The following is a 57,671-nucleotide window of genomic DNA, read 5'->3' on the forward strand; positions in this document are numbered from 1 at the left end:
ACCGAGCAGGGTCCGATCATGAGGAAATTTGAACTTTTCAACCTTATAATAGGGACCACTACGACTCAGCACACCATACCTGCTATCCCTGCAGAAAAGGCCAAAAGATTAAAAGCAGAGATTGCACAGCTAGCAAAAGTTAAAGAAAGCGACCTGACAGAAAGGGAGGAAGAATAATGTCTCAGGAAGTCAAAAGGTTTCATCCGGCCTGGATAGCAGTCGAGCTTTTTGCTCTAATGAAAAATTCCATCGCCATCTTCCTCTTTCTTTTTGTGTTAAAAATCAATTCTACTTCTGACTGGATTGTATGGGGACGTTACCTATTCCTGATAGGGATTGCATGGACGTTGATTGTCATCGTTCTGAAATGGTTTCTTTACCGGTATGAGGTGGTTGGGGATTCTTTTGTTCTTAAGGAGGGCGTTTTCGTAAAAGAACAGCGTACCGTTTCCTTTGACAAAATTCAGAACCATCATTCAAAGACAACCTTTATCCATAAATGGTTCGGTTTGACCTCTTTAACCTTGGAAACAGGAACAACAGTAGAAGGTTCCGCTGTGAATTTCCCGGTCTTGACCGTCTCTGAAAAAGAACGAATCCTTTCAAAGTTGTTAGATAAAGACCTTTCAGAAGGAGACGTTGACCAGGAGAAGAAAGAATATGGTGGCGTTAAGAAGGTTCACTCCCGCTCAAGTAAAAAGGATTTATTGAAAGCCTCCTTTACATCGTTGAGTTTTCTGGCCATCTTTCCGTTGCTTACGACCATCTATTTCAACCTTGTCGATTTTTTCAATATCGAAGACACTGCTGAAGGCGCATTTGACTATTTGCTTTTGCATTGGTGGATGTTGATCATTCTTTTTGTCCTGGCCATGGTCATCTCTGTCGGAATCGGCTATTTGCAGACAACCATCAAGTATGGAAATTACGAAATTAGCGATGACTCCGAGCGTATCTATATAAAAAAAGGGGTCGGAAGCACAAGCAGCTTTGCCATTTCCAAAGAGAAAGTTCAAGCCATTGTCGTGGAACAATCACTGGTAAAACGCCTTCTTGGCCTCGCATCCATCAAACTCATCAGTGTAGGTGAAATGAAAACAGAAGAGCAAGAAACAAGCTCCCTCTACCCTTTCATGTCAAAACACGAGGCGTACTTGTTGCTAGAAACACTGTTACCTCAATATCCCATTCAAGAGAAAATGGAACGCTTCCCGATCAAAGTGCTTTGGTACAAGCTCTTGGTGCCATACTATTTTACAATCATTGCAGCGGTCGGTCTTTTCATTTTCAAAAAAGAATGGCTCTGGGCAGCAGGCGTTGTCTTTGCTATCTCACTGGTCACACGTGTACTTGATTACTTTTTCACCAGCTACCTTCGCCAAGGAAACACCGTTCAAATCCGAAAAGGCGGGCTCACAAATGAAACGTTTATCACCCACTACAACCGTATCCAACAAGTATCTGTCGAACATTCCTGGCTGCAACGCCGATTTGGAATTGCCACCTTGTACTTTCAGAACCGTGCAAACCCGCTACATATCAGTGAACTAAATGGAGTGTCAAAAGACGAAGCCGAAGAGTTTTATAACTGGTTTAGAGGGAAAAGGGAGAGGTTGGTTAGGCGGGAGAGGGTTTCTTAAAGTCATTTTGAAAATAAAAAAGCAAGGCTCCCTCTGATGAGTTAAGTTTAGGGTAGCCTTGCTTTTTACTGGTTTGTATTTATGTCCTAAACATATAAACCAGTTATCGGATCAGCATCTTGGAAGACAGCTCTTGATCCTTTTCCACCATCTGTTCTACAGACTGTCTGGTCATTTCTTCGTTATGCAACATAAGGGCTTTATAGTTTTCTGTCAGTTGTTCTAAAGTGCGGTTTATTTCATTCAACTTATTGACGACATCTAATCGGTTGCCGTTTCCTATTGAAGAGGGGAAAGAGGATGTAAGAGCTTCTGAGGAGGCTTTCATTTGTGTTAGGGCCTGCTCTATCTCACTTTTCTTTATTTTAATTTCTGTACTCATATGGAGACCTCCATTGGTTTAATTGTATCGATTGGCAGCTCGTTCTTCTGCAAGCTGCAACTCTAATGAAGCGATGGTCTGTTTTAGTGAGTTGATTTCACGATGAAGTTGTTGAATTTTATTTTCGATACCTGAGAAGATCGTACTAAATTGGCTTTGCTCCATTTCTGAATAATAATGAAGCATTCCATTTGTCCGGATATCTTCAAATCGGTTGGCAAGTGTCCCCTGCCAAGTGAACGAGGAAAGTTCGGGCCGTGTGACAGAAGCTCTAAAACCAGCAAACTCCTGTTGTTTGCCCCTCAGTTGACTTTGACAGTCTTGAAGACGCTGAAGATGCTGCTGCTTTTCCCTGAGCAGCGCATTGTAATATGCGATAGACAAGTTCATCACCTCTTAAAATTTATGGTGAGCCTCTATGTAGAAGGCTGATTTAGCTCCGTTTATTTCTCAATACTTTCTACTATAACATGGAAGAAAAATACCAAAATGATGAAAACTATTTATTTTTGTGTTGGTTCAGATGGGTAATTTATACTATTTTGTGAGATTTGAGTGGAATAAGTCGATTTACACCCTAACGGACGAAAAGAACTACTTATTAAATAGCACATTATTTGGAAAATGAAACCTGGTTTTTGCGTTTTTGGGGAGGGAGTGGGTTCTATTGGACTGAATTATTGATAATTATGGCTGTTCGGGCGTTTATAGGGCTTCTATACGACTGAACTCCATGGTTTGCCGGGACTTCGGGCATATAGAAGCCTTCTATACTACCGAACAACTTGCTTCCCCGAGCCTTCGGGCATATAGAGGCCTCCTATACTACCGAACAACTTGCTTCCTCTAGCCTTCGGACATATAGTGGCCTCCTATACTACCGAACAACTTGCTTCCCCGAGCCTTCGGGCATATAGTGGCCTCCTATACTACCGAACAACTTGCTTCCTCGAGCCTTCGGGCATATAGTGGCCTCCTATACTACCGAACAACTCGGTTCCTCGAGCTTTCGGGCATATGGAGGCCTTCCTATCCTTAAAATGTTAATAACTAACCTCAATACCCCCGCCCAACATCCACCCTATTCCGCAACTCCACTCCGCTCTCCACAGCATCCAACGTCTCCAAGAAACACTCCACTGCTTCTTCAGGCGTTGTGATTGCGGAAATATGCGGGGTAACCGTTACTCCTGGATGGCTCCACAGCGGACTGTCAGCAGGTAGGGGTTCCTCTTCAAATACATCGAGAACGGCGGCTTTAAGCGCCCCACTATCCAATGCGTTCAACAAGGCTCCATGATGCACAGTCCCACCTCTGCCCACATTGATGAACACCGCTTGATTCATACAACCAAAAAACTGCTCATCAAACAATCCCGCCGTCTCCTTCGTCAGCGGCAAGGTATTTATGATAAAGTCCGCAGCCCCTAAACTACTATCATCAACCCCCTCCAAAGACATCACCCTAAAAAAGTGTTCCTTATCCCTACCGCTACGCGACACACCCTCCACTTGCACTCCAAAAAATCCTAGAATCTTAGCCAACTCCTGACCAATCTCTCCTGTGCCAAAAACCACTACTTTCATCTCATCCAAAGTACGGGGGGCTACCATCTTCCATTCCCCTCGCCCCTGCTGCTCACGAAACCTATCGTGATGTTGTGCTTCTTTTAACATGTAACTAAGCGTATACTCCCCAATTTTCCTTCCAAATGAAGTAATCGTTCTTGTTAAAAGAACATCCTCAGGCCAGTCGCCGTTCAACTCCATGTAACGATCGACCCCGGCCCCTAACGAATGTACCCACTTAATTCCACCAAAATGAAAACTGATCGTAGGGTGAAATGCCACAAAAGCATCCGCCCAATCTAAGTCCCCCGATGAAACCTCCCCATCGGGTACAAAACGCACACGCCTGCCGTTCAACATCTCTTCAGCATTCAGTAACCCCTCTAACTCGTCAACCAACCTACCTGTAAAAAGGATATTAGTAATTTTCATAAGTCGCACACGCTCCACTAATTCATTTTTGCTTTATTTTATCATGATAGAGTCAAAGTGTAGTAGCACACATAAACGCAAGAATGCGTGATTATAACAGAAAACCACCTAAATATTGGGTTAATATTTGATAAATCTCTGCAACATCTGTAAAATAAGAGATGTTAAATTAATATTTAGGGGGAGTTCGATGAAAAAGAATAGTTTTCTAGTCTTATCTATGGTCTTAGTACTATCTTTATTTCTAGCTGCATGTGGCGGGGATAATGGATCTAGTGGTGAAGGTAGTTCTGAAGATCCGAAGTTAATGAGCATGCTGACAGGTGGAACGAGTGGTACATACTATCCGCTTGGTGGCGCAATGGCTAAAGTAATTACTGATGAAACTGATATTCAAACGGACGCTGTTTCTTCCAATGCTTCGGCTGATAATGTAGTAGCATTAGCTGAGGGTGAAGCAGAAATCGCTTTCGTACAAACAGACGTTATGGCTAATGCTGTAGAAGGTACGAACGCATTTGAAGGGAAAGCGGTTGACAATGTATTGGCACTTGGATCTTTGTATCCAGAAACCATTCAAATTGTAACACTTGCTGATTCTGGGATTTCTAGTGTAGAAGATTTAAAAGGGAAAAAGGTTTCTGTAGGTGCTCCTGGTTCAGGTACTTACATTAATGCAGAGCAAATCCTTGAAATTCATGGCATGACAATGGATGATATTGATGCGCAAAACCTAGACTTTGGTGAGTCAACTGGTGGAATCCAAGATGGTAATATCGATGCGGCTTTCATTACTTCTGGTACTCCAACAGGTGCGGTTGACGGTTTATCCGCTACTAACCCTGTAAGTATCGTTCCAATTGCACAAGATAAAGTAGAAGAGTTAGTGGAAGCATATCCTTATTATGCTGCTGATACCATTCCAGCTGGAACTTACGGCATGGAAAATGAAGTAAACACAGTAGCTGTTCTTGCGATGTTAGCAGTATCTAAAGATCTTTCTGAAGATCTAGTTTACAAAATCACAAAAGCAATCTATGAAAATACAGATGCAATTTCCCACGCTAAGGGTGAATTCATCACAATTGAAACAGCAACGGACGGAATCGGTATCGACTTCCACCCTGGTGCTGAAAAGTACTTTAAAGAAGAAGGTCTATTAGATTAATTTAAAATAACAGGACCAGATTGGCCGACACTTAATTTCCATTATGCTGTCGGTCCTTCTTTTTTATTTATGAGCTGCTAATAGCTATTTTTTAGGTGGGTTACCATGAAAAAGAAAGTAATTGCCATTATTTTATCCTCTACAACCGTATTACTCTTATTGGGCCTTTTTTTGGTCCCATTTCGAACCGCGCTAGTTTTCCATGTACAAAACACCGAACAAATACAAGCATTCCTTCCCATTGATGAAGAGGACACATTTCAAATCATCTTTACACACTCCATCCATTTAACAGATGTAGTGGAAAAGTATAGGGTGCGAGATGATCGCCACATCGTACAAACAGAAATTATTTACGAAGAATTCGGGATAGGCATGCCATCGAATGCGGAAGAGGGAGAAGAATTTGTATATGAAGATGGAAAATATCATATAAGAGATTTAAATAACGTATTCTCCTCCATGAATGTCCGAAACGGCAAGACCGTTTCTAAGAATCGCCTTGCCTGGGGCGAGAATGGAGAAAAGATGGTATGGTTTAACGAATACTTTACTCCAGGAGACTGGTATAATGTAAGAGTAGAAGAGTTGACATTATGGCAGTATATGAAAGGAATGAAAATACATGAGTGATAAAAACGACCGACAGGAATTAACGGCTGAAGAACAAGAAAAGCTGCTAGAGAAGTACGATCCGGATGCACAAACAAGAAACCTTACCGGTTACGCAGCAAAAGTTGTCTTCTTTATGTTGATTGCCTTTTCTCTTTTTCAACTATACACAGGAATATTTGGTCAGCTTACCGCATACTTGCAACGTACGGTTCACTTAGGTTTTGCTTTGACTTTGATATTCTTGCTATTTCCAGCCAGAAAAGGCGGAAACAAAACAAAAATTGCTTGGTATGATTATATTTTAGTAGGGTTGACCGTTGTAGTATGCGGATATTGGCCAGTTTACTACGACACGTTAGTTCAACAAATAGGAAGCATCACTTCCGCACAAGCTGTTATTGGTGGCTTGGCCATCCTCCTAGTTATTGAAGCAACAAGACGTGCCATCGGCCTGCCGATTACCATTATCGCCGTCGTGTTTATGGTTTACGCGCTTTTCGGCCCTTATATGCCAGGAATGCTGATTCATAGAGGACTTAGTCTCGAACAATTGATTCAATCTATGTTCTTTACAACAGATGGGATCCTTGGTACACCGTTACAGGTATCATCTACCTATATTTTCTTATTCTTATTATTTGGTTCATTCTTGGTTCAAACTGGGGTTGGGAACTATTTCAATGATTTGGCAATTTCTATTGCCGGCAGACGAACAGGTGGACCTGCAAAGGTTGCAATTTTCTCCAGTGCTTTACAAGGTACGATTTCCGGTAGTTCCGTTGCTAACACGGTTACGACTGGATCTTATACGATTCCGTTGATGAAACGATTAGGGTATCACCGTAACTTCGCTGGTGCAGTAGAAGCAGCAGCATCCACTGGCGGACAAATCATGCCGCCAATAATGGGAGCGGCCGCCTTCTTAATGATCGAATTTGCAGGTGTTCCTTATTGGGAAATTGCTAAAGCCGCAACAATCCCTGCTATTCTATATTTCTCTGGAATTTGGATTATGACCCACTTAGAAGCAAAAAAACAAGGGTTACTCGGTTTGCCGAAGGAAGAAATACCAAAGAAAAAGGAAGTACTGAAAAAGATACATCTTTTACTGCCTATCATCGTCATTGTTGTCCTATTGTTCCAAGGTTTCAGTATTGAGAGAACGGCATTATTAGGTATTTTGAGTACGATCATTGTAAGTTTATTTAGAAAAGATACCAGAATTACTCCAGCTAAATTCATCCTTGCTCTAACAAGCGGAGCACGCACTGCGCTTGGTGTTGCAGCTGCAACAGCTTGTGCGGGTATTATTGTGGGAGTGGTAACAAAAACTGGTCTTGGACTTAAACTTGGAAACAGTCTTGTAAGTATGGCTGCTTCCATTACATCCACGCCAACATTATTATTATTACTGACTCTATTCTTCACGATGATCGCATCCATCATCTTGGGAATGGGTTCACCGACAACTGCGAACTATATCATTACGTCTACGATTGCACTTCCTGCAATTTTAGCGCTTAATGACCAATTAGAAGTTGCTATCCCGGTTCTTGCAGCGCACATGTTTGTGTTCTACTTCGGAATCGTGGCAGATATCACCCCACCGGTTGCATTAGCCGCGTTTGCTGCTACAGGGATATCTAAAGGGGAGCCGATCCGTACAGGGATCAATGCATCAAAACTTGCAATTGCTGCATTCATCATTCCATATATGTTTGTGTTCCAGCCGCAGTTATTGATGATTGATACCACTATACCTGAAGTGGCCTGGATTCTTGTAACATCCATCATAGGGATGATTTCTATCGGAGCAGGACTTATCGGATTCTGGTACAGAAAACTTCACTGGATTGAACGTATCCTTACGGTTTTAACAGGTTTATTGTTAATCTACCCTGAAGCCAATACAGATATCTTCGGATTCATCGCTTTTGGTATTATGCTTGCGCTACAGATTTTCTGGAAGCGCGGGAGTACTGGAAAAGGTATAAAGAATACCGTTGGGGAAGCGAACTAATACTTCATAAAAAAATGCCTGCCTCCGTTTGTTATTGGGGGCAGGTTTTTTAGTACAAGAATTTCACTTTCACCTATTTTGGCTTCACGATTAAAGTACCCTTAATATCTTCGTTCATATATCCATGATGTGGTTTACATCCGTAAGTATATGTGCCAGGTTCAGGATCAATAACAATTAAGCCAGAGCGCCCCTGTTCCATATGCACACTTTCGCTTAACTCTGGAAACTGAAGAATGTGGCATTTATTTTCCGATTGATTTTTTATGTGGAATACTAACGGTTCCCCAGCCTGCACTTCTATCTTTTCCGGTTCGACTGAGTCTGGTTTCATCACAATGATCGGCAACTTTTCCATAGCTGTCGCGTTTAATCCTGTTACCCAATGTTGTTGGAGATAAAGACTTATCAAAAGACCCATGATGGTAGCCCCGTAAATGGCGCTTCTTACTTTTGGAAACCACCCAGGAGGTTGTTGAACTGAACGAAGATTGGCGACTAATCCGGCAGTCGAAAAAAATAAAATGCCAAGAACCAAAAGGGCAGTCAGGGTACTGATACCAAAGAAAGGATTGCTTGCTTCCAGCATAGCATTGTACTCTGGGTCGATATGCCTGAACATAGAGATAAAATAAGAGGGAACGGTTAGTATGCTGAATAAAAGGCCGTAAAGCATGCCAAGGATCGGTGTCCACTTCCATTTTATAAAGAAAAGCAATAAAGCCACAATCAGTGCCATTACGCCGTTCATGATATGTATGACGGGAAAATGGCGTAATAAAAATAATCCTGTAAGAATGATGGTACCAATTTGTAGAAACAAGAGTGTCGCTGCAAATCTGGTATAGCTGTTTATCAACTGAACTCCCCCTTTTTTCGCTATGAAAATCCCAGGACTACTACTTACTACCTATACTATGTTTTTCAATCTCCCTCATAACTTCATTTTTTGCCCATTATAAAAAGCATCAGGGCTTGGATTGCCCTAATGCTTCACAAAGTTAAGAAACTATTATCATGTCACTTTTCCGAGAACGCTGAAAAACTTGGCTCTTTTTTGATACAATTTTTGTGCTTCTTCCACAGACACTTCCCTGAATCGGATGGAAGTGCCTGGCTGAGCCTGCGCTAAAAGCGGAATATCATAAGAAATGACCGTGGCAATCCTTGTATATCCTCCAGTTGTCTGGCGATCTGCCATTAAAAGAATCGGACTTCCATCTGCAGGTACTTGAATTCCCCCTAAAGGAATTGCTTCTGAAATGATATCGGCAGAAGTTTTATGTTCGATTTTTGGTCCTTTCAATCTGTACCCCATGCGATCGGATTGTGGCGTAACTTCATAGGTAGAGGACAAAAACATTTCTACAGAGGATTCGTGAAAAACATCAAGATGCGGCCCAAGGCATACGCGGATTTCCATCTCTTTTTTAAATGATGGGACATTGTCAGGATGGATGGAACGACCTGGTGTTGCCTCAAGCGTAGGTTCTCCGTACAAAACATCATCTTTTTCCAACGCCCTGCCTTGGAACCCGCCGATTTGTGCCTTTAAGTATGTCGACTTACTTCCCATCAAGACTGGTACATCTAAGCCACCTGCCACACAAATATAGGCACGGGCTCCTTCCACTGGCCTCCCAAACTCTATAAGCTCCCCTTTTTTCACCTTGAAGCTTTTCCACATAGGTGCTTGTTTTCCATTAACTTTCGGGGATAGACTGCCCCCACAAATGGCGACCACCACATCCTCTAGTACCTTTAATTCCGGACCCATTATGGTGACTTCGAGAGCGGCTTCTCCCTTATCGTTTCCAACCAAAAGGTTCCCAATCTGAAGAGAGTAATCATCCATGGCACCGGCAACTACCATCCCGAACTCTTGATAGCCTGTCCGGCCCAAATCCTGGATAGTCGTAAGTAGGCCAGGTTTCATTACTTGAAAAAGCGGACTACTCATGGTTGATCCACCGCCTCAAAAGCTTGAATTGCCACTTTATTTTCCTCAAGTTTTTCTCTTAGTTTTCGCACAAATTCCAACGCTTCCCCCTCATCGCCGTGCACACAGATGGTATCTGCCTGGATGAAAATATCTTCTCCATTAACCGTCTGGACTTTCCCATCTGTCACCATCCTCAATACACGCTCGACAGCAAGGTCTGCATCATGAATCATCGCATTCGCATGGGACCTTGGAGTAAGTGTTCCGTCCGGTTGATAAGTCCTGTCAGCAAAAACTTCCTGCGCCACTTTTAACCCAACTTTTCCCCCTGCCCGTACAAGTTCACTTTCCGCCAAACCGAATAAAATCAATTTAGGATCGACCGCGTGAACTGCTTCTGCTATTGCTGTTGCCACCATCTCATCTTTGGATGCGAGGTTATATAAAGCGCCGTGCGGTTTTACATGGTGTACATGTGTACCAGCTACTCTAGCAGCCGCTTGGATTGCCCCAATTTGATAGACTACCAGGTTAAAGATTTCCTGTTTGCTCATATGCATATCACGGCGGCCGAATCCGGCAAGGTCAGGGAAACCGGGGTGAGCTCCAATGGAGACGCCAAGTTCCGCAGCTTTCTGGACCGTTTTCATCAAAACGTTGTAATCCCCAGCATGAAAACCACAGGCGATATTAGCTGAAGAGATATACTGAAGTACTTCCTCGTCATTTCCGATTGTATAGGCACCAAAGCTTTCCCCTAAATCACTGTTTAAATCAACGGTCTTCATCGTGTGCTCCCCCTTTTGCATAACTTTTCACCTTGTATTCTCCACGTGCGACGGTTTGTTCTATCTTATCATATTCTTTCTGGTCAACAGGAACAAAGCGTATATAAGAACCGGCAGATAAAAGGATCGGCTCCCCATTATCTGGATCATAAAGCTTTACGGGCGTTCTGCCGATAATCTGCCATCCGCCTGGAGTTTCTAATGGATACACCCCTGTTTGTTCTCCTGCTATCCCAACAGAACCTGCCTCAATTTTTGCACGTGGGTTCTCACGCCTTGGCGTAGCGATTTCTTTTGGCATCCCGCCTAAATAAGGAAAACCGGGGACAAAACCCATCATGTAAATAAGATATGGCTTGGCAGAGTGGATAGAGATAACCTCATCATCGGTGCAACCATTATGGCTTGCCACTTCAGACAGGTCAGGACCAAGCTCTCCTCCGTACAGAACTGGGATTTCGTAAACGGTAGAGTTGGATGATAGGTCTTCTTTTTGCAATCTCTTCTGTATGTCCTCGAGCTTTTTGCACAAATCCTTATAGATAATTTTATCTGGTTGATAGAATATAGTGAGCGTTGTATAAGCCGGCACCCACTCGATAACACCATCGAGCTTTAGCTTCTTAAGTTGGTCTGCGAAAAGTCTGATCTCTTGATTTGTTCCTTCTGATATGTCGGACCCAAATAGAACCTTTATACCGGTATCCCCTAGTGGGTGAAATTCAATTTTCAACTTGGTTTCCCCCTCAAGTCTTTTTTAGGAAAATAGCTTCGGCACCTGATTAATTAACGTAACCCCTGCTAAGTAAGCTGTTGCAATAAACACAATCCCACCAAAAATCGTCAACCATAGAGGATGTTTGTAATCTCCGACGATCTCTTTTTTATATGCCGCAATTAATAGCGTTCCAAGTGCCACAGGTAAAATAAGTCCGTTAAACGCACCAGCCAAGATCAACAACAGAACCGGCTCGCCGATAAAAGCAAAAATAATCGTAGACACAACTATGAATCCAATGATGACTTTTGAGTTATTCTGATCAATCTTTTTAGACAATGTTCTTAAAAAAGAAACGGATGTATATGCGGCCCCGACAACAGATGTAATTCCCGCAGCCCAAAGCACTAGCCCGAACATTTTATACCCAACCATTCCGGCCGCTTCCATAAAGACGGACGCCGGCGGATTGTTTGGATCTAGCTTGAATCCCGTTGCAACCACTCCGAGCACAGCAAGGAACAAGAAAATTCGCATAATGGATGCGATGACAATACCAGATACCGAACTCTTCGTTACCTGGTGCAAATTTTCCTTCCCGCTAATTCCTGCATCCAAGAGTCTATGTCCACCAGCGAATGTAATATAGCCTCCAACCGTTCCCCCAACAAGGGTAATGATTGCGAACACATCAATCGTCTCCGGCGCAAATGTGCGGAAAACAGCCTCTCCAACAGGCGGATTACTTTGAAATGCCACATAAAGCGTGAGCAACACCATCATCAATCCCAAATAACGAGCAATCTTGTCCATTGCCACTCCTGCTTCTTTCGATAGGAAAATGCCTATGGCGATGGCAGCCGTGATGAGGGCACCGATTCGCACATCGATTCCGAAAATCACGTTCATTCCAAGGCCCGCTCCGCCAATGTTACCAACGTTAAAGGCCAGACCGCCCAAAGCGACCGCAAAAGCGAGGAAATACCCAAGCCCAGGCAAGACCATGTTTGCTATATCCTGCCCTCTTTTTTTAGATACGGCAATGATTCGCCACACATTTACCTGTACCCCGATGTCTAAGATAATCGACATTAAAATGACAAAGCCGAAACTAGCTAAAAGTTGTTCGGTAAAAACAGCCGTCTGCGTCAAAAATCCTGGTCCGATGGCAGATGATCCCATCAGGAATGCCGCTCCAAGCAGGACACTCCAATTACTCTTCGTCGGTTTTTGTAAGTCTGTGTACGTGTTCTTCTGTTTTGACGACAATGGAAAAACCTCCTTTTATAAAATTCTAACTATTATTTTGATATACTAACACTACCATAAAACCGATAAGGATAAAAATTCACACACGAAAAAACCACCTTTTGGGTAGGTGGTTTAGTTTCTAGGTTATTTTTTTTCCATAAAAAAGAGGGAAAGCGCTCCAAGTCCAACATGTGTACCAACAGATACTCCCATCTGCATGATGTGGATGGTACCTGTGAAGTCTGTTTCGTTTTCTATCTTTATTTTTAAGTTTTCGGCAACTTTGATATCGGACGTATACCCAATGATGATAAAGTCCGTCACCGCTTCGTCATTACGTTTTATAAACTCTTCTACATAATGCTTGAGAACACGCTTTAAGCCTCTCTCTTTTGCGACGATGGCCCCTTTGCCGTTTTTCATCGTCATGATCGGCTTTAGCATTAATAGCTTTCCAAGAAATGCACTCGCATTCGTCAGCCTTCCGCTTTTGATCAAATGATCTAGGTCATCTACGGAGAGGAAATGTTTCACATTGGTTTTATGACTTTCATTAAAATCTACTAACTCCTGAAATGATGAGCCGCTCTCTCGCATCATCGCACTTTTTAGCACAAGCCAGCCGCTACCATGACTCATACACTTCGAATCTACCACATGGATCTTTACAGGTGATTCCGGATTTTCCTCAAAGAAATACCCTTTCGCCAATTCAGCTGACTGGTGGGATCCACTTGTCCCGCTGGACATGCATATACACAGGATTTCTTTATAACCGCTTTCAACAGCCTCGTTCATAATCGCCAAATACTCCACTGGACTCGGCATTCCGGTCGTCGGAAACTCCGAAAGCGCCTCCATCATTCCGTAAAATTCATTCGGCTCTATGTCCACTCGATCCTTATATGTTTTTCCATCAATATTTATGCTTAAGGGTGCCAGACTAATGTCATACATCTCCAACACTTCATTTGATAAATCACAAGTTGAATCTGCCATTAATTTAATCATTCAGTTCCTCCAATAAAACATACTGCATTCATCATAACTGAAAGGGCTTTATTAGACTATCTAATTTAGGTAAAAGGGGGGAGGGTAAAATAAGGAAACGGGACCGTTGCTAATTTATTGAAAATTGTGTGATTAATGCTTTGGAACTGTTATAGTTAAGTAGACTCTGAGAAAAGGATGTGGGATATGCTAGTAAAATCGCGTACTGTGTCTGTGGAGATGCAAATGTATCAATCTTTGAACGCACGAACGACGCTTCTGGAGAAGGAAAAGCAATACCTGTGGAATTTGGAAAAAGGCTATGAAGGGGAGTGCATGTTTGATGTTTTGACCGAAAAGGTGGATGGCTGTAATCACCTGATTTTAAATGACCTTTTGCTGAAGCATAATAATACTACTTTCCAAATTGACTCGCTTATTATTACCCCTCGGAATGCTTATCTTTTTGAAGTGAAGAACTTTGAAGGAGATTACATCTATGATACTCGAACCGATCAACTACATGTAAAAGCAAACTCCAAAGATTATGAAGTCACCAACCCCTTGAACCAACTGAATCGATGCAACTCCCTGCTCCGGTTGTTTTTTCAAAGCTATGGATTCAACTTACCCATTATCGCTTCTGTGGTATTCATCAACTCCGAATTCACCCTGTATCAATCACCTCCTGATAAACCATTTATACACCCAACCCAAATAAACAGATACCTTAAAGGCTTGCAAAATAATTCTTCCTCTAAGTTGACTAACATGCACACTGCGCTTGCCGAGAAACTAACCTCACTGCATATGGTGGATTCTCCATTTAAGACTTTTCCGGAGTATTCCTATGATCAAGTTGAGAAAGGGTTGGTGTGTGCTAGCTGCTCCTCCTTGTCTGTTGTTGTTGAGGGGCGTTCGGCGCGGTGTGTGAGGTGTCTTAGGATGGAGACGCTGGAGGAGGTTGTGCTGCGGCATGTGGGGGAGTTTAGGATGTTGTTTCCGGAAAGGAAGATAACTACTAGTGGTATTTTTGATTGGTGTGGGATGGGGGTTACTGAGAAGGTGATAAGGCGTATATTGGATAAGCATTTTTCTATACAAGGTAGCCGCCGTTGGAGTTATTACGTATGATATTGAGTTAACTTAGATGGGGCATGTAAAGCCGTTCTATTTGATCGTTCTACTTGTTTGGGTGGCGCTTCGGGCGTATAGAACCCTTCTATTTGACCGTTCTGCTTGTTTGGGCGGAGCTTCGGGCGTATAGAACCCTTCTATTTGACCGTTCTGCTTGTTTGGGTGGGGCTTCGGGCGTATAGAACCCTTCTATTTGACCGTTCTGCTTGTTTGGGCGGAGCTTCGGGCGTATAGAGCCCTTCTATTTGACCGTTCTGCTTGTTTGGGTGGAGCTTCGGGCGTATAGAACCCTTCTATTTGACCGTTCTGCTTGTTTGGGCAGGGCTTCGGGCGTATAGAGCCCTTCTATTTGACCGTTCTGCTTGTTTGGGCGGAGCTTCGGGCGTATAGAACCCTTCTATTTGACCGTTCTGCTTGTTTGGGTGGAACTTCGGGCGTATAGGGGGGGCAGTATTTATATCAGTCAACATTTTGTCACTGAGAAGGCTCCAATTAGGTAGCCATTTCCCCTTTTCTGATAACCCTATTGCCCCCCTCTATTACCTAAAGCCCACCATCACCTACACCCGCCCACCGACCCTCCCCGCTCTAAAATCCTCAAACGCCTCCACGATTTCCTCCTCGGTGTTCATCACAAAAGGGCCTCTCGCGACAATCGGCTCCCCAATTGGTTTCCCTGTATAAATAAGCACCCTGGACCGCTCCTGAGCCGCCGCCGTTATCTCAAGCAATTCAACCGCACCGTCATCCGCGAACTCATCGTAAGACAACAGTCCCGCCTCGGTTTTCCCTAATGCCACGCCTCCCTCGCCACCAAAAGTCATCTCGCCTTGCAGCATATAAATATGACCGTTATGGTTCGCAGGCAATTCCAAGGAGTATCGCTCACCTGCTCGCAAGTAAATCTCAAACATATTGATGGGAACCAATGAGTTCATCGGACCTGTCACGCCCTCTGCGCTTCCTGAGTAGACCCGTAAAGAGCCACCAGCCAAGTCTACCAAAGGAGCATCTTCCAAAAATACATTCTGATAAGAGGACTCCGTTTGTTTCAAGCTCTTCGGCAAATTGAGCCAGAGTTGCAGCGTATGAATGACATCCTCATCGACCGCTTCCTCTGCATGGCGGGCGCCGCTTCCGGCATTCATGTACTGAACGTCGCCAGCGTGCAACACAGAGTGACCGCCCTGATTATCAGTATGTTCGAGCCTTCCGTCCACTACATAAGTAATAGTTTGAAACCCACGGTGAGGGTGGTCGGAGAAGGTTCCCCGTTTAAACCAATCGTCCGCCATTAAAATAAATGGGTCGTATTCGCGCATTCGGTCGGGAGGCAATATCCAACCCTGTTGAACATGCGGGTAGCCGGGATTTTTATATTGCACTTTCCAATGGTCTCTGATCAGCTTTTTACCTGTTTTCATAAAAGAACATCCTCTCATAAGTTAGTACCTTTAGCATACAGAAGTTGGAATCTCTAACTCAAGTTTTCCGCTCTGAAAAATGCCGGATTGCTATCAAAAGGAACCTCCTACAAAACAAAAAACCCTCAATCCCCAAAAGGATCAAAGGTTTTTCTATTTATTCTTATTTTAATGAAAGGAAAGCGCCTTTTGCCCCTTCCCTTCACTAAGAAAGAGGGTTTCCTCTGTGGAGGCGAAAAGCTCATCAAACAGCGCCGGGTTCTCTACTAAAGATATGCCGTAGCTCGGGATCATTTCTTGAATTTTCTCTTTCCATTCAAACATTTGCTCTGGGAAGCATTTTTCAAATACTTCGAGCATGACGTGGACGGCTGTGGAAGCTCCTGGAGATGCACCCAGCAATGCGGCGATGGAGCCGTCGGATGCACTAACCACTTCTGTACCAAATTGAAGCGTCCCTTTGCCGCCAGCTTCCGTATCTTTGATGACTTGAACTCGTTGACCTGCAACAACAATTTCCCAATCTTCGCTTTTCGCGTTCGGGATAAATTCGCGCAACTCATCTATGCGATTTTCATTGGATAACAACACCTGTTGAATCAAATACTTGGTCAGGGCCATTTCCTTGAATCCAGCAGAAAGCATGGTCATGACGTTGTATGGCTTTACGGAGCCGATCAAGTCCAGGTTGGAGCCGGTTTTCAAGAACTTTGGCGAGAACCCTGCAAATGGTCCAAACAGCAAGGTCTTTTTGTTATTAATATATCTAGTATCAAGATGCGGCACAGACATTGGCGGCGCGCCAACTTTTGCCTTTCCGTATACTTTTGCGTGATGCTTTTCCACGACCTCGGGATTGTTGCATACTAAGAACAGTCCGCTAACCGGGAAACCGCCGATATTCTTCGACTCCGGGATACCGGTTTTCTGCAGTAATGGCAGACTCCCGCCTCCACCGCCGATGAATACGAACTTGGCATGGTGGTACTCGACTTGACCAGTTTTGGCGTTGCGGATCTTCAGTTCCCAAGAACCGTCGCTTGCACGTTTAAGATTTTCCACGCTATGTTCATAATGAACTTCCACGTTGTTTTTCTCCAAATGGTCAAATAACATGCGCGTCAACGCACCGAAATTCACATCTGTTCCAGAGTCGATCTTCGTTGCTGCAATCGGCTCCTTTGACGTGCGGCCTTCCATCATAAGAGGCATCCATTCCTTGAGCTTCTTAGGGTCTTCGGAGTATTCCATTCCTTTAAACAGCGGGTTTGCTGATAGCGCTTCCATACGTTTTTTCAAAAACGTGACATTTTCTTTGCCCTCTACAAAGCTGATATGTGGAATTGGCATGATAAAGTCTTGTGGATTGCTAATTAGGTTTTGTTTAACTAAATAGGACCAGTATTGGCGTGAAAGCTGGAATTGCTCGTTCACTTTTACTGCCTTGCTGATGTCCATGGTTCCATCGGCTTTTAATGACGTATAGTTAAGCTCGCATAAGGCTGCATGTCCCGTCCCGGCATTGTTCCACTCGTTCGAGCTTTCTTCCCCTGCACTAGCTAGCTTTTCGAACACTTTAATTTCCCAATCCGGTTGAACTTCCTTTAATAACGAACCCAAAGTCGCGCTCATGACACCGGCACCAATTAAGATAACGTCTGTTTTATTCTGCATGTTGCTCATCATTACACATCCCCTAAATTTATAAAAAAAGAGCAGGCGCTATTGCTTCTAGCATCCTAAAGGCATAACGCTACCTAGAAACATACTTTGTCCATCCTAATCCCTATCATATCATAATTCAGGTTAACTTTTCACCAGATTACACCCTATTATCTGATTATTTTAAACTATTTGGAGCAAAAGAGAAAACGGTACTGTCTGACTCCACAACAAGTCTCCAGTACCGCTACCGCTATTAATCTCTTTCTCTTGCGTTTTGCGTGTCTCTAATATTCTTCTGAATGGTGATGGCTGCAAATAAGCTGAGCACAAATGACATGCCGTAAAATCCTTTTTCACTTAAAATAATACTTCCGGCATTATAAAGGCCGATTGCCATTAACGAAATGGAAACAACAAGGGCAAACCAGCTGAGTCCGTAGTAGATGCCGGATACAGGAATGTCTTCTTCCCGATCTCGCACCGCTTTTTGCAAGGACACGGCTGCATACAGGCCGAATACCAATACAGCAAAATAATACCCTTTCTCATTCAACTCCATTGCCGCATTAAACAGTCCGATCAAATAAGCGGAAACCCCTACCACAAGGGCCGCCCAACTTGCCCCTTTAAAAGCGGCGGTTGGTTCCCCTTCTTTTCTTTCCACTTTGATCTTCGGTTTATCATTGCTTTTTAATAACGGATTTTCGTTCATGTCTGCCATCCGACTCTCCCCTTTGCTTACACATCATATAAAGTTTATTATAGCAATTTTTTACAGAAATGGAGTAGTACATTAAAAATTTTCCTAAGTTTCTTTCACAATCTTCCCTATATAAAAAACATAGCATTGACGGTCTTCATCGATTTCCGTTGAGTCAACATGGCACTCACCAATCCCAGGGAGGTGAACGATATCCTTTAACAAAAATTTGATAGCTTCCCAGTGACTTTCTAATGTTTGAGTATGAAGGACTGGCATATCTTGAAGGTATTTGTATTCACGAAATTCCATGTGAATACCAGCAGGGTACGATTTTTCCTTGTAGAAGTTCCTTGCCACCTCATCTTTTTCTACCGTAATTGTTTCAGAATTGTTATCTAAGGAGCCCTCATTGCATATTAATTTATATTGTATTCCTTCTTTTATGAAAAAAGTACAAAGCTGCCTTGCATAGATTTCATCTTCGCTGATTTTTCCTTTTTTGTATTCGAATATTGGCTCATAACTTCCTCTGTCGTGTAAGTAATAGATCAGTTCCATTTGGGTACACCTACATCCTCTCGATTTTAGTAAAAATTTATCTCCTCATTATTTCCTGTTTTTGTTACTATTAGTTTAGTTCATTATGTAAGAAAGGAGTAGTACCTATGACAAAAACGAACAAAGTTTTAACAAGTGTGTCTGCCACCGTATTCGCTTTGGGCATGACTGGTTGCGGTTCCGGTTACGAAGAATCCAGTTCGCTTCCGCCAGAGCCGTTCGATGATCGCTGTAATGAGTATGAATGGGATAATGAAGAAGGCGTTTATCAATGCGATGATGATTCATCAAGTTATTACCGCCACTATTATCACGGAGGAAGCTTTTTTGGAAATAAATCTTCCTTAAAAAAAGATTCATCCTATAAAAACTATCGAAACAGCTCCACTTTTCAGTCCAACACAACGCCGAGTAAAGGATTTGGCAGTGGTTCTTCCTACAGTGGAGGATGAGTTAGATGAAAGAGCAAGTGTATCAAACAGAGCGTCAAGCATATTACGCCAAGTTCCCAACATTCTGGAGCAATCTTTATGATCAAGAATATGCACTCTATTCTGTATACGAAATCGAGCCGGAAGAGGCAGAGGATATTCGGAATGTGGCCAATAGGGTGGGACGTATTTTCTCGAAAATGGCGAAGCTACTGCGGGGTCTGGAGAAAGAAACTCTTCTTGAACTTGGGTACCCAATAGAGACCATTCCTTATCTATCATGTAAAGAGATTGTGGCGGAGTCCATTATATCCCGGGTGGACCTTGTTAAAACAAATGATACATATAAAGTATTGGAGATTAATAGTGACACGCCCACCTTTATTAAAGAGTTATTTCAAATGAATGGGGAAGTGTGTAAAGAGTTTGGTAGGGTTGACCCAAATGGCCATGAAGAGGAACGTCTAGGGAGAGCTGTGAAAAATGCCATCTTTGAGAGCTATCAGGCTTTGGAGAAAAAGGAGTTCCCGCATATTGTTTTTACTTCTCATGATGAAAATTTTGAGGATAAACAAACGGTATTATATTTAAAAGATATTTGTAGACTCCCATCCCAATATGTTCCCCTCCACAAGCTGAAAATTATAGAAGGGGAAGCTTTGTTGGATGAAGAAGGAAGAAAGATTGATGTACTGTATCGCCAGACATTCCCGATAGAGTCGCTCATTTTAGATAAAGATGCCGAGACTGGCGCGAGTGTAGGCCTTCAGTTATTGGAATTGGTCCGCTTAAAGAAGCTGGCCATCGTCAACCCATTAAGTGCATTTCTTTTACAATCAAAGGCAGTGCAAGCGATTATTTGGGGGCTTCATGAACAAAGAAGCGAGTTTTTTACAAAAGAGGAACATAAGTGGATTGGGGAGTATTTCCTCGCAACCTACTTAGAGCCCACACCTTTCCTGTCAGCAGGAAAAAAATATGTAGAAAAGCCGACTTTTGGCAGAGAAGGCGATTCTGTCAAAATATATGCACCTTCTGGGGAAAAGGTAGAGGAAGATCCAAACAACAGTTATGTTGACTATGTTCAGGTCTACCAAGAGTATGTTGATTTGCCAAAAATTTCGTTTCAAACAGAAATTGGATGGAAAGATGGCCATATGATGATTGGTGCTTTTCTGGTAAATGAACAAGCAAGTGCATTTGGGTACCGTTTAGGAAAACAAATTATTGATAACCTATCTTATTTTATGCCTGTAGGGTTTAAACAAATTAAGGAGTGATTAAAATGGGAAGCTATTTAGCGGCTTTTGGTTTATATGCAGGAACAGCCTTTGTTTTGTTATTTGTTGGTTTATTTTTATTTGATCTAACTTCGAGAAATGAGAAGATCAAGCTTGTTGCACAAGGAAATACAACGGCAGCGCTTGTGATGGGGGGAAAACTGCTCGGTTTGGCATTTGTCATCGGGTCGGCCATCGCCCATTCGGTTTCTTTTTGGGATATGGTGATCTGGGGAGTTATTGGGATTGTGGCGCAAATCGTCTTTTACATACTTGCTGAAGTGGTCACAATCAATTACAGCATTAAAGATGCCATTAATGAAGATCGTGTGTCTGTAGGAATCTTATTGATGATGTTCTCCCTGTCCATTGGGTGGATTATTGCAAGTTCCTTAACTTACTAATTAAAGAAAGCTCAAAGCATTGTGTGAAATGCTTTGAGCTTTTTCTATTTACCCCGCTTTAAACTTTGATTCATAGGTATTCTTATCACAGATAATATAGAGCTTCGCACCGCTTGGAATTTTCTCATCTAATCTTCTATTAATATTTAAATCTTTTCCGTTTGATAAAAGAGTTGCCCCTTTATCAAGAATCTCGAGAAATGCTTGCTTGTATGTAATCCAAGAAGGGTCCGCAGCAATTTCATATATATTATCGCCATGCATTCTACTGGTTAACTGACTAAAAAGATGCGTGGATCCATTATACAAAGTTGCCTTAGCCATCAAACGAGATGCGGTTTCGCCAGAGATGACGAACTCATCTACATTGGCGTGGGAGAAATTCGGAATGCTTTTTTCTTTTCGGAGCTCAACAATTGTATAGATGTTTTTGTTATGTAACTTTGAAAGTCGTTCTACAGAAGATGCCACAAGCAAGGTTTTCCCATCAGAAAGTGAGGCATCTTCGATCAAGTCGTCTGAAAAAATGGTCACTGATTTTGCTTCCAGAACGTTTGCCTTTAACAATATCGCGTCTTCACTCGCATCTCCTTGGACGTAATCAATCTCTAAATCACAAGGGTTTGTTTTTTTAGAATCTATTAACACAATTTGCGCGTTCTGGTTTTCCTCCAGAATTTCGGACATCGCTCTTTCTGTCTTCTCTGTCCAGCCAACAAATATAAAATGATTGGTCTTTTTACTAGTCAACTTACCATGCTCCTTCCATTTGCTATACAGTGATAATAGATTAACAACTTTTCCAATCAATACACCAATAAGGCCAATGCCAAAGATGAATAAAAACATGGCGAAAATCTTACCCGCAACTGTTTCCGGAGAGACATCCCCGTAACCCACTGTGGTAACAGTCGTCATCGTCCACCATAGTCCTTCAAAAACAGTCGGAAACGTTGCCGGTTCTAATAGATGCATGACCAGGGAACTTCCCCCAATAACAATGATGGAGATTAACACAAGCGCGAAATTATTTGTCTTTATGACGTTCTTAAATACTCTCTGTAGTATCCACACATTGAATCACCCCTTAATTACCCAACCTCTGCCAACACAATCTGGTTTCTCCCGCCATTTTTTGCTGTATAAAGCAGTTTATCTACTTTTTCCACTAAGAGGTCAGGGCGTTCCCCGTTTTGCTTGCCGGAACCAAAGCTCATCGTGATAGAGAATGTTTCGCCTTTATCATAGAATACGTAGCTTGCTACTGCTTGTTTGATCTCATCAAGAATTTCTTTTACTTCCCATTCATTTTTATAATAGAGAATAAGCGCAAATTCCTCTCCTCCATAGCGGAAAGCCTTTCCTTGCTTGTTAGATAGAACAGAGGTTAGGATTTCCCCAATCTGCCGGAGGACTTTGTCTCCCGTAACATGTCCATATTGGTCATTAATCAATTTAAATTTATCAATGTCAGTCAGGGCAAGATAAAACTCTTTTTCCTTTTCTAGGTCGTTTCGCAGACATTCTTGGAAAGAACGGTGATTTGCTAGATTCGTAAGGTAATCCCGGTTTGCCGCTTCCACCAACAAGCTATTTTCCCAATGGTGTTTTCGTTCTCTAGAAACAATGATTCCCCCCAAACCACCAATGAGGAATAAAAAGAACACAGCACTAAAATAGTCAATCATGCTATGTAAAGACGTTGCGTCTTGTGCCTGGACGAAGAAAATAATGGAGTATACCAAAATAAAGCAACCGGCTGCAATCATACCTCCGAGAAAACGCCAGTAAACTGCCACATGTAAAATAATTAAATAAGCTAACGGAAAAAGCGGACTTTCCAAGCCTCCAGTTAACGGGATCAAGGCTGAAAAAGCCACAAAATCAAAAAACGGGCCACCCTTTGTCATCATGTCGTACATCTTTGACCCTTCAGGTGTTTTATGTAAATAGTAATCTGATATGCCCATATATAGAAAACCAAAAATCACTAACAATACAAATAACGTAATCTTCCATTCCACAGGGTTTCCCACGTTTTGAACGGCAAAAACCACGATCGATAAAACAAGAAAAAACCAACGCAAAGAAGAAAAAATAATCTCCAGTGCATGATGCGACTGGTAAGCATTCTTTAAAAAAGCATTCATAACGTCCACATCCTGTAAAAAACTTATACCTCTTCATTATAAAGGAAAACCATGCAGAAGGGAACGAGTGGGTTGAAGGGGACAGGCACGACGACCTGTCTACGCTTTAAAGAATAGACGGGGGGAATTATCTGTCCCATTGGCCCCACCATTAGTCCCAATTATCAACAACCCAATTCCAAGCAGCAATAGCACCATTCCTATCCAAGAAGTAGCATTCAAGTTTTCCCCAAGCAAAAACACCCCGAATAAAGCCGCCGTCAACGGCTCTGCCAAAGCAAGCGTAACCGCCGTGGAAGAGGAAACATGCATAAGGCCTCTTGCAAAAAGTATGTAAGCTACTCCCGTTGTCATCACACCAAGATAAAGAACGATGCTCCACCCACGCACATCCGTCACCCATGTCATATCAAATACAAGCATAAACGGGGCTAAAAAAACGGCGCTAAGTGTAAACACCACTGCGACAATAGAAAGAGACGGGAATTTCCCTGCCAGGTCCCTGCTAACAATGGCATATACGGCAAACGAAAGCCCGGCTCCTAATGCCATTAACACGCCTATGGGATCGACCACGACAGAATCTTTATTGAGAAAAAGCATCAGGCAGCCCAAAATAGACAAAAAAGTCGAACTCCACCAAATTCTACTCGGAAGCCTTTTGAGAAAGAGCCATTCGAGAAACCCCGATAACACCGGGGCACTCCCTATCGCAACCACCGTTCCAATCGCCACACCTGTTACCGTCACGGCAGTGAAAAACAAAGGCTGAAACAGCGCCATGCTTAGCGCCGCAAGAAACGTCGCCCGGAGCGGCCAATTCGTTAGGCTCAAACCGCCAGTCAGAAAAACAAGAATTAATAAAAAAACACCCCCAACCGCTAAGCGGGCAGCCCCTACGGCAACTGGATGCGCTGCTTCAGGCGCAAAAGTCTGCGCCGTACCAGTCGTCCCCCAAAGGACAGCGGCAAATAAAATAAAAAAAGGAGCTAATTTTCCGTTCAAAGCCCTCACCCCATAATTTTACTTCTCCAAAAGCTTATACTTCTCCTTCAACGAAGCAGGTGCCATCTTCACAATCCGCTCCAACACAAACGTCACGACCATCACATCATCCAACACACCAAAGACCAGAAGATAATCCGGAATCAAATCAAAAGGGAAAACCACATAAGCGAGCAGAAGCACCACACCCACTATCTTTTTCGCCCCGGGTACTTCGCCTGATCTAAAATAATCTATTAAAAAAGGAATGAACCTCCAAAAAGTGAAAATAAACTTTAAACGTCTGACGAACCTCCACATGGTGCTACCTCCTTTTGTGTTAAGGGGACAGGTTCCTCGAACCGTCTATGCTTTAACGTACAAATGGGCTGACGAACCTGTCCCCTCAGCCCTTCTTATATTTACTCAATAACCCTTCTGGTATATGACAATAATCATCTGGGCATCTAGTTAACCTATCTTGATGTTCTTCAGCACTTCTCACATAGTTTTTAAGAGGCAACACTTCCACCACTATACGGTCGCAATCCGCTCGATTATTAATAAACGCCCTCGCCTCTTCTAGCTGTTTACTTTCTTCACTATAGACTCCCGTTCTGTATTTCTCCCCAACATCCTCTCCTTGTTGATTCAAACTATACGGATCAATTATTTCAAAGTAATACTCCATTAACCTAGTCAAAGTGACAACATTCGGTTCAAACTCCGTTTTTACACATTCCGCATACCCATCATACTCGCCCTCAAGTGTATGGCTTGTGCCATTCGCTCTTCCTGCTTCCGTAAACCTAACACCAGGCAACGTTTTAATAAACGCCTGTACACCCCAGAGACATCCACCAGCAAGATATACTACTTCCATGTTTTCACTCCTTTTGGGTTGTAGGGACAGGCAGACCCGCCTACGTCATCATTTATTGTTACAAAAACCCCAAACTCTCTATCATTAAGTAAATTCCTGTAAAAATTAAGATTATATATGTAAATATACGAAAAATTCTTTGATTAATCCATTTAAATAATAATTGTCCTACATACAATCCTACAAAGACCAAAGGCAAGCCCCATAAACTTGATACCCAAATGGTCTTATTTGTCCCAACAAAGATCATTTGAATGACTAAACTAACAAAGTATATAAAAAGAAAAAAGGCCAGTGTAGTTCCCCTTAATTTTTCTTTTTCGGTATTAGTCCCTGAAAAATATAATAACAACGGTGGTCCAGGCATACCTATACTTGTTGTGAACAAACCTGATAGCCCACCTACAAGTAAATCTCTCTTCTTATTTTGCTTAATACGAAATTTTAAGACGAGCATTACTGTCAGCACTAAAATAATAAGGCTCACTGCTAATTTCAATCTATCTATATCTATTAACAGGAAAATCGTCATTCCAATGGGCAGACCCATAACGCTCCCTGCCACAAACCTTCCAAGTATCCCAAAATCAATGTCTTTTCTAATTTTCATTATTAAGGCCATGGAAATGATCAAGGACAAAATTAAGTTTATTTGAATGGCTTCACTTGGTTCAAATAGTAAAAGAAGAAACGGCGTAGCCAAAATCGAAAAGCCAAAACCAGTACTCGTTTGAAGTACAGAAGCGATTAGAATGATTAATATAAATGCTGTTATCTCCATAAAACACCTTCTTCTTTATAAAAAAAAGACACCGTTAATAAACAGTATCTCCATTACCAATATTTTAACATTAGGTGGGTTTTATGGACAGGTTCCTTGGCCCGTTTATACCTTAAAGCGTAGACGGGCTGAATTACCTGTCCTCTTGTACTTATTAGTCTGTTTAAACCCAGGAGTACACGAATTTAAAAGAATAATCTCATATTTTTCAGGATCTAGTTCATTAACAGACCCATCAGCTACACCATTAAACAAATGTACCTAGAACTCTGCATACCGTGATATAATAACTCTAATTATTCAAAAATATTAAAATACTAAGTTATTGTAAGCGTTCTTATTGCGAGGGGGGTTATGGTGTGGAAGTTGTAATAAAGAAAAAGTTCCGGATATGGCCTAAAAAAAGAAGATGGCAAGTCACCATTTCGGTAGCATTGACTATTTTATTACTTGCTATCGTCGCAGTTGGTTACTTGTCCTGGCTACTAAATAAGAGCGTACCGCAGACAGAAGGAACGATTGAAGTAAATGGACTAATCGAAGTTGTAAGCGTTTACCGAGATGAGGCAGGTATCCCTCATATTGAGGCCGAAAATCAGCATGATCTTTTCTTCGCACAAGGCTATGTAACAGCACAAGATCGTATCTTTCAAATGGATTTAAGTAGAAGACAAGCATCCGGTATGCTAAGTGAAGTTGTAGGAAAACAAGCGCTTGACCGGGATAAATTTTTTAGAACGTTAGGATTAAGAAGAGCTGCGGAAAAGTCGTTGGATTATTATTCTGAAGAAGCAAGAAAAGCATTAGCATCCTATGCTGAGGGAGTAAATCAATATATTAAACAGGCGAAAGCAGCCAATACTCTACCTATTGAATTTACAATTATGGGGTATGAACCGGAAGAGTGGACTGATTTGGATTCCATTACGATTGGGAAATACATGGCCTTTGACCTTGGAGGGCATTGGGAAGGGCAAGCGTTTCGTCATCACCTAATACAAAACTTTCCGGAAGACAAGGCGCTAGAACTTTTTCCAAGCTATCCCGAAGATGGTCCATCCATTATCCAAGCTGTAAAAGACTCTACCATTGATATTGGAGAAAGCTTTGCCGGAGCCGTTATCCCCCACGAATTTAACGGAAGTAATAATTGGGTAGTAAGCGGCGAAAAAACTGAATCCGGCTTTCCGTTACTAGCGGATGACCCTCATCTTGGGTTAGCAACTCCTTCAATATGGTATGAAACACACCTTCAATCCCCTGAGATTAACGTTAGTGGTGTTATTTTTGCAGGAATTCCGGGTATTATTCTTGGCCGAAATGAAACAATTTCTTGGGGTGTGACGAACGTTGGACCTGACGTACAGGATCTCTACATAGAAAAGCGCAACCCAGATAACAAGCATGAGTTCCTGTATAACGACAAATGGGAGCGCGCTGAAATAATAGAGGAAAAGATTTTCATTAAAGACGAGGAAGCACAAGATTATGAGGTAGTAGTGACAAGACACGGCCCAATAATGTCTGAGTTCGCACATTACGAAGATACGAATACCGCACTTGCCATGAAATGGACGGCACTAGAACCTTCCACAGAGCTCGAAGCTGTACTCAAGTTTAGCAAAGCAACAAACTGGGAGGAGTTTAAAGAAGCCTTAACATTCTTTCATACACCAGCGCAGAATTTCGTCTTTGCTTCTACAGATGGAACGATTGCGTACCGCGCGAATGGCCTTATCCCTATTCGAAAGAAAGGAGATAGCTTACTTCCGGTACCAGGTTGGACGGATGAATATGAATGGGAAGGATATATACCGTGGGATGAGCTTCCAACCGTTGTAAACCCCACTGAAGGCTATATAGCGACAGCAAACTACAAAGTGATGGGAGAGGAGTATCCGTACCATATCTCGAATATCTGGGCTCAACCCTACCGTCAGCAAAGAATTCAAGACGTTTTAGAATCTAAAGAGAAATTAAATGTGGATGACATGATGCAACTCCAATTCGATCATTACAATCTCCAAGCTGAAGAGTTTGTCCCAATCCTATTAAAAAATACAGATATATCTAACCTTAGAGAGATTGATAGAGAAGCCTTAGAGACATTTAAAAACTGGGACTTTACAGACAGTACCGATTTAGCTGCGCCCTTACTCTTCCACTTTTGGATGGAGGAGATTGCTAATTTGTTGTTTAACAATGATATTAGTGAAGACGTACTAAAACTCTTTGAAGGAAAAGGCAACGTGGTAGATCAACTGATAAGGGAAGCACATCAAGGAAAGGAAGGAATCTGGATTACTGAAAAAGGTGGTTTACAGAACGTTCTGCAGGAATCTCTTACAAATGCCGTTGACCGAGCGAGTAATTTCCAAGGAGAAAAGCCAGCTAATTGGAAATGGGGAGAAGTGCATGCAGCCGAGTTCTCTCACCCATTGTCAGCTGTTAATCCTTTACACCTCCTTTTCAATAGAAAAGGGGCTTTGCCAATGAGAGGAAGTAGGGTGACCGTTGGAGCTGCTGGCTGGAATAGTGAAACAGGAAAAGTAAACCACGGTGCCGCCTGGAGAACGGTTGTGGACATGAAAAACCCATTAGAGAGCTATAATGTCGTCGGTCCAGGTCAGTCTGGTCATGTGATGAGTCCTTGGTACCATGATCAGATGGATGATTGGACGGAAGGAAGATACCATCAGACATTCATGGGTGATGAGTATCGCGAGGAAGCTAAGACGCTAGTTTTACAACCAAAATAAATAGGAATGGATATAGAAAGCGAGTAAACTCTAATTTTTTAGATTACTCGCTTTTTACTCTCTGTAATGAGTAAACTCTCTTCTCTGCCAGGCACTCTACTGCCCTTCACCCATATTTCTTCTGGTGATCTTTCTTCCTCTTTAGATAATCCTCGTCCTCTCGAGCAAGCTTCCATTTTTCCTTAAAAATAGCTGCTGATTCAGCTTTCACAGAATCGATCTGCCTTTCATTTACCTTGCCATCCTCATCGTATTTCTTCCCACCTTTATAATTGGTGTAACGGCGGGCCCGTGTATATCCCATCTGCAGGAATTTTCTTGCCATGTCCATCCCGACAAAATCTTCTTTTTCCTTGTAATTAAGAAACATCTGATAGATATTATCGGATGACTCCTCTGCAATTTTCGGGGTCTTAAAACGCCAATGCTGCAGGATTTCACTTTTATAAGGTTCCACCAGCAAAACACCCTGTTCTCCCCTGCCAACCCTATACAGTTCAGGATTTTTGCGAAAATCTATCTTTTCAAAATCCAAATTATAATCGAAAGCCATGATTGTCACCTCTTTTTAATTGGGGAATACCCTTGGGAGAATATTTGTATGCACAGAAGAAATTTGGCAGATATATGCCCGTTTATTTAAAAAAGTAACTAATGCCCTGTCAGGCTCTATTAAAGTGCATATTATATCTATGAATCTATGAAAATAAAGGAGGTTATAAAATGGAAGAAAATATTTTAAAGTCTATCAGGCATGGCTTGGGGAATATCTGCAATATCCCTCACATTGGCACACATTTAATTACCGTCGTTGATGAAGAAGGCAGAAGTAGAACATCTCTAGCAAGTGAAGAGATTTTAAGACCAGGGGAGATTGGTGTTGTGTTTTGCTTGCCTATTTTGGGAGCTCCAACGAGAAGATTACCAGACGTCAACTTAAGAGGAGACCAATATGTAAGAATTTTTTGCGGCCTAACCACACTTGACGTATTTTGCGAAAGAAGAGTAAGTGGCCCGCCAGCACAAACGATTTCAATGAGAACAGGCGAATTTGTTGTCGTTACTTGCGATCGATGATTATTCTAAGCTAGACAAACAGGGACGGCTCTGCTGCTTTGGTAGCAAAGAACCGTCCCTGTTTTGCTTTTTACTTTATTTTGGTGAAACCTAGAGGTGCTTTTTTCAACTCTGCTTCACACTTAATATGGTCACTGTCACCAAGATGATTGCCATACCTCCAAGCTGGGTTGCTGTAAGCAGTTCACTCAAAACAATAAATCCAAAAAGGGATGCAGTGACCGGTTCCATCATTGCAATAATGGAAGCTGAAGTCGGTGTTGTCCGTTTCAAACCAACTACATACAAGAAGAATGACAAGCCTGCTCCCAATATCCCTAAAAGAATCATCCATAATAAGTCCGGTGAGTTAAAGACAGAAACTGCTTCACTCCGGTCAGTGAAAAACATCGTAATGATAGTAAAGGCAAGAAATGCGATCGTTAAAATCCCTTGCGGTTGCCCGTGGCGGGATGCATATTTGAAACCAAAAATGAATAATGCATACGATAATCCGGCGCCTAAGCCTGCACCAAGTCCAAGCATCGTGATACTATCGGAGCCAATGCTGTAAACCTCTGTCAGCAATACCACTCCAGCCATCACAAAAACAATAGCCAGCCATTTAAATAATGACGCCTGTTCAAGACGAAATATAAAAGAAATAAGAAGAACAAAAACCGGCGCTGTATACATCAATGTTGCCGCTACCGCAATACTGGCCTCAGAGATACTGACAAAGTAGAAAATAAAATTCCCTGCTACTCCAATACCCGCAACAATAGACCAGAACAGCAACGGCTTATTCCACCTGGTCGGCTGGAACAAAAACCAAATAAGAATACATAATAAACCTACTGTTCCCCTATAAAAGGAGATGACCAGGGGATCCCAACCTTTTTCCATTAAGAAGCCGCCTAGTCCACCAGAAATGCCCCATAATATTGCTGCTAAAATTACTAATCCTATCCCACCAAGACGCATACTGTTACCTCCACATATCCCATTTAAAATCTGTAAAGGTAACAATACCTCTTAGTAGAGGTTTTATAACTTACTTTGGTGCGCGGATTAGGTATTGTTTCTAATAAAAACCCAATAAAAAAACTTACCTATGGTACGGTTCTCCTATCGAATACCTGTCTATTTTTGGAACCCAGCACCCCATACCTCTCTCTATATTTTTTTAAATTTTAGCAAATACTATATTCATCTTGTTTTCTGATGGAGAGATGATTTGAGTGTTACGTAAAAAGACAAGTTCGATACATTTTTTCTTGTTATTTGTTGTTATTCTTATTCTTACTTGGTCGCTTATTAAACCTGTAGAAGGTTATATGGTTTTGTTGGTGGAGATTTTACCTTCAGTATTAGTTTTAATATTTTTAATATCAACATACAATAAGTTTCGCCTTACCACTGTTTCCTATGTCATCATTACCCTTCTTGTCATTTTAACGTTTATTGGAGGGCATTATTCTTATTCCAAAGTCCCTCTTTTTTCATGGATCAAAGATTATTTTGATTTACAAAGAAACCATTATGATCGGTTCGGTCATTTTCTTAAGGGTTCTATTGTGTTAGTTATTATAGAGATATTATTAAGAAAAACAGCTTTATCTAAAAGTAAAACCACAAATTTTATTGCTCTATGTATAACACTAGCAATCGGGGCTTTCTATGAAATCGTTGAGTGGGCAAGTGCAAAAATAGGAAATGAGGGAAAAGTCACAAAAGATTTTTTAGGTATGCAAGGAGATATATGGGACGCCCAGTGGGATATGGCACTTTTACTAATAGGGTCCATTCTTTCGCTTTTATTTACAAAGATTCTTTATAAAGATTTAAAAAATTTAGATAATTAGTTGATATCTTGGTTGGAGGGACAGGTACTTCGACCCACCTGTGCTTTAAGGAATAAACGGGTCACCCATTCAGATTTTTAGTGTAAGAGCTGGTCAATTTAATCCAATAAAAATATCCCGCTCCAATATAGGAAGGGGACGTTTTATGCTGGGAATTCATCACTATCAAGAAGTGTTGGCTGTTGGCTGCAAATCAGCCGCTAACTAATCTGACCTCACAAAATTTCGATAGAATTCGGGGCACTGTGACGGGAGTATATCAAAATGCAACAGATTTTAAATAAGCAAGAACCTTGCAATCAATCTATTTCCTCACTAATATATCACGAGTTAAGGCAGAAACAGCATCCACTCCCGCAGTAGCCATCGTTGCATCAAGGTCATAAATGAAGTTATCTAATACTTCTTGAACCCCTTCTTTGCCATTAATTGCAAGACCATAAACATATGGCCTGCCCAAGAGGACAGCATCTGCCCCCAGTGCCAGGGCTTTCACTACATCTGTTCCTTTTCGGATACCACTATCAAAAAGAACAGGGATTCGCCCTCCCACTTCATTAACAACCGCTGGTAAAGCTGCGATGGAGGAGATGCATCCATCAAGCTGCCTTCCTCCATGGTTGGACACAATGATTCCGTCTAATTCGTACTCGATAGCCTTTTTAGCATCTGATTGCTAGGCGAACAGGCCAATTTCTCTTGGAAAACAGGGTCCGAAAAATAATTCCCAGATGCCGCTCCGAGCTTGAATGGAGCGTATTGATTGGTTAAATCTGCTACTCTAAAACCAAGAGCCGGCATATCCACTGTAATGACGATTGCTTCATATCCTGCCTGCTCGGCTCTTCTAATGAAGCTTAAGGTAATATCCATATCACTGCTGCAGTATAGCTGAAACCATCTATCTCCGGCCTCCGCTGCAATTTCTTCAAGTGAAAAAGAGGTGACTGTGCTGGCAATGATCGGGATTCCTACCTGCTTGGCAGCCCGCGAAACAGCTAGTTCAGCTTCCGGATGAACAATACCCAGATTACCGACTGGAGCTAGAAGATAGGGTGTTTTATAGTTTTTTCCAAAGAGAGATATTGATAGGTCGCGCTTGGAAACATCCCGTAGAAATTTTGGCCTTATTTTCCATTTGCGAAGGTCTGCTATATTATCTCCCATGGTTTCCTCATCCCCTGAACCACTTTTTATATAAGTGAAGGGATGAGAATCTAAGATACTTTCTGCTTTTTTTTCTAGATCGGCAAAATGATATAGTTTCATAATAGATACCTAATCTTTCTTAAGCTTTGATGCTATGGTATTTCCAAGTGACTGTAATCCCTGAACAAGGATGATCAGTAAAAATACGGTGACATACATAACATCCACTTCATAGCGAAGATGCCCGTATCTATAGGCCAGGTCACCCAATCCGCCAGCACCAACCAGTCCTGCCATCGCAGTCGCCCCAATCAATCCTATTGTTGCGATAGTCAAGCCTAAGACGATAGATGATCTTGCTTCCCTAATCATAACATTCCAAATGATGTCTTTTGTCTTTATTCCCATTGCTTCATATGCTTCTAGAATGCCTTTATCCACTTGTAGTAGAGAAGATTCCATCAGCCTTGCAATATAGGGGGCTGTATACACAACAAGTGGTACAAGCACACCCTTCACACCAATTGAGGTACCAACAAGAAATTTAGTGAACGGCAGAATGAAGAACAATAAAATAATAAATGGTATAGAGCGGATGATATTAATGATAGTGTTCAAGAAACCTTGGAGGTATTTGTTTTCAAGACTTTTCCCTGGCCTTGTTAGAACAAGGAAAACACCAAGAGGCAAACCAATCACAATAGATATGGATAAGGAAATCGAAACCATTTGGAAAGTCTGAATTATTGCCTCCCAAATATCTATTCCCCAATTGTCAATAAATGCTTTCATCGTCTAGGCACCTCCTCTATAATGATTCCTTGTTCTTTTAAGTATTGAATGGACTTATCTGTTTCTTCTATTGAACCTTTTAAATGTACAAGCAAGCTTCCAAAGGGGATTCCTTTGAGCTGCGTGATATTACCAGAAAGAATGTTTGGGTACACATCAAATTTTTTGCTGATAGTCGCAAGTGCCGGGTCGTTCGAAGAGGATCCGATATACTTAAAGGACACAATTTTACCTGAGTCTTGAAGGGTCCTGGTAATCTCATCTGTTAGCTGATGGTTAAACAGACTATTGACAAATTTTTGCGTCGTTTCCTCTTTTGGACGAGTAAAAATATCTACGGTTTTTCCCTGCTCAATAATTTTCCCATTTTCCATAACTGCCACTCTATCGCAGACACGTTGGATAACGTGCATCTCATGAGTGATGAGAAGGATGGTTATTCCCAACTCCTCATTGATTTTTAATAATAGGTCTAAAATAGATTCTGTTGTATCAGGATCGAGGGCACTTGTCGCCTCATCACTTAATAAAATCTCTGGTTCATGTGATAATGCACGGGCAATCGCGACCCGTTGCTTTTGACCTCCAGAAAGTTGAGCGGGAAAGGCATCCGTCTTATCATTCAATCCAACGATAGACAAATACTTTTTTACTCTTTCATCAATTTTAGACTTGGGCAAGCCTGTTAAACGCAGGGGGATGGCAATGTTATCGTAAACCGTCGCTGTCTTCAAAAGGTTAAAGCCTTGAAAAATCATGCCGATCTTTCTTCGGGCAAGTAACAGTTTCTGTGAAGATAATGAAGTAAGGTCCGTTCCGTCTACCAGGACCATCCCCTTAGAAGGCCTTTCCAGAAGATTTACGCACCGGATCAACGTGCTTTTCCCTGCACCACTATAACCGATCACACCATAAATCTCTCCTTTTTGGACCTCCAAGGAAACATCGCGCAATGCCTCTACCTTTCCTTTCTTTGATATAAATGTCTTTTCTAGATGGTCTAACTTAATCATTATTTTCCTCCTACTCTAAGAAGTAATGAGCCGCTATAGTTAGCAGCTCCTTCTTTTACCAAGATGCAACAACAGAACCTCCAAATGTTTCTTCAATAAATTGCTTCACTTCGTCTGAATGATAAGCCTTAATCAATTTCTCTAAGACTGGGTCATCTTTGTTTTCCGTGCGAACAGCAAGCAAGTTTACCCAAGGAGAGTCACTTGGCTCCATGAAAATGGAATCCTCCGTAGGTACAAGTCCGTGTTCCACAGCAAAGTTTGTGTTAATCGCAGCAGCAGCCAACTCATCTAGCTGACGCGGGATTTGAGATGCCTCAAGTTCCACGAATTCAAGATTTAATGAATTCTCCTCCACATCTTTTACGGTAGCTGCAACCCCTACACCTTCTTTAAGCTTGATTAATCCCGCTTGTTCAAAGAGGATAAGGGCACGGGCCCCGTTTGTTGGATCATTGGGTAGTCCTACTTTATCTCGCTCTTTTAATTCACTTACGTCTTTAATGGAAGAAGCATACATTCCCATTGGAAAGTTAACTGTAGTAGCTATCTCTACAAGATCTAAGTTCCGGTCTTCTTTAAACTTATCCAGGTACGGCTTGTGCTGGAAGCTATTTGCGTCTAATTCCCCTTCTGCAAGGGCTACATTTGGCATTACATACTCGTTGAACACGACAATTTCAATCTCCAGGCCATCTTCTTCTGCTACTTCCTTAACCTTCTCTAAAACTTGTTCATGAGGGCCCGCGGTCACGCCAATTTTCAACTTATCCTCACTTAACGCTTGTCCTCCTCCTTGCTCTCCACCACACGCGGTGACTACCAACAATAAAAGAATGCTCATGCATAAAACAGCTATTTTTTTCATATTAATTTCTCTCTCCTTCTTTTTGTAATGCTTCTAGTCTTTCAATGGCAGCAACTATATCTTGCTCCTTGAATTTCTCTTTCATAAAGTGGATGGATTCCTGAGGCACCAGTGCCTTTTCAGCGATTGTACGGATATCTTCCTGCCCCTGGATAGATAGGTGCTTACATGAGGAAAGCAACCCTATTTGTCTATAGAATGGGAGCAGCGCTTTGATTTCTTCTTCGTTCCCCTGCAGTGCAAGTTGTACTAAAATTCCATATGCCACCTTTTCCCCGTGAAGGAGTCCCTTTGTGCCAGGGAGATGGGTGAGAGCATTATGAATCGAATGGGCTCCGGCCACTCTTCCAAACTCATCCCCAAATCCCCCTACCATTCCCCCCAACAAAATATTCGCTTCCATAATGGTGAGGACAGAAGAGGATAAGTTGCCTTTCTCGCAATCTATCAGAGCTTGATGGCTTTCCTCTAACAAACGGTCCCTACTTAACTTGGCCGCATACAGTGCTACCTCAACAGGCAATGGCGTATACTCCAAATCGTGTACAAGGGCATTTGCCTCATACCATTTTGCGAGCGTATCCCCAATCCCAGCCTTCAAATACTCTAATGGCGCCTCAAGAATCACTCTTGGTTCTACAAGGACCATATAGGTGCTTCGTGGAAAGACCGTGTAGGTTTGGAAACGTCCCTCATCATCATAAATGACGCTTAAAGGTGTCCAAGCTGCACAGGTAGAAGCCAGTGTGGGTATGAGGATAACGTCTGTTCTAGCCTCATGGCTTGTAGCCTTTGCAAGATCGAGGACTTTTCCTCCCCCAATTCCAATGACAGCATCGATATGTAAGCACTGTGCCTGTTCTTTACATCTTTTAATTTCAGCTTCTGAACATATCCCAGAGTAAGCAACATATGTAGTTTCAATTTCCGCAAGCTCCGGCCAATACGGTTGGATGGCCTGGAAGGACTTCTCGCCATGGATGATAAGCAAGGAACGGATATTTCTTTCCTTTAATAGCGCGGACAATTCTTGCAGTACATCCACCTGGCATTTATAAAAGCTTGGTGCTCCTTGAATTCGAATCGATATGTTCGTCACCCCCTCAATGTGTTGGAGACTAAAATAAAAAGCCTCCCTAAAAGAAGAGAGGCTTACGTATCAAAAATACTCCATCCTCTCTCATCTTCCAAGACACTCCAAGTGTCTTGCTGGAATTAGCACCTTTCCTTACAAAAACATAAGAATGGTTGCCGGGCATCATAGGGCCAGTCCCTCCGCCTCTCTTGATAAGAGAATTTACATATTAAATTAGCAAAATTCTAAAACTTAATAGTTAGTATAATCTGCATTTTTAGCACTGTCAAGGGGTAAAGCGACAAAGGATGCCACATCTGTGCTGTTCCCTCTACCATTCCACAAAAATATGCTCCAATTTAGGAAGGGGGACTCTTTATGCTTCTTTCATCATTTTCACTTGTTTTTTCATTCGTTTATCGGCCTTATGCTCATTTACCGGTAGCTGACTAAAACGAAGCCCTAAATTTCGATGAAATTCGGGTCGTCACTGTGACGTGATTTCATAATAAATCAGTTTCCCATAACCCAAGCTGGCCTTTTGCTGGGATACGTTCATTCAAGATCTTCATGTCTTGAACCTCCCAAGCATATCCTCCCACATTAAAATCTCCTAAAAAAAAATCATTTCCTGATACGATTTGTCCATTTTCCAGGACTGCTGATGTCTGATTTTTTTCAGTTATCTTCAGACAATTTTCAAGCCGGCCTACAGCAATGATCATACCGGTCGGAAGGGTCTCTTCTGTATATCCATGCTTACCGAGCAGCGAACGGATGGCCACATGCCTGCAGACTGCCTTATCTATTTTTTTACTTGTATGAATGGCCAGCGACCCACGATAATTTGTTTTCCATGACCTTGTTTCAAATTCATTCTCTCGAAGGACAAAAAGACTTGCCCAGGGCTGAATCATAGATAATACCTTCATTCTCCCGGCCACCAATCTATAAAGTTTCGTTTGTCTTATCGTGTCCGTAGAGAAGAATATTATTAGCAAAAAGGGACCTACGAAAAAGGATAACGATTATACAAGCTGACTGTCGCTCTTTGCATCTATTTGTGATACGGTTCACCACTTTTCTGGTAAAGCAGATACATATCTCTTGTACATTTACAAAGGAAATTTATGCTTTAATATAGGAAAGACTATTCTTATCTTTAAGTCTGTTAATTTTATTCTAGTATAAGAGGTGATTTTCATGGTGGATTTTGAATGGTACAGGAGTTTCATTTATATATATAAATACAATTCAGTATCTGAAGCGGCTAAAGCCCGAATTATGACACAACCTGCAATGAGTCAACACTTGGCTTCTTTAGAAGCAGAAGTTGGTGAACTTTTGTTTACTAGAACTTCGAGAAAAATGGTTCCCACGGAAAGAGGAAAGGAGTTATATTCTCAAGTAGCCCCCCTTATTGAGTCATTAGAAGTAACTAGTTTAAGTTTTCACTCTATCTCTTTGCCCACTCTTTCCATAATAAGAATCGGCTCTGCGATCGAATATTATTATGAAAATATTCTTCCTGAACTTAGTGAATTTAATACATGTACTGTTTCACACTTTGGAACTGCCGACCAACTACTTGAACTATTAAAGGAAGATAAAATAGATATCGTTATTACTTCACAAAAGTATCAATCACCGGGAATTGAATACTCATTTTTATGTGAAGAAGAATTTGTAATTGTTGCACCAAAGCACTTGGAAATACCAGAGAACTTGAACTTGAAGTCAAAAGAACAATGGCTTTTATCTCAAGAATGGATTAGTTATGGGTTAGATTTACCAATTATCAGAAGACTATGGAGAGAACACTTTAAAAAAAGGCCAATTATTAAACCAAATCATATTATTCCAAATTTACATCTTATATTAAAGGCTATAGAAAGTGGAATGGGAATAAGTCTAATTCCAACTTATATCTTAGTAAATTCAATGCACGAAGAAAAATCAAAAGTATTATTTAAGGAATTAAAAATTAATAATAAATTATATATTGCATATAAAACTAAAAATAAACATTTGCCAGAAATCAATAATTTAGTGAAAAAACTTTTAATGAAAATATAACTAATTATAAATGTTTTATATTAAGTCATTCAGTTCATACTGGATGACTTCTTTTATTTTTTTCCTCGCAAGTCATTTATCAAAATGGTACAAGGTATATGCTTGTTCTTTAATATAAATATATTTATACATTATCCACAAAAACATAATTTGTTTTATAGGTAATGTAGGATTAGAATAGCCAATGTAACAAAATAAATTAATGGAGGTAAAATCTTATGGCAAAAAAGATTTTAATGGTTGTTACTAATCATAAAGAACTTAGTAAAGATAAGCAGACTGGTATTTGGTTATCGGAATTTGCTGAAGCATATATTGAATTCACGAAAAAAGGGTACCAAGTTACAGTTGCAAGTCCCCTTGGAGGAAAAAGTACAGTTGATCCTAGTAGTGTAGATGTGAATACACCACAGGAGATTCTAGATACTGAAAAGTATTTACAGAACACTTTGAAACTAGATGCTATATCTTACCAAGATTTTGATGCAATTTTCCTGCCGGGGGGACATGGTACAATGTTTGACCTTCCTAATAGTAAAAAACTTCAGGAATTGTTACGGGACTTCTTCGAAGGGGATAAGATTGTTGCTGCAGTTTGTCATGGTCCTGCGGGATTAGTTGGTACAACATTATCTAACGGTCAACCACTTGTTTCTGGTAAACGCGTTAACGCGTTTACAGACAGAGAAGAGGCGGATACAGGACTAGGGGAGCAACTTCCTTTCCTATTGGAAAGTAGAATTCGTGAATTAGGGGCTATTTTTGTGGCTGCCCCAAACTGGTCATCTCATTACGAAGTGGATGGTAATTTGATTACTGGACAAAATCCTCAATCTACATTGGCTGTTACAAAAGCAGTTATTGAAAGATTAGGTTAAGATTTTGGAGACTGATAAAAGATATTATCAGTCTCCTTCTTACTTGTTAAATTTCCAATAAATATAAAGGAGGGTTCCATATGGACTCACTCAATAATAATAAAGTAAGTCTCTCTAAAACTAAAAGTTCAACAGTTGCTCTGTATGCCCTCACTCTAGGCGCATTTGCCATTGGCTTAACGGAGTTTATCATAATGGGACTACTTCCAGAGGTTGCCGAAAGTATGCAAGTCTCTATTCCGATGGCTGGCTTGCTAGTTACTGGATATGCTCTAGGAGTTGCTATAGGTGCTCCAATCATTACAGTTGCAACTCATAAAATGAAACGTAAAGAACTCTTACTTTTCCTCATGATTCTTTTTATTTTAGGAAATGCATTAGCGGCTCTTGCACCTAATTATACTACTTTAATGGTTGCACGTATCCTAGCAGCACTAACACACGGTTCGTTCTTTGGAGTAGGGTCTGTTATTGCAGCGGAATTAGTTCCTAAAGAAAAACGAGCAGGTGCTATAGCCATTATGTTTACTGGCCTAACCTTAGCCAATATTTTAGGTGTACCCATCGGAACCTTCCTAGGACAAGCATATGGTTGGAGATCAACATTCTGGGCAATTACAATAATTGGTATTATCGCATTAATAGGAATTATTTTTTTAGTACCAACGGTTAAAGCAGCAAAATCTAGTTTACGTCAAGAATTAGGAGTTCTACGTCGCCCTACCTTTCAGATTGCACTCTTAATGACGGTTTTTGGATTTTTTGGAGTATTTACTACCTTTACCTACATTACACCAATTTTAGTAGATATCACTGGATTCTCACCAAAATCAGTACCATATATACTAGTTCTCTTCGGGATTGGTGTTACAATTGGAAATATTTATGGCGGAAAATTAGCAGACAGAAAGTTATTTCCCTCATTAATTGGTATTCTTATCATTTTAGCAATTGTGCTGGCCATCTTTAGTATTATCGACCAGAATAAAATTTTAATGTTATTAACTGTTTTTATTTTTGGTATGGCTGCATTTGGGATAGTTCCCGGATTACAACTGAACGTATTGAATACTGCTAAAGAAGCACCAACTTTAGCCTCTACCTTAAACATTGCTGCATTCAATCTAGGTAATGCACTTGGCGCATATACTGGAGGAATAGTAATTGATTTGAATATTGGTGGTGGGCTTCCTGCTGTTCCTTTAGTTGCATCACTGGTAACGGTTGTTGGGATATTTTTCACGTTATGGGGTGCACAGCAACAAAAGAGAAATAATCAACAAGGATTAAACCATTAATAAAAGGAGACCGTCTAGTTCGGTCTCCTTCTCTTTAATTAAGTGTTTTTAATACATCATTATTTAATAATACTTCCACTCTCTATTTTACCACTATTTATGATACGGTTCACCCCGATTAATTCTAAACCCCCGATAAACCTGCTCCAACAATATCAACTTCATCAACTGATGCGGAAACGTCATCTTCGAAAATGACAACGTATCATTCGCCCTTTTCATCACATCACTGCTCAAACCCAATGATCCGCCAATAACAAACGCCACTTTACTCTTCCCGTATGTGGCAAGCTTATCCATTTCCTTCGCCAACTCTTCAGAGGAACGCTGCTTTCCTTCAATCGCCAAAGCAATCACATGGGTATCTTCAGAAATCTTCCCTAGGATACGTTCGCCTTCTTTATTTTTCACTTGTTCCATTTCGGCGTCGCTTAGTTGCTCTGGTGCTTTTTCGTCTGGAAGCTCTACGATGTCTATTTTTGCGTAGGCACTCAAGCGTTTCAAATATTCATCTATACCTTGTTTCAAATACTTCTCTTTCAGTTTTCCAATTGTGATTATTGAGATATTCACATGTCATACCACCTTGCAAACAGTTTATCCACAAAAGTTATCCACATATCAACAGTTTTCACCCACATTTAGTGGGCGAATATCAGTTCCCCACCATATATACAGCAGGTTCAGAACATAATTCACAGGTTGTTGATAACTTCTCTTCTTCCGGTATCAGCTCCAATATTGGTGCTTCTTCGTGCTCATCTATGTACATTTCCATCGCTAATTCAATATGCTCTAAACAACATTTCATTTTATCCACAATCCTTTCCATTCCTTCATTAACCTCACTAGAATACCATTTATCCACATGTGTGGAAACAGAAAGAGGAGAGATTTCTATGATCCCTCCCCATTTCTCCTATTCGCCGGTTGTATCTTCTGTCAAATCAACGGTCGTTGTTTTCTGGTCTTGGCCTCGGTAAAATGTAACTTCCATTTTATCGCCGACCTGTTTTTCATTATAAAGATGTTTTCGCAGCTCAATAACATCCCGAACCTGATCGCCATCCAGCTCCACAATCACATCATATTCTTTCAATCCAGCATTGGCAGCAGGTGAACCAGGTGCTACACCCGTGATATACACGCCTGCACTAACATCTTTCGGAAGCTTTAACGTCTGTTGCCAGTGATAGCTGGACACATCCGACAACGAGCCGATGCTGACACCGAAATAAGGACGTTTTACCTGTCCATATTGCTCCAAGTCATTAATAATTGGAATCGCAGAGTTGACCGGAATGGCCAAACCGATACCTTCTACCGCAGACTGAGCAATTTTCATCGAGTTGATTCCAATCACTTTTCCTTGGATATTTATTAAAGCTCCTCCACTGTTGCCTGGGTTGATGGCAGCATCCGTCTGCATAACATCCGCATGCCAGTCAGGTGTGCCGTCCCTGTTCACATCCACAGGAATGCTTCGGTCAGTTCCCGAGATGATTCCTTGAGTGACTGATCCGGAAAATTGCAAACCGAGTGGGTTTCCGATGGCGATAACGGGTTCGCCTGTGCGGACGCTGTCAGAGTTTCCGAAGTCTGCAACCTTTGTGACCATTTCATCTTCCATGGACAACACAGCAAGATCTGTGAGCGGATCTTCTCCAAGCACCTCTGCCGGCACTCTTGTCCCGTCTATAAGGCTCAGTTCTACCTGCCCAGCGCCTTCAATAACATGGTAGTTCGTCACCACATAAGCTTTACCATTTTCTTTTTTATAAATAACACCAGAGCCTGTTCCTGCTTCGCCTTCCTCGTCTGTTTCTGTTTCCGTGTCGTTCCAGAAGGAGGCGTTTTGCAGATTGATAACCCCGACAACTGCTTCTGCTACATTATCTACCGCTTCTGTGACACCTGACGTTACATTGACAGAGACATTGCGAATCTCCGCTGCCGTTCCGCCCGATTCAGGTTGTTCTGGCAACTGCTCACGTTCCTCTACTGCCTGACGCTCGCTCCCATCTGGCATTATTCGTCCTGTTAGCCCAGGGAACGCCACAACCACTAGTAATACTCCAAGTGATAATGCTACAATTCCAGGGAGAAAATACTTCCCCCTGTTTCCTTTTTGTTTTGAGTGATCAGATGGATCTTGTTTGTCGTAATATCCCATGTTGTCCTTCCTTTCTTTTCACGTCACAACCAAAATTTGTACGTTGCATCGTGTAAAAAAGGCAAAAAGAAAGGCGCTATAAGCCTAAGATTTTTACACGAAAGCAAGCGCGGTTGGTTTGTTCGGGTCTGTGTCATACAGCTCCACTTGTTCTCCCACCATTACACCTTTTGTGGCAAGTGTTTGCTGAACAGACATCCTCGCTAGATCTTTCATGTTATTATCTTTACTTAAATGCGCCAAATAAATACGCTTCGTTTTGTCTCCCATGACATCTGCCATGGCAAGGGCTGCATCCTCATTGGATACGTGGCCGACATCGCTTAAGATACGGCGTTTGATGCTCCACGGATAGTGTCCCATCTGCAGCATCTGCACGTCATGATTGCTCTCAAAAACATAGGCGTCGGCATTGGAAATGATGCCTTTCATCCTGTCACTCACATAACCTGTGTCGGTGATGACCACGACCTTTTTATCGCCATCATGGAAGGAATAAAACATCGGCTCTGCAGCATCGTGAGATACACCAAATGACTGAATATCAAGTCCACCGAATGTTTTCACCTGTTCGATTTCAAAATTAAACTTTTGCTCTGTCGGGATAAGGCCAACCAGGCCGTCCATCGCCATCCATGTCTTTTCGTTGGCATAAATCGGGAGCTTGTACTTTCTCGCAAGTACGCCAAGTCCCTTAATGTGATCGCTATGCTCATGTGTTACTAAAATTCCGGATAGGTCTTCTATTTTTCTGCCTATCCCGTTAAACAGTTCTTGCATTTTTTTGCCGCTCAAACCAGCATCGATTAAGAAAGAATGCTCCTCTGTTGCGACATAAATTGCATTTCCTGTGCTGCCGCTTGCTAGCACGCTAAAATGCAGGCTCATGTCACTTCACTCCAATGTTCGATTTTCTTTTTTTATAACGGACCCTTCAAACGCGTTCACGTAAAAGTCCTCTTCCTCATTGACTACAATATGCCAAGTCGGGATTAATACATGAGAATTGGTATAGTCGACGAGGGTGTAATATCCTAGCGTGACGTTTCCTACCTCGCTCCCCGGCTTCAAATCTCCTGTATTATACAGATTATATAATGCATCCAAGACGGAAATGACGTCCTGTTCTACATCCATTTTTTCTGTATCGACAATATAGGTTTGTTCGTAAGAAATCAACTCGTTTAAATCGTTGAGATACGCTACCACCATCGCACTGTCATTGCTATAAATATTTTTCCCATCATATTGTTGGAAGAAAATAAGGCTTCTGTTTTGTGGATTAAATCCCCAGAACTCATATTTCGCCCCAAACAATAATTCTTCTTTAAAAATAGTCTCTAATCTAGTAATCATATTCATTTCAGGTAAGGGTATTGGCTCTTCCCAAGTAGAAACTAACTTGATGTCTTCTACAATCTCCGCCTTTTGCCCATTTTCCGTTAACTTCGTTGTATCCTCTTCTGTAAATACATAGCTGTTTCCGCTTATATAACTTGCTTTGTCCGGTGCCTTTGGCAGTTGGCCATACGATATTTCATCTACTTTGAACTGCTCTTCCATAGAAGCTTCCGCCAAGATTTCCAGCTGATTGTTCTTCCTTTTTTCAAGAATTTGAAAAACAAGGAATACATTGAGGATAAGAAAGGTAATGATGAAAATGGTTTTGGTTCTCCTCCAATCCATTCTACATCCCTCCTTCTAAATCATCGTTGCCGGTAAAATTTAATTTGTTCCAAGCATTGTTTTCCTTATACACCCAAATCGGTTCGATAATATAAACATCCGATTCTCTCTTCAATTCATACCCGACTCGTATGTCCTGGATATTTTGAAGGTCACTGAAGTTGTCGAGTTCTCGCTGAACTTCTCTTCCTGAGGGGATGTTTGTCCCAATCGATTTCCAAGACAGAAATTCAAAAACAGGTCTCACGTATTCATAAATCTCATTATTTCGCCATGACTGGGAGATATCTGCCACGCCTCTTTCACCAAAATGGTAGATCGGATAATCCCCGATGAACATTCTGTAGACCACATTATGCTCGATTGTGCTGCTCGTCCAAGTATCAAGTTTGAACCGCTCCGGCTGTCCTGTCCAACCACTGTGTTCGTTCACGAACTCAATTCCCCGTTCAATCACATTAAAGTCCATGGAATTCCCGAGTCCTGTATTCCCCGGATTAACGTAGTGCAGATTATTATAGGGACGGGATACACTCATCAGACTGGAATCATCCCTGAAAACTATTCCGTCTGTTACTTGATCTCTTGTGACTATGCTTGGGTTGCTGAATAGGGCATTTTTAAAATCTTCCGGATTCAACTGTTTCGCATAATAATACCCAGTGCGGACTTTTGGCGCTTGTTCTGGGAAAAACACATACCGATTTTCATCTACTTCTTCATAAATGAATGTTGGTAAGATTTTAGCCGTTTGATAAAACGTTCGAGATAACTCATTGGTAGAAAGATTACGAACCTTAGCTTGGTACACTTTTCTTTCTTCATATTGAACTAAATAAATGATTGGTTCACTTCCAACCGTTTCTCCAGAAAAATCAATCAGTATCCGATTGACGGAAATATTCGGAGGTTCACTATCACTAAAACCTGTAATATATCGAAAGGTTTGCAACGGAATGTTTGTTGGAAAAACAACCTCCATTTTTCCACTTCCATGCATGAAAGAGTAGAAATCTTCCTCCGAGTAATTAGCTATCTCAATATCAAAAAGACTCCATCTTTCCAACTCTTCCATAAATAAATTAAGATCTTCTAGTTCCTCTGTTCCGTGATGAATACCATCAAAATGGTATAACAATTTGCTAGGTTGAATAAGCTGGCCTATATCCTGCTTTTCGTTAATTTCCACTTCACTAATGGTGCTGTCGCCTTCGTCTATATAATCAAAATCCGGCTGATAGGTCCATAAATTCCAGGTGAGAATCAAGCTTGTCAGGACAAGAATGGTTAATACAAGTGATTTAATATTTTCGTATTTCATTCCCAGTCACCTTCTTGTTCTTCCTCGGAAATGGGAAGTGTAAAGTAAATAGTTGTGCCTTTTCCTTCCACACTGGAGGCCCAGATGTCTCCATCATGTGCTTGAATCATTTCTTTCGCTATTGCAAGACCCAGACCGGTCCCGCCAAGCATTCTTGTTCTTGCTTTATCCACTCGATAAAAACGTTCAAAAATCTTATTAAGATCCGATTTTGGTATTCCTACTCCTTGGTCACTAATACTGACCAAAATCTGATTAGCAGCCTCTTCAATATCCACAGTAAATGTGATTGTACCACCTTCAGGCGAGTATTTCATCGCATTCGAAATAATGTTATCTAACACCTGTGTTATTTTATCTGTATCAATGGAAACAAAGATTTCTTGGTTAGGCATACTTCTGACAAAATCCACTTTTTGAGATTTAGACATTTCGAAACGTTCAATGATTTTATTAAAAAACTCAACAAAATCGACGCTATTTTTGTAAAAGTTATAATCTCTTGAATCCATTTTGGATAACTGCAACAAATCATTCACCAAACGAATCATTCGCTCTGTCTCTGTTTGCGTGACATCCAGGAACCTTGGAGCAATCTCATCATCCTGCCATGCTCCATCTGCCAACGCTTCTAAATAGCTTCTCATCGTAGTCAAAGGCGTTCTGAGCTCATGCGACACATTTGCAACAAACTCTCTGCGTTCAAGATCTATCTTCTCTTGCTCCGTAATATCATGTAAAACGGTTATCAAACCATTGATGAACCCTGTTTCCTTTTGAATGATAGAGTTACTAGCACGCAAGATATATGGCTCTTTTTCGGTACTAAAGTCCAGAATGAGTGATTCTTGTTCAGATACAAGTTGATCAAAGGAATGAGTTTCTTCAATCCCGAGCACTTCTACAATCGGTTTATTCAGTACTGTTTCACGTGAAACGTTCAGCATCCCGAGGGCAGGCTCATTAATCAAGATTATCCTGCCTTTTCTGTCTGTCGCAAGAACTCCATCCGTCATATGGGACAAGACAGAGCTCAACTTCCTTCTTTCCCCTTCGGTAGTCGCCTGTGCTTCCTGCAGTTTTTTCGTCAGGTTATTAAAGGATAATGCCAACTGGCCTATTTCATCATTACCGTAAATGTTTACTTTCCTGGAGAAGTTACCTCTTGCCATTTCAAGCGCTTGTTTTCTCATATCAGACATCGGTCTTGTAATGGTTTGGGCAAGCAAAACACCAAGCACCGCTGTGACCGCAAGCGCAATAGTGGTCCCCGTTGCAAAGATGCTGTTGATTTGACGCATCTGGGCATAGACCTTTTCCATGGACGCTTCTAAATAAATAGCGCCAATGATATCTTGATTGTTCGATTTGACGGGTGCTGCAATCAGCCTTAGACGATTCTGGGTTTGCTTTTCGATGACCGTCTTCCTCGACATCTGTCCTACTACCAATGCCCGTTTAACCAGCAATTCTGTCGTCCTTTTCCCTACACTTGACTGATTGTAAGGATTGGACGTTCCGAGGACCTTGCTTTGGTTATTGGTTATGCGAATTTCTTCTATATCTTCCATCGTGACATCTTGTAACACCGTTCTTATATCTTCTTCAATGGTTGGTGTCGTATCATCACGTTGTTTTTTTATTTCCTGCTCAATGCTATAAGCGAGTAAATGAATTCTCTCTTCAAGTGATTCGTTAAAGTTAGTGGTCAACTGATTTTCAAGCTTACTGACAAAATAGACCCCAATTATCTGAATAGCAATAAGGATTAGCAATACGTAAATCAACACAAATTTAAGATGAATGGACCGAAAAAAACCTACCTTTTTCATGGAAATTATTCCTGCTCAGTTTGTCGCAGGTAATAGCCAACTCCTCTTCTTGTCACAATCCATGTCGGGTGACTTGGGTTGTCTTCAATTTTCTCACGAAGGCGGCGAACCGTTACATCCACTGTTCGTACATCTCCATAATAATCATAGCCCCATACTGTTTGCAGAAGGTGCTCACGAGTCATAACCTGGCCGATATGCTTTGCAAGATAATGCAACAATTCAAATTCACGGTGAGTAAGTTCGATCATATCTCCCCTTTTGGTTACCATGTAAGCATCAGGGTGGATAACTAGGGAACCAATTGCAATCTCAGAAGGTTCTTCTGTATCTGCCGCCTTCTGTTGATGACGTCGCAAATTAGCCTTTACCCTTGCAATTAATTCACGCGTGCTGAAAGGCTTGGTTACATAATCATCTGCTCCTAGTTCTAATCCAAGCACTTTGTCTATTTCTGAATCCTTGGCAGTCAGCATGATAATCGGCATTTCATATTTCTTACGTACTTCTCTGCACACTTCCATGCCGTCTCGCTGAGGCAACATGATATCTAAAAGAATTAAGTCTGGGCGCACTTCCTCCACCTTATTGACCGCCTCTTCGCCGTCATAGGCACAATATACCTCGTACCCTTCTTTTTGGAGGTTGAACTTCAATATATCTGCAATTGGTTTTTCATCGTCTACTACAAGTATTTTCTTTTCCATATGGTTTCGCTCCTTCTCAGCATCTATCTATTCCTATCTGTTAGTATGGCTTTTTTCCAAAGATTGTTGCCATTTGCTAGAAAAAAACGGCTTATAAGCGTAATTATAATCAAAACACTCTACTTCTTACTTTACCATGTAGAGCGGGGGAGCGCATCTATTAAGAGAAAGCTCATAAAAGTGCAAGAAACATAAAAACCTCTAGCTCGCTTTTCTTTTGCTAGAGGTTTCATGTATGTGTTTAGTTATTTAAATACTGCATTGGATCTTTTAACTTGCCATCCTGGTACACTTCAAAATGTAAATGAACGCCTGTAGATTGTCCTGTCGTTCCCATGACACCGATCTTTCCGCCGCGAGAAACAGTTGCTCCTACGGAAACGCTAATTGAATCAAGATGAGCATACGTTGTCTTCATTCCATTTTGGTGATTGATGACAACCTTATTTCCATAACCGCCGTCCCAACCAGCAGATTCGATCACTCCATTGTCTGCTGCTTTAATCGTACGGTCACTTGGGCGGGCGATGTCGATACCTTTATGCATCTTACCCCAACGGTGACCCATTTTGCTGGAAATATAACCGCCGACTGCAGGCCAAGCAAGGGATCCGCTTCCGCGGGAAGGAATCACTTTCGTCCCTTTTACAACAATATGTTTAACTGGCTCTTTTAACGTTTCTTCATGTGTTACTTCTGTCTTGATGGTCATGCCGTTTTCTTTTGTAGTGATGGTACGAACATTTTTCTCTCCGTTTTCACCCTGTTGCTTTACTTTCGTTTCTCCCTTAGGCAGCTCTTTATCTTCCACTACTTCCTGCTCGTAAGGAACTTCTTCATTTTTAGACACTTCTTGTTTTACCACAATATTTAAGTACGGTTTTTTCGCTGAAACATTTAACACTTTACCAACCTTCAGTAAAGTATCCATCGCGATATCAGGATTCATTTCTAAAAGTTCTTCTGAAGATAGGTCATGTTTCTCAGCGATATCTCCCAGGGAGTCTCCCGCTTGGACTTCATACTTATCTGCTTGTTTTTTACCTTTTTTAACCAATTTCACTGCTTCTTTTACAGAAACAACATTTTTAGGATCCACATTTTTATCGCTGTAAGAAACTTTTTCTTTAATAGTTAAGTCTAACACGCGAGACTCGTTTTCTTTCAGCTCAGGAAGCTTGGATTCTTGGTTTTCTTGTCTTTCTTCTAAAGCTTTTAAGTCTTTTTCTGAAACAAACTCTAACTTCAGTAGTTCCATGACTTTTTCTGCTTCTTCTTTATTTTTCAGGAGTGCCACTTCTTCTCCTTCAATGGTCAATACGGAAGCGCTTGCCATAACTTCGACTTGCTCAATTACTGTGTCAATCGTCTCTTTATTCTGAGCAGAAGGTCTAAACACTTTCTCAGGTACAACTGTTACTTGTTCCCCTACGGAAAGCTCTAGATTCTTATGATCTTTTTGAACAGACTCCACTTTAGCCTCTAATGCCTTGTCTAACTGTTCCTTATTATCAACCGCACCAACACGTTCTCCATTCAAGTACACGTGATAGACCGTTCCAAGAAGTGAATTCTCACTAGCATGAACAGCGACTGCGCCAAGTGTAATAGTAGAAGCAGCAATAGTAGTAACCATTACTCTTTTTGTAAAAGTAGAAATGCGATTTTTTTGAGATTTATGTTTAATATTTTGTTTTTCGGTGTAATTACTATATATACGCTTTAATCGGTTCATCATGGTCTTTCTTTCCCCCTGATTTCTTCCCGTTCTATAAACAGTTTTATTTAGGTAAACTAGATTCCTCGTCTTAGGACTAATGATACCCATTTAAATTTTTCGGCTCTTTTACCATACCATAGGTTCATAAACAAATAGAATACTAGAACAAAAGATGTAATATAACTGTATTATTGCTGTCATATTTAGGCGATTTATAGGGGTTTTTCCTTATTTAGGCACTAAACATGGGTAATTTTACATAGTTTTGACGTACTGAGTGGAAATGGAGGGTATATTCCCCTGTTTTGTTACAGGTGGGTAACAAAGGGCGGTGGGCAGTTTTGGTGGGGGAGGAAGTTAGTGGCCTTTTTATGGGCTTTTTTGTGTTTTTAGGGCTTTTGTTATTGGATCGGTGGAGGTTCAATACCGCAACCCCGAGCTTAATAGTGATTCTATTTGACCGAACTGACTGTTTGAGCCGGGCTTCGGGCGTATAGAACGCTTCTATTAGACAGTTTAAGCGGTTTGCCCTTCGCTTCGGGCGTATAGAAACTTACATATAGTAAATAACGAGTTAGATACAAAAAAAACAGCACGTTCATTTTAATAATGAACGTGCTGCTTTGTGATGGCTCGGGACGGAATCGAACCGCCGACACATGGATTTTCAGTCCATTGCTCTACCAACTGAGCTACCGAGCCATAAATGGCGGTCCCGACCGGGATCGAACCGGCGATCTCCTGCGTGACAGGCAGGCATGTTAACCGCTACACCACGGGACCTAAGTTAAAAGAAAAATAATGGTGACCCATACGGGATTCGAACCCGTGTTACCGCCGTGAAAGGGCGGTGTCTTAACCGCTTGACCAATGGGCCTTACTTTTTGAAAGAAAATGGTGTGCCATGAAGGACTCGAACCTTCGACCCTCTGATTAAAAGTCAGATGCTCTACCGACTGAGCTAATGGCACATTATAAAAATATTTTAACTATTAAAGTACTGCTTTACATTTACATAGATTCGAGGAAGCTTACTCTGTTGACGCCCTCGTCTCTACTAGCTTAATCAGGATGTATATCAACGAGTGCGCTGAGGTTTTGCTTCGTAGCTTATTCAACGTGCTCTACCGACTGAGCTAATGCACTTAATATGTAACTATGAATCTCTTTTGACGACGTTTTTAATAATATCATACTATCAACAAAACTTGCAATAACTTTTTTAAAAAAATAATAGTTACTTAAAATGTCTCGCATAATTCTGTCTAAACCGCTAAAAAACAAAGCCCCCCAATTGGAGGGCTTCACAAAAATTAATTACTTCGCATACACACTACGTACCACATTCGTCTGAGAGCGATCTGGCCCTACAGAGAAGATGGACAATGGAATGCCTGTAAGCTGAGATACGCGCTCAATGTAGTGACGAGCGTTTTCTGGAAGCTCACTTAAGCTTTTAACGCCAGTGATGTCTTCTGTCCAGCCTGGCATTTCTTCATATACCGGCTCACACTCAGCAAGTACTTTTAAGCTTGCTGGGAATGCTTCCATCACTTCGCCTTTGTATTTGTAAGCTACGCAAATTTTCAACGTTTCAATACCTGTTAATACGTCGATGGAGTTCAAAGAAAGGTCTGTCATTCCACTTACGCGGCGAGCGTGACGTACAACTACACTGTCAAACCAACCTACACGGCGAGGGCGTCCAGTTGTTGTACCATACTCTCTTCCCACTTCACGGATTTGGTGACCAATTTCGTTGTCTAATTCTGTTGGGAAAGGACCGTCGCCAACACGAGTCGTGTAAGCTTTCGCAACACCTACAACGTGGTCTATTTTAGAAGGACCTACTCCAGAACCGATTGTCACTCCACCAGCCACTGGGTTGGAAGATGTTACGAATGGATATGTTCCTTGGTCGATATCAAGCATAACCCCTTGAGCGCCTTCAAAAAGAACGCGTCGGCCATCATCAAGCGCATCGTTTAGCACAACGGAAGTATCTGTTACGTACTTTGCAAATTGTTGTCCGTACTCATAGTACTCATCCAGAATATCTTCTAACTTGAATCCTTCTGTTTCGTACATTCTTTCAAGCAAACGATTTTTCTCCGCTAAGTTGTGTGCAAGCTTCGCCTCGAAAAGTTCACGGTCAAGCAAGTCCGCAATACGGATACCAACACGAGCAGCTTTGTCCATGTAAGCCGGTCCGATTCCTTTTTTCGTCGTACCGATCTTGTTTGCACCTTTGCGCTCTTCTTCCACTTCATCAAGCTTCAAGTGGTACGGAAGAATAACATGTGCTCTATCAGAAATACGTAAGTTATCAGTGCTTACTCCACGGTCATGTAAATATTTTAATTCTTTTATTAATGCTTTAGGATCTACAACCATTCCGTTACCGATAACACAAGTTTTGTCGTTATAAAAGATTCCAGAAGGTATTAAGTGTAATTTATATGTTTCACCGTTAAATTTAATTGTGTGTCCTGCGTTATTACCGCCTTGGTAACGTGCAATAAGCTCTGCATTCTCAGAAAGAAAATCGGTAATTTTTCCTTTTCCTTCGTCTCCCCATTGTGTTCCTACTACGACTACTGATGCCATAGAGCGTACACCTCCACTAAATATGTAACTTTTTAAATACATTTTTCAACAAAAGTAAGTTTATCAGCTGCAAACTAGAAAGTCAACCAAAACACGAACGTTACATAAATTTAATATTGAATTTGTTCGTAAATAAGATGGATTACTTTAAATTATGCTCGAGAAAGTTTAAAAAGGCACCTACATGACGTAGATGCCTTTTATTATGCCCCTGGAGGGACGGATTCATCATCAAATCGCCGCTCCAAATTAACAAATTTATTATATTCTTTTACGAAAGCCAAGGAAACTGTACCAACAGGACCGTTACGCTGTTTGGCCAGGATGATCTCGATGATGTTTTTGTTCTCACTTTCTTTGTCGTAATAGTCATCACGATATAAGAAACCAACAATATCGGCATCCTGCTCAATACTTCCGGATTCACGGATATCAGACATCATGGGACGCTTGTCTTGACGCTGCTCCACTCCACGGGACAGCTGAGACAAGGCAATAACAGGAACTTCTAATTCCCTTGCCAACGCTTTTAAGGAACGGGAAATCTCAGAAACTTCCTGCTGACGGTTCTCACCGCCGCCGCGTCCACTACCTTGAATTAATTGCAGGTAGTCAATCAGAATCATTCCAAGGCCGCTCTCCTGTCTTAGGCGACGGCATTTGGAACGAATCTCGCTGACACGGATACCAGGCGTATCATCAATGTAGATACCCGCATTGGACAAGCTACCCATTGCCATCGTCAACTTGCTCCAATCCTCAGCGGTCAATTGGCCTGTCCTAAGGTTTTGCGCATTGATATTTCCTTCTGCACAAAGCATCCTCATAACCAGTTGCTCCGCACCCATCTCGAGACTGAAGATCGCGACATTTTCACGAGCCTTTGTAGCGACGTTTTGCGCGATATTCAAGGCAAATGCCGTTTTACCAACAGAAGGACGCGCAGCGATGATAATCAAATCGTTTCGCTGGAAACCTGCCGTCATTTTGTCCAATTCGGTAAAGCCTGTCTCAATCCCCGTCACTTCGCCTTTACGGTTATGAAGGGTTTCGATATTATCATACGTTTTAACTAGGACATCCTTGATGTTTTGGAAGACACCAGAGTTTTTTCTTTGAGAAACCTCTAAGATTTGTTTTTCCGCTTCGTTCAATAATCCCGCTACTTCATCTTCCCTGCTGTAGCCTTCTTGGGCGATGTTGGTTGCGGTACGAATCAGACGGCGGAGAATAGACTTTTCTTCTACTATCTTAGCGTAATACTCAATATTGGCTGCAGTTGGCACCGAACCTGCTATATCACTCAGGTACGATACCCCTCCAACTTCTTCTAAAAGCTTCAAGTTTGCAAGCTCGGATGTGACTGTGACCAGATCGACCGGTTCGCCCCGGTCGGAAAGATTCAGCATGCAGTCATATATCTTTTGATGGGCAGCGCGGTAAAAGTCATCTGGCATGACAAGCTCTGATGCCAATGTCAGTGCGGACGGTTCTAAGAAAATAGCCCCGATGACCGCCTGTTCCGCTTCTATATTTTGCGGTGGTATTCGATCTTCAAAAATATCACTCATCCCTGTTCCTCCTCCCAGAAAGCGAATCCTCTCTAAGCTCTCATAAAGAAAACTCGGCAATTGCCGAGCACTTTTCTTACTTTTGTTCTGTTACATGCACCTTCAAGGTTGCTGTAACTTCTGTATGCAGCTTTACAGGTACATTTGTATAGCCTAAAGCGCGGATGGCATCATTTAGCTCCATTTTGCGCTTATCGATCTTTATTTTATGCTTCTTTTGAAGCTCTTCTGCGATTTGCTTTGTGGTGATGCTACCGAATAAACGACCGCCTTCACCTGCTTTAGTTTGGAATTCAAGCGTAAGCTTTTCCAACGTCTCTTTTAATTTCTTTGCGTTTTCAACCTCTTGTTCCGCTTCTTTGGCCTCTTTGTTCTTTTGAGCTTCCAATGATTTAAGGTTACCATTTGAAGCCTCCATCGCCAACCCTTGTTTTAGTAGAAAATTATGGGCATAACCATCGGCCACGTTTTTCACTTCGCCTTTTTTGCCTTTACCTTTAACATCTTTTAAAAATATTACCCTCATTCCTTGGAACCTCCTTCTAAGTACTCTGTTATTGCTTGTTTCAATTGTTCTTCTGCTTCATCAATGGTCGTATTCATCTGTGTGGCTGCATTTGTCAGATGCCCGCCGCCGCCAAGGTTCTCCATGACAACCTGTACGTTGACATCCCCGAGCGATCTTGCACTGATGCTTACCTGCTCGCCGTTTCTGTGCGCGATGACAAAAGAAGTATTGATGTCGCTCATCGCAAGCAGCGTGTCTGCAGCCTGGGCGATCATCACCTGATCAAAGGACTCTTCAGGTACACCTTTGGCAATAACAATGCCTTCTTGGAACAGATAGGCACTTTCTATCAACTTGGCGCGTTTCACAAAGCGGTCAAGATTTTCTTTTAATAGCTTTTGCACAAGAATGGTGTCTGCCCCTTGCGAGCGCAAGTAGGATGCTGCATCAAATGTACGGGAACCGGTACGGACCGTGAAGCTTTTCGTATCTACTATTATACCAGCTAACAGGGCGGTCGCTTCAAGCATTGTGATTTTGATGCGCTTTGGCTGGTATTGCAAGAGCTCTGTAACAAGCTCCGCAGTGGAGGAAGCATATGGCTCCATATATACAAGCAACGGATCCTCTATAAAGTCCTCTCCACGTCTGTGGTGATCAATCACCACCACATTATCAATTTTACTTAGCAGCTTTTCCTCAATCACGAGGGATGGCTTATGGGTATCGACCACTACCAGCAACGTATCGCCTGTCGCTATCTCAAAGGCATCTTCCGGTGAGATGAACTTTTCCCAAAGCTCACTATGACCTTTCAATTCCTCCAACAGACGGTGAATGCCGGCATCAATTTCCTGATTGTTTAAAACAATATACGCATTTTTATGATTGAGCTCCGCTACTTTGGCAATCCCGATGGCCGCTCCAAGCGCGTCCATGTCCGGGTAGCGATGACCCATGATAATCACTTTGTCACTTTCGTGGATCAGTTCCTTCAATGCATGGGAAATAACGCGTGCACGTACACGTGTCCGTTTCTCCATCGGATTTGTTTTGCCTCCATAGAAGCGTACCTTTCCATTAGTCTGCTTGATGGCAACCTGGTCGCCACCACGGCCCAAGGCAAGGTCCAGACTTGATTGGGCAAGGTGTCCCAACTCAGGAAGCGAAGGGACTCCTGTACCAATGCCAACACTTAATGTAAGAGGCATGCTTTGTTTGGATGTTTGTTCCCGAACCTCATCCAATATGGAAAACTTGTTCTTCTCCAATTGCACAAGGATATGTTCATTTAATACGACAATAAAACGTTCCATTGACGTTCTTTTCAAGAATACGCCGTTCTCCATAGACCATTTATTAATAATGGAGGTCACCTGGCTGTTGATCGCGCTTTTCGTTTGATCATCCATTCCCTGTGTCACTTCATCATAATTGTCTAAGAAAATGATACCAAGAACCGTTCGCTCGTCTTCATATAATTTTTCAATATGCGTCTGTTCGGTAATGTCAAAAAAGTAGATAAGACGTTCAGCTTTCTTGATGACCACTTTATATTTCCTATCATGCAAGGGAATCGTTTCCGTTTCGATATCCTGCTTTAAAAGAGGAATCAAATTTTCTCCAACATCATATAACGACCTGCCAACAAGCGTTTCTTCATGAAAACAGGAAGCGAGAAACGGATTCGTCCATTCGATTTGATAATCGTCGTTATAAAGCATAATACCAATAGGCATTTCCATTAACGCTTCTTCCCCAACCTTTTTTAACCGGTAGGAAAGGGTGGAAATGTACGTTTCCATTTCTTTTTTAGCCTTTTGTTCCACTTTGATGTAAAGATATACAACCAAGCCTAGGAGCAGAAAGCTGACAATCCCTATTTGCCATTGGAAAAACACAATTATCCCAAGTTGAATCAGTGCGATGACAAACAATAAATAGACGGGATAACGCAAATTCAGTTTTTCGAAATAATTAGGCATGTATGTTCAGCTCCTAATTAATAGTTTAGCTCATTATTTTCCTTGATTCTTTCCCTGTATCCTATCTCTAAGTTGAAAACCGATATCTATTATTCCTATCATTCTTATTATATAGACCAAAGGAGTGATTAGGAAGGATAAAATGACCAGTGTAATCGGAATGGCTTTGGAGATCTTTTTTATATAACAGAAGTAGAAAATAAATGAGAACCCTTGCACCGTCATTAATAGCATTAAAATGAAGGAAAGGTTTAGGACTACCATAAATAAAGTTGTCCCTTCTTCTGGTGCCATAATCGATAAAATTAGGACAATTAAGTAATACCACAACAAGCTCTTTGGAAGCATCAATTCCCTGAATGGAGGGAAAGGACTAACCTTCACTTTTAACCTTTTAATAATAAAAAAGGTGATGAGTTGCGAGAAATAGGCATGTACAAAAGAGGTTAATACCAACATGGTAGGTAGTAGATAACTTGTATAACCCAGGGACTCCTCTAATACCGCCACCGCTTCTTTTGCATTTTCTTGACCGAGCGAGGTAGCTATTGCTTCTGATGCCTGTATAGACTCCCTTATCATCTCTTGCATGACTTCTATAAAATCAATATTAAAAAGGACGATTGCCACCACATACGCAAGGATATAATTGAGCAGGAATACCCCTGTAGCAGCGCCCAAAATGGCATAACGGTTACCATTCTTTTGGATAAGATGTCCCATGACAACACCGGCAGTACTAGCTGGTATGCTCAGGGCAAGAGCAACCGGTGACCCAATCAGTACACTAAGCACACCGGCAACTACTATGAGCCAT

57 protein-coding genes, 4 tRNA genes and 1 riboswitch (2 of these 62 only partly in view) are annotated in these 57,671 nt (G+C 41.6%); of the genes, 15 read left to right on the top strand and 46 right to left on the bottom strand.

From position 1 onward, the window contains the following. Together B4U37_RS21230 and B4U37_RS21235 are read left to right on the top strand one after the other, a co-directional pair. On the top strand, positions 1-177 hold the 3' portion of the coding sequence (locus B4U37_RS21230; RefSeq protein WP_088019966.1) for a PH domain-containing protein. 339 nt of this gene lie to the left of the window's left edge; the window shows 177 of its 516 coding nt (coding positions 340-516); its start codon lies off the left edge, out of view; it ends in the stop codon at positions 175-177. Then, the gene (locus tag B4U37_RS21235) at positions 177-1,640 is read left to right on the top strand and encodes a PH domain-containing protein (RefSeq protein WP_088019968.1); all 1,464 of its coding nucleotides are present in this window, start codon (positions 177-179) and stop codon (positions 1,638-1,640) included. Before B4U37_RS21230 ends, B4U37_RS21235 begins: the two co-directional genes overlap by 1 nt. A gap of 103 nt (positions 1,641-1,743) precedes the next feature. Here the strand turns inward: B4U37_RS21235 and B4U37_RS21240 are convergent, their stop codons facing one another. From B4U37_RS21240 to B4U37_RS21250, 3 genes are all read right to left on the bottom strand, one after another. Then, complete coding sequence (locus B4U37_RS21240; protein WP_088019970.1) at positions 1,744-2,022, bottom strand: YwqI/YxiC family protein; 279 nt, start codon at positions 2,020-2,022, stop codon at positions 1,744-1,746. A gap of 18 nt (positions 2,023-2,040) precedes the next feature. Then, complete coding sequence (locus B4U37_RS21245; protein WP_088019972.1) at positions 2,041-2,406, bottom strand: YwqH-like family protein; 366 nt, start codon at positions 2,404-2,406, stop codon at positions 2,041-2,043. 672 nt (positions 2,407-3,078) lie between these two features. Further along, entirely contained in the window at positions 3,079-4,023 is a 945-nt protein-coding gene (locus tag B4U37_RS21250; protein ID WP_088019974.1) for a D-2-hydroxyacid dehydrogenase, read from the bottom strand. 190 nt (positions 4,024-4,213) lie between these two features. On the opposite strand from B4U37_RS21250, the gene B4U37_RS21255 reads away from it, so the two are divergent. From B4U37_RS21255 to B4U37_RS21265, 3 genes are all read left to right on the top strand, one after another. Further along, positions 4,214-5,191, top strand: a complete 978-nt coding sequence (locus tag B4U37_RS21255; RefSeq protein WP_088019977.1) for a TAXI family TRAP transporter solute-binding subunit — start codon at positions 4,214-4,216, stop codon at positions 5,189-5,191. 105 nt (positions 5,192-5,296) lie between these two features. Then, on the top strand, positions 5,297-5,824 hold the full coding sequence (locus tag B4U37_RS21260) for a DUF1850 domain-containing protein (RefSeq protein ID WP_010197765.1): 528 nt from the start codon (positions 5,297-5,299) through the stop codon (positions 5,822-5,824). Beyond that, positions 5,817-7,826: a TRAP transporter permease gene (locus B4U37_RS21265; protein ID WP_088019978.1), complete on the top strand. Its 2,010-nt coding sequence runs from the start codon at positions 5,817-5,819 to the stop codon at positions 7,824-7,826. The genes B4U37_RS21260 and B4U37_RS21265 overlap by 8 nt, the downstream gene beginning before the upstream one ends. 73 nt (positions 7,827-7,899) lie before the next feature. On the opposite strand, the gene B4U37_RS21270 is transcribed toward B4U37_RS21265, so the two are convergent. From B4U37_RS21270 to B4U37_RS21295, 6 genes are all read right to left on the bottom strand, one after another. After that, entirely contained in the window at positions 7,900-8,685 is a 786-nt protein-coding gene (locus B4U37_RS21270; RefSeq protein ID WP_088019980.1) for a cupredoxin domain-containing protein, read from the bottom strand. 156 nt (positions 8,686-8,841) lie between these two features. Further along, on the bottom strand, positions 8,842-9,786 hold the full coding sequence (locus tag B4U37_RS21275) for a 5-oxoprolinase subunit C family protein (RefSeq protein ID WP_088019982.1): 945 nt from the start codon (positions 9,784-9,786) through the stop codon (positions 8,842-8,844). After that, positions 9,783-10,556 carry a LamB/YcsF family protein gene (locus B4U37_RS21280; protein ID WP_088019984.1) on the bottom strand — a complete coding sequence of 258 codons (774 nt, stop codon included), beginning with the start codon at positions 10,554-10,556 and terminating at the stop codon, positions 9,783-9,785. Before B4U37_RS21280 ends, B4U37_RS21275 begins: the two co-directional genes overlap by 4 nt. Then, positions 10,543-11,289: a 5-oxoprolinase subunit PxpB gene (gene pxpB, locus B4U37_RS21285; RefSeq protein ID WP_088019986.1), complete on the bottom strand. Its 747-nt coding sequence runs from the start codon at positions 11,287-11,289 to the stop codon at positions 10,543-10,545. The genes B4U37_RS21280 and pxpB overlap by 14 nt, the downstream gene beginning before the upstream one ends. 24 nt (positions 11,290-11,313) lie before the next feature. Beyond that, positions 11,314-12,456, bottom strand: coding sequence for an NRAMP family divalent metal transporter (locus B4U37_RS21290; RefSeq protein ID WP_244951513.1), 1,143 nt, complete (start codon positions 12,454-12,456; stop codon positions 11,314-11,316). A gap of 213 nt (positions 12,457-12,669) precedes the next feature. Beyond that, positions 12,670-13,536: a DegV family protein gene (locus B4U37_RS21295; protein ID WP_088019989.1), complete on the bottom strand. Its 867-nt coding sequence runs from the start codon at positions 13,534-13,536 to the stop codon at positions 12,670-12,672. Between the two features lie 186 nt (positions 13,537-13,722). Here B4U37_RS21295 and B4U37_RS21300 point away from each other — a divergent pair, with 186 nt between their 5' ends. Next, positions 13,723-14,649: a nuclease-related domain-containing protein gene (locus B4U37_RS21300; protein WP_088019990.1), complete on the top strand. Its 927-nt coding sequence runs from the start codon at positions 13,723-13,725 to the stop codon at positions 14,647-14,649. Positions 14,650-15,212: 563 nt separating this feature from the next. Here the strand turns inward: B4U37_RS21300 and B4U37_RS21305 are convergent. From B4U37_RS21305 to B4U37_RS21320, 4 genes are all read right to left on the bottom strand, one after another. Next, positions 15,213-16,076 carry a pirin family protein gene (locus tag B4U37_RS21305; RefSeq protein WP_088019991.1) on the bottom strand — a complete coding sequence of 288 codons (864 nt, stop codon included), beginning with the start codon at positions 16,074-16,076 and terminating at the stop codon, positions 15,213-15,215. A 168-nt stretch (positions 16,077-16,244) separates the two neighbouring features. Further along, positions 16,245-17,759: a malate dehydrogenase (quinone) gene (mqo, locus tag B4U37_RS21310; protein WP_088020393.1), complete on the bottom strand. Its 1,515-nt coding sequence runs from the start codon at positions 17,757-17,759 to the stop codon at positions 16,245-16,247. Positions 17,760-17,994: 235 nt separating this feature from the next. Then, positions 17,995-18,462 carry an inner membrane protein YiaA gene (gene yiaA / locus B4U37_RS21315; protein WP_088019992.1) on the bottom strand — a complete coding sequence of 156 codons (468 nt, stop codon included), beginning with the start codon at positions 18,460-18,462 and terminating at the stop codon, positions 17,995-17,997. Between the two features lie 84 nt (positions 18,463-18,546). Next, positions 18,547-19,002, bottom strand: a complete 456-nt coding sequence (locus B4U37_RS21320; protein ID WP_088019993.1) for an RNA helicase — start codon at positions 19,000-19,002, stop codon at positions 18,547-18,549. Positions 19,003-19,109: 107 nt separating this feature from the next. On the opposite strand from B4U37_RS21320, the gene B4U37_RS21325 reads away from it, so the two are divergent. Genes B4U37_RS21325 through B4U37_RS21335 form a run of 3 tightly spaced genes read left to right on the top strand, consistent with a single transcriptional unit; the run spans position 19,110 to position 21,117 of the window. Then, the gene (locus B4U37_RS21325) at positions 19,110-19,454 is read left to right on the top strand and encodes an aminotransferase yhxA (protein WP_245840022.1); all 345 of its coding nucleotides are present in this window, start codon (positions 19,110-19,112) and stop codon (positions 19,452-19,454) included. Positions 19,455-19,459: 5 nt separating this feature from the next. Next, entirely contained in the window at positions 19,460-20,713 is a 1,254-nt protein-coding gene (locus tag B4U37_RS21330) for a glutathionylspermidine synthase family protein (protein ID WP_088019994.1), read from the top strand. A 5-nt stretch (positions 20,714-20,718) separates the two neighbouring features. After that, positions 20,719-21,117, top strand: coding sequence for a DUF350 domain-containing protein (locus B4U37_RS21335; RefSeq protein ID WP_088019995.1), 399 nt, complete (start codon positions 20,719-20,721; stop codon positions 21,115-21,117). A gap of 48 nt (positions 21,118-21,165) precedes the next feature. On the opposite strand, the gene B4U37_RS21340 is transcribed toward B4U37_RS21335, so the two are convergent. The 6 genes from B4U37_RS21340 to B4U37_RS21365 form a co-directional block, all read right to left on the bottom strand. Further along, a complete protein-coding gene (locus B4U37_RS21340; RefSeq protein WP_088019997.1) occupies positions 21,166-22,191 on the bottom strand; it encodes an ion channel in 1,026 nt (341 codons plus the stop codon). Between the two features lie 17 nt (positions 22,192-22,208). Further along, complete coding sequence (locus tag B4U37_RS21345; protein WP_088019999.1) at positions 22,209-23,267, bottom strand: GGDEF domain-containing protein; 1,059 nt, start codon at positions 23,265-23,267, stop codon at positions 22,209-22,211. A 99-nt stretch (positions 23,268-23,366) separates the two neighbouring features. Beyond that, positions 23,367-24,272 carry a DMT family transporter gene (locus B4U37_RS21350; protein WP_088020001.1) on the bottom strand — a complete coding sequence of 302 codons (906 nt, stop codon included), beginning with the start codon at positions 24,270-24,272 and terminating at the stop codon, positions 23,367-23,369. Between the two features lie 18 nt (positions 24,273-24,290). Further along, positions 24,291-24,572: a YkvA family protein gene (locus B4U37_RS21355; protein ID WP_088020003.1), complete on the bottom strand. Its 282-nt coding sequence runs from the start codon at positions 24,570-24,572 to the stop codon at positions 24,291-24,293. An 85-nt stretch (positions 24,573-24,657) separates the two neighbouring features. Further along, on the bottom strand, positions 24,658-25,134 hold the full coding sequence (locus tag B4U37_RS21360) for a peptide-methionine (S)-S-oxide reductase (RefSeq protein ID WP_088020004.1): 477 nt from the start codon (positions 25,132-25,134) through the stop codon (positions 24,658-24,660). 58 nt (positions 25,135-25,192) lie between these two features. Next, on the bottom strand, positions 25,193-25,915 hold the full coding sequence (locus B4U37_RS21365) for a sulfite exporter TauE/SafE family protein (protein WP_088020005.1): 723 nt from the start codon (positions 25,913-25,915) through the stop codon (positions 25,193-25,195). 359 nt (positions 25,916-26,274) lie between these two features. Here B4U37_RS21365 and B4U37_RS21370 point away from each other — a divergent pair, with 359 nt between their 5' ends. Next, the gene (locus B4U37_RS21370) at positions 26,275-28,674 is read left to right on the top strand and encodes a penicillin acylase family protein (RefSeq protein ID WP_088020006.1); all 2,400 of its coding nucleotides are present in this window, start codon (positions 26,275-26,277) and stop codon (positions 28,672-28,674) included. A gap of 106 nt (positions 28,675-28,780) precedes the next feature. On the opposite strand, the gene B4U37_RS21375 is transcribed toward B4U37_RS21370, so the two are convergent. Further along, a complete protein-coding gene (locus B4U37_RS21375) occupies positions 28,781-29,227 on the bottom strand; it encodes a DUF4385 domain-containing protein (protein ID WP_088020007.1) in 447 nt (148 codons plus the stop codon). A gap of 170 nt (positions 29,228-29,397) precedes the next feature. On the opposite strand from B4U37_RS21375, the gene B4U37_RS21380 reads away from it, so the two are divergent. Beyond that, entirely contained in the window at positions 29,398-29,751 is a 354-nt protein-coding gene (locus B4U37_RS21380) for a hypothetical protein (RefSeq protein ID WP_010197812.1), read from the top strand. A 105-nt stretch (positions 29,752-29,856) separates the two neighbouring features. Here the strand turns inward: B4U37_RS21380 and B4U37_RS21385 are convergent, their stop codons facing one another. Next, on the bottom strand, positions 29,857-30,714 hold the full coding sequence (locus tag B4U37_RS21385; protein ID WP_088020009.1) for a DMT family transporter: 858 nt from the start codon (positions 30,712-30,714) through the stop codon (positions 29,857-29,859). 257 nt (positions 30,715-30,971) lie between these two features. On the opposite strand from B4U37_RS21385, the gene B4U37_RS21390 reads away from it, so the two are divergent. Continuing rightward, complete coding sequence (locus B4U37_RS21390) at positions 30,972-31,595, top strand: DUF2238 domain-containing protein (protein ID WP_088020010.1); 624 nt, start codon at positions 30,972-30,974, stop codon at positions 31,593-31,595. A 304-nt stretch (positions 31,596-31,899) separates the two neighbouring features. Here B4U37_RS21390 and B4U37_RS22510 read toward each other — a convergent pair whose 3' ends face one another. The 7 genes from B4U37_RS22510 to B4U37_RS21420 form a co-directional block, all read right to left on the bottom strand. Further along, complete coding sequence (locus tag B4U37_RS22510; RefSeq protein WP_245840023.1) at positions 31,900-32,223, bottom strand: alpha-hydroxy-acid oxidizing protein; 324 nt, start codon at positions 32,221-32,223, stop codon at positions 31,900-31,902. Between the two features lie 11 nt (positions 32,224-32,234). After that, on the bottom strand, positions 32,235-32,864 hold the full coding sequence (locus tag B4U37_RS21395; RefSeq protein ID WP_245840024.1) for an alpha-hydroxy-acid oxidizing protein: 630 nt from the start codon (positions 32,862-32,864) through the stop codon (positions 32,235-32,237). A 9-nt stretch (positions 32,865-32,873) separates the two neighbouring features. Next, positions 32,874-33,536: a methionine ABC transporter permease gene (locus tag B4U37_RS21400; RefSeq protein ID WP_088020012.1), complete on the bottom strand. Its 663-nt coding sequence runs from the start codon at positions 33,534-33,536 to the stop codon at positions 32,874-32,876. Further along, complete coding sequence (locus tag B4U37_RS21405; protein WP_088020014.1) at positions 33,533-34,549, bottom strand: methionine ABC transporter ATP-binding protein; 1,017 nt, start codon at positions 34,547-34,549, stop codon at positions 33,533-33,535. The genes B4U37_RS21400 and B4U37_RS21405 overlap by 4 nt, the downstream gene beginning before the upstream one ends. Before the next feature lie 55 nt (positions 34,550-34,604). Then, a complete protein-coding gene (locus tag B4U37_RS21410; protein WP_088020016.1) occupies positions 34,605-35,417 on the bottom strand; it encodes a MetQ/NlpA family ABC transporter substrate-binding protein in 813 nt (270 codons plus the stop codon). Position 35,418: 1 nt separating this feature from the next. After that, positions 35,419-36,516, bottom strand: coding sequence for an iron-containing alcohol dehydrogenase family protein (locus B4U37_RS21415; protein ID WP_157663870.1), 1,098 nt, complete (start codon positions 36,514-36,516; stop codon positions 35,419-35,421). A gap of 78 nt (positions 36,517-36,594) precedes the next feature. Further along, positions 36,595-36,711, bottom strand: a riboswitch (SAM riboswitch). Positions 36,712-36,995: 284 nt separating this feature from the next. Beyond that, a complete protein-coding gene (locus B4U37_RS21420; RefSeq protein WP_088020020.1) occupies positions 36,996-37,424 on the bottom strand; it encodes an ASCH domain-containing protein in 429 nt (142 codons plus the stop codon). Between the two features lie 271 nt (positions 37,425-37,695). Between B4U37_RS21420 and B4U37_RS21425 the strand changes: the two genes are divergently transcribed. The 3 genes from B4U37_RS21425 to B4U37_RS21435 all read left to right on the top strand — a co-directional run bounded on the left by B4U37_RS21425 (position 37,696) and on the right by B4U37_RS21435 (position 40,744). Beyond that, positions 37,696-38,568 (top strand): LysR family transcriptional regulator, encoded by an 873-nt coding sequence (locus B4U37_RS21425; protein WP_088020022.1) that lies wholly within the window; start codon positions 37,696-37,698, stop codon positions 38,566-38,568. Positions 38,569-38,786: 218 nt separating this feature from the next. Then, entirely contained in the window at positions 38,787-39,446 is a 660-nt protein-coding gene (locus tag B4U37_RS21430; protein WP_088020024.1) for a type 1 glutamine amidotransferase domain-containing protein, read from the top strand. A gap of 80 nt (positions 39,447-39,526) precedes the next feature. Further along, positions 39,527-40,744 carry an MFS transporter gene (locus B4U37_RS21435; protein WP_088020026.1) on the top strand — a complete coding sequence of 406 codons (1,218 nt, stop codon included), beginning with the start codon at positions 39,527-39,529 and terminating at the stop codon, positions 40,742-40,744. Positions 40,745-40,837: 93 nt separating this feature from the next. Here B4U37_RS21435 and rlmH read toward each other — a convergent pair whose 3' ends face one another. From rlmH to B4U37_RS21525, 18 genes are all read right to left on the bottom strand, one after another. Then, on the bottom strand, positions 40,838-41,317 hold the full coding sequence (gene rlmH, locus B4U37_RS21440) for a 23S rRNA (pseudouridine(1915)-N(3))-methyltransferase RlmH (RefSeq protein ID WP_088020028.1): 480 nt from the start codon (positions 41,315-41,317) through the stop codon (positions 40,838-40,840). Between the two features lie 82 nt (positions 41,318-41,399). Then, positions 41,400-41,612, bottom strand: a complete 213-nt coding sequence (locus B4U37_RS21445; RefSeq protein WP_425444096.1) for a CxxH/CxxC protein — start codon at positions 41,610-41,612, stop codon at positions 41,400-41,402. A 51-nt stretch (positions 41,613-41,663) separates the two neighbouring features. Beyond that, positions 41,664-42,917, bottom strand: coding sequence for a S1C family serine protease (locus B4U37_RS21450; protein ID WP_088020030.1), 1,254 nt, complete (start codon positions 42,915-42,917; stop codon positions 41,664-41,666). 93 nt (positions 42,918-43,010) lie between these two features. Then, positions 43,011-43,805: an MBL fold metallo-hydrolase gene (locus B4U37_RS21455; RefSeq protein ID WP_088020032.1), complete on the bottom strand. Its 795-nt coding sequence runs from the start codon at positions 43,803-43,805 to the stop codon at positions 43,011-43,013. Positions 43,806-43,811: 6 nt separating this feature from the next. Further along, positions 43,812-44,603, bottom strand: a complete 792-nt coding sequence (locus tag B4U37_RS21460; protein ID WP_010197833.1) for a two-component system regulatory protein YycI — start codon at positions 44,601-44,603, stop codon at positions 43,812-43,814. A 1-nt stretch (position 44,604) separates the two neighbouring features. Further along, the gene (locus B4U37_RS21465; protein WP_088020034.1) at positions 44,605-45,924 is read right to left on the bottom strand and encodes a YycH family regulatory protein; all 1,320 of its coding nucleotides are present in this window, start codon (positions 45,922-45,924) and stop codon (positions 44,605-44,607) included. Continuing rightward, on the bottom strand, positions 45,921-47,756 hold the full coding sequence (gene walK, locus B4U37_RS21470) for a cell wall metabolism sensor histidine kinase WalK (protein WP_088020036.1): 1,836 nt from the start codon (positions 47,754-47,756) through the stop codon (positions 45,921-45,923). The genes B4U37_RS21465 and walK overlap by 4 nt, the downstream gene beginning before the upstream one ends. A gap of 5 nt (positions 47,757-47,761) precedes the next feature. Next, positions 47,762-48,463 carry a response regulator YycF gene (gene yycF, locus B4U37_RS21475; RefSeq protein WP_010197838.1) on the bottom strand — a complete coding sequence of 234 codons (702 nt, stop codon included), beginning with the start codon at positions 48,461-48,463 and terminating at the stop codon, positions 47,762-47,764. A gap of 241 nt (positions 48,464-48,704) precedes the next feature. Beyond that, positions 48,705-50,201, bottom strand: coding sequence for a M23 family metallopeptidase (locus B4U37_RS21480; RefSeq protein WP_088020038.1), 1,497 nt, complete (start codon positions 50,199-50,201; stop codon positions 48,705-48,707). A gap of 611 nt (positions 50,202-50,812) precedes the next feature. Beyond that, positions 50,813-50,885 (bottom strand) — tRNA-Phe (locus B4U37_RS21485). Between the two features lie 5 nt (positions 50,886-50,890). Further along, positions 50,891-50,966: transfer RNA gene (locus B4U37_RS21490), tRNA-Asp, on the bottom strand. A 19-nt stretch (positions 50,967-50,985) separates the two neighbouring features. Continuing rightward, positions 50,986-51,060: transfer RNA gene (locus B4U37_RS21495), tRNA-Glu, on the bottom strand. Positions 51,061-51,078: 18 nt separating this feature from the next. After that, positions 51,079-51,154: transfer RNA gene (locus B4U37_RS21500), tRNA-Lys, on the bottom strand. Positions 51,155-51,500: 346 nt separating this feature from the next. Continuing rightward, complete coding sequence (locus B4U37_RS21505) at positions 51,501-52,790, bottom strand: adenylosuccinate synthase (RefSeq protein WP_088020040.1); 1,290 nt, start codon at positions 52,788-52,790, stop codon at positions 51,501-51,503. Between the two features lie 203 nt (positions 52,791-52,993). After that, a complete protein-coding gene (gene dnaB, locus B4U37_RS21510) occupies positions 52,994-54,361 on the bottom strand; it encodes a replicative DNA helicase (protein WP_010197842.1) in 1,368 nt (455 codons plus the stop codon). 76 nt (positions 54,362-54,437) lie between these two features. Then, the gene (gene rplI / locus B4U37_RS21515; RefSeq protein WP_010197844.1) at positions 54,438-54,887 is read right to left on the bottom strand and encodes a 50S ribosomal protein L9; all 450 of its coding nucleotides are present in this window, start codon (positions 54,885-54,887) and stop codon (positions 54,438-54,440) included. Then, the gene (locus B4U37_RS21520) at positions 54,884-56,854 is read right to left on the bottom strand and encodes a DHH family phosphoesterase (protein ID WP_088020042.1); all 1,971 of its coding nucleotides are present in this window, start codon (positions 56,852-56,854) and stop codon (positions 54,884-54,886) included. Before B4U37_RS21520 ends, rplI begins: the two co-directional genes overlap by 4 nt. A gap of 33 nt (positions 56,855-56,887) precedes the next feature. Then, positions 56,888-57,671, bottom strand: partial view of a YybS family protein gene (locus B4U37_RS21525; protein ID WP_088020044.1) — the 3' portion only. 164 nt of this gene lie beyond the right edge of the window; 784 of the gene's 948 nt are visible here — the last part of the coding sequence; its start codon lies off the right edge, out of view — the gene reads right to left on this strand; its stop codon occupies positions 56,888-56,890.

Source organism: Sutcliffiella horikoshii (genome assembly GCF_002157855.1).
Taxonomy (GTDB): domain Bacteria; phylum Bacillota; class Bacilli; order Bacillales; family Bacillaceae_I; genus Sutcliffiella_A; species Sutcliffiella_A horikoshii_C.

Coding starts and splice junctions, on each gene's coding strand:
- B4U37_RS21235 (WP_088019968.1), top strand. CDS start 177: ATGTCTCAGGAAGTCAAAAGGTTTCATCCGGCCTGGATAGCAGTCGAG.
- B4U37_RS21240 (WP_088019970.1), bottom strand. CDS start 2,022: ATGAGTACAGAAATTAAAATAAAGAAAAGTGAGATAGAGCAGGCCCTA.
- B4U37_RS21250 (WP_088019974.1), bottom strand. CDS start 4,023: ATGAAAATTACTAATATCCTTTTTACAGGTAGGTTGGTTGACGAGTTA.
- B4U37_RS21255 (WP_088019977.1), top strand. CDS start 4,214: ATGAAAAAGAATAGTTTTCTAGTCTTATCTATGGTCTTAGTACTATCT.
- B4U37_RS21260 (WP_010197765.1), top strand. CDS start 5,297: ATGAAAAAGAAAGTAATTGCCATTATTTTATCCTCTACAACCGTATTA.
- B4U37_RS21265 (WP_088019978.1), top strand. CDS start 5,817: ATGAGTGATAAAAACGACCGACAGGAATTAACGGCTGAAGAACAAGAA.
- B4U37_RS21275 (WP_088019982.1), bottom strand. CDS start 9,786: ATGAGTAGTCCGCTTTTTCAAGTAATGAAACCTGGCCTACTTACGACT.
- B4U37_RS21280 (WP_088019984.1), bottom strand. CDS start 10,556: ATGAAGACCGTTGATTTAAACAGTGATTTAGGGGAAAGCTTTGGTGCC.
- B4U37_RS21290 (WP_244951513.1), bottom strand. CDS start 12,456: ATGGGATCATCTGCCATCGGACCAGGATTTTTGACGCAGACGGCTGTT.
- B4U37_RS21295 (WP_088019989.1), bottom strand. CDS start 13,536: ATGATTAAATTAATGGCAGATTCAACTTGTGATTTATCAAATGAAGTG.
- B4U37_RS21300 (WP_088019990.1), top strand. CDS start 13,723: ATGCTAGTAAAATCGCGTACTGTGTCTGTGGAGATGCAAATGTATCAA.
- B4U37_RS21305 (WP_088019991.1), bottom strand. CDS start 16,076: ATGAAAACAGGTAAAAAGCTGATCAGAGACCATTGGAAAGTGCAATAT.
- mqo (WP_088020393.1), bottom strand. CDS start 17,759: ATGAGCAACATGCAGAATAAAACAGACGTTATCTTAATTGGTGCCGGT.
- yiaA (WP_088019992.1), bottom strand. CDS start 18,462: ATGGCAGACATGAACGAAAATCCGTTATTAAAAAGCAATGATAAACCG.
- B4U37_RS21320 (WP_088019993.1), bottom strand. CDS start 19,002: ATGGAACTGATCTATTACTTACACGACAGAGGAAGTTATGAGCCAATA.
- B4U37_RS21325 (WP_245840022.1), top strand. CDS start 19,110: ATGACAAAAACGAACAAAGTTTTAACAAGTGTGTCTGCCACCGTATTC.
- B4U37_RS21330 (WP_088019994.1), top strand. CDS start 19,460: ATGAAAGAGCAAGTGTATCAAACAGAGCGTCAAGCATATTACGCCAAG.
- B4U37_RS21335 (WP_088019995.1), top strand. CDS start 20,719: ATGGGAAGCTATTTAGCGGCTTTTGGTTTATATGCAGGAACAGCCTTT.
- B4U37_RS21345 (WP_088019999.1), bottom strand. CDS start 23,267: ATGAATGCTTTTTTAAAGAATGCTTACCAGTCGCATCATGCACTGGAG.
- B4U37_RS21355 (WP_088020003.1), bottom strand. CDS start 24,572: ATGTGGAGGTTCGTCAGACGTTTAAAGTTTATTTTCACTTTTTGGAGG.
- B4U37_RS21360 (WP_088020004.1), bottom strand. CDS start 25,134: ATGGAAGTAGTATATCTTGCTGGTGGATGTCTCTGGGGTGTACAGGCG.
- B4U37_RS21365 (WP_088020005.1), bottom strand. CDS start 25,915: ATGGAGATAACAGCATTTATATTAATCATTCTAATCGCTTCTGTACTT.
- B4U37_RS21375 (WP_088020007.1), bottom strand. CDS start 29,227: ATGGCTTTCGATTATAATTTGGATTTTGAAAAGATAGATTTTCGCAAA.
- B4U37_RS21380 (WP_010197812.1), top strand. CDS start 29,398: ATGGAAGAAAATATTTTAAAGTCTATCAGGCATGGCTTGGGGAATATC.
- B4U37_RS21385 (WP_088020009.1), bottom strand. CDS start 30,714: ATGCGTCTTGGTGGGATAGGATTAGTAATTTTAGCAGCAATATTATGG.
- B4U37_RS21395 (WP_245840024.1), bottom strand. CDS start 32,864: ATGAAACTATATCATTTTGCCGATCTAGAAAAAAAAGCAGAAAGTATC.
- B4U37_RS21400 (WP_088020012.1), bottom strand. CDS start 33,536: ATGAAAGCATTTATTGACAATTGGGGAATAGATATTTGGGAGGCAATA.
- B4U37_RS21405 (WP_088020014.1), bottom strand. CDS start 34,549: ATGATTAAGTTAGACCATCTAGAAAAGACATTTATATCAAAGAAAGGA.
- B4U37_RS21410 (WP_088020016.1), bottom strand. CDS start 35,417: ATGAAAAAAATAGCTGTTTTATGCATGAGCATTCTTTTATTGTTGGTA.
- B4U37_RS21420 (WP_088020020.1), bottom strand. CDS start 37,424: ATGAAGGTATTATCTATGATTCAGCCCTGGGCAAGTCTTTTTGTCCTT.
- B4U37_RS21425 (WP_088020022.1), top strand. CDS start 37,696: ATGGTGGATTTTGAATGGTACAGGAGTTTCATTTATATATATAAATAC.
- B4U37_RS21430 (WP_088020024.1), top strand. CDS start 38,787: ATGGCAAAAAAGATTTTAATGGTTGTTACTAATCATAAAGAACTTAGT.
- B4U37_RS21435 (WP_088020026.1), top strand. CDS start 39,527: ATGGACTCACTCAATAATAATAAAGTAAGTCTCTCTAAAACTAAAAGT.
- B4U37_RS21450 (WP_088020030.1), bottom strand. CDS start 42,917: ATGGGATATTACGACAAACAAGATCCATCTGATCACTCAAAACAAAAA.
- B4U37_RS21455 (WP_088020032.1), bottom strand. CDS start 43,805: ATGAGCCTGCATTTTAGCGTGCTAGCAAGCGGCAGCACAGGAAATGCA.
- B4U37_RS21460 (WP_010197833.1), bottom strand. CDS start 44,603: ATGGATTGGAGGAGAACCAAAACCATTTTCATCATTACCTTTCTTATC.
- B4U37_RS21465 (WP_088020034.1), bottom strand. CDS start 45,924: ATGAAATACGAAAATATTAAATCACTTGTATTAACCATTCTTGTCCTG.
- walK (WP_088020036.1), bottom strand. CDS start 47,756: ATGAAAAAGGTAGGTTTTTTTCGGTCCATTCATCTTAAATTTGTGTTG.
- yycF (WP_010197838.1), bottom strand. CDS start 48,463: ATGGAAAAGAAAATACTTGTAGTAGACGATGAAAAACCAATTGCAGAT.
- B4U37_RS21480 (WP_088020038.1), bottom strand. CDS start 50,201: ATGATGAACCGATTAAAGCGTATATATAGTAATTACACCGAAAAACAA.
- B4U37_RS21505 (WP_088020040.1), bottom strand. CDS start 52,790: ATGGCATCAGTAGTCGTAGTAGGAACACAATGGGGAGACGAAGGAAAA.
- dnaB (WP_010197842.1), bottom strand. CDS start 54,361: ATGAGTGATATTTTTGAAGATCGAATACCACCGCAAAATATAGAAGCG.
- rplI (WP_010197844.1), bottom strand. CDS start 54,887: ATGAGGGTAATATTTTTAAAAGATGTTAAAGGTAAAGGCAAAAAAGGC.
- B4U37_RS21520 (WP_088020042.1), bottom strand. CDS start 56,854: ATGCCTAATTATTTCGAAAAACTGAATTTGCGTTATCCCGTCTATTTA.